This window comes from Paenarthrobacter sp. RAF54_2, assembly GCF_052113945.1.
Classification (GTDB): Bacteria; Actinomycetota; Actinomycetes; order Actinomycetales; family Micrococcaceae; genus Arthrobacter.
In genome coordinates this window covers 1-56558 of the sequence record NZ_JBFRDV010000002.1, presented here as the reverse complement: position 1 = coordinate 56558, position 56558 = coordinate 1, and the positions used below count along the sequence as shown (strand labels likewise).

Sequence of the window (56558 nt, the reverse complement as noted above, 5' to 3'; positions counted from 1 at the left end):
GGAGGTTCGGCCGGATGTATAGAAGACGGCCTGATCGGGGTGGTCCATGCCCCGGAGCTCCTCCGCCATGAGGTCATAAGCCTTGTCCCATTCGATGGGCGTGTAGTGGGTGGCGCCCTCATCGAGGAACATCGGGTGGGTCAGCCGGCCCTGCTGGCCCAGCCAGTAGTCATCGCGCGTCTTCAATTCAGCTACGGAGTGCTGGGCAAAGAACTCAGGCGTGACGCGGCGCCGGGTAGCTTCCTCGGCGACGGCCTTGGCCCCGTTCTCGCAGAACTCTGCTGCATTGCGCTTCTCGTGTTCCGGCCAAGCGCAGCCCATGCAGTCGAATCCGTCGATCTGGTTCACTGCCAGCAGCGTTTGCACGCTTCGCACCGGGCCCATTTGTTCCAGGGAGATCTTCAGTGCGTTGGCAACGGCTGGAATGCCGACAGCCTTTGTCTTGGGTTTGGTGACGGTCAGCTTTGACTCGTCGATGTTTTCACGGGGGGCTTTGGAAGCCATGCGATCTTCCCTTCAAATCTGGGTAGGCGGCTGAGGTCGTTGAAGCTGTAGACGTGGATGCCGGCAAACAGCGGATGCCCGTCGAGGGCCTGATGAACGTCCCGGATCAGGCCGGAGCTGTCATAGCGCATGACATCACCACCGCGCAGGAGTGCCTTGGCCATTCCTGTGCCGCGGGCCAGCTTGAGTGAGCGTCCCACACCTAATCGTGCACCCATGGCCAGCAGCTTCTGCACGGACACCGGCCCGGGAACGCCGACCCACACGGGAAGCCGGGACCCGGCTCGGTGCAACTCCTGCAGGTATGAGCTGATGGATTCCGCCGAAAAGCACATTTGCGTGACCATGGACGACGCCATGGGTGACTTGCCGGCCAGGCTGCTCCGCAACTGTTCTTCGCTTAGTTGTGGGTGGCCTTCCGGGTAGCCGGCGATGCCAAGGGAGAAATCTTCCGAGAATGCCTGGATGTCTTCCATCAGCTGGCCGCTCCAGGAATACGGGCCGGCAGGCGCACTGCGGTCCCCGGCAATGAGGAAGAGCTCCCGGACGCCCTCATCGCGCAATTGATGCAGGAACAGGTGCAGCTCTGCCTGGTTGGCAATGCTCCGCGCTGCCAGGTGCGGGACCACGTGGTAGCCCAGCCGGGCAAGCTCAATCGACGCAGCGACCGTCCTGGCCGGACCGTGATGCGGCAGGCAGGTCACGCTGACCATCCCTGGCGCCTCGTAGGCGGGAGGCAGTCGCCGGGCAAGGTCAGCGGAGGGACTGACCTCCAGGCGGATCGGCGTTTCCATGGCTAGCCAGCGGTTCCCGAAACCAAGGCCGGCTTCTCCAGAAGCCGTGCTTGTGCGCGGGCCGCTTCAGCGGTGTGGAGGAGCAGCAACGCCGTGGTGACTGAACCCACCCCGCCGGGCACCGGCGTCAAGGCAGCCGCCACTCCGGTGACACTGGCCTCGTCCACGTCTCCCACCAGGGAACCGTCGGGAAGGACGTTCGTACCGACGTCGATCACTACAGACGCCGACGAAACGTGGCTGCCCGTCAGCAGTCCGGTCCGCCCCGCGGCAACAACCACGACGTCGGCGGGCCGGGTATAGCGCTCAAGCGCCCCTGATTTGGAGTGGCAGATGGTGACCGTGGCGTCCTTTTCGAGCAGCAGCATGGACAGCGGCTTTCCCACCACGGCGGAACGCCCGACGACGGCGACGTTGCGTCCGGCGAGCGGAACCTGGAAATGCTCAAGGAGTTCCACCACGGCCTGTGCGGTTGCAGGGGCGAATGCGGGCTGGCCCACACCGAGGCGGCCAAGGCTGAGCGGGTTGGCGCCGTCAATGTCCTTTTCCGGAGCGATAAGCCCCACAAGCCCGTCCGTTCGAACGCCCACGGGCAGCGGAGTTTGAAGAATAATGCCGTTGACGGAAGGCTCGGCACTGAGGTCTTTCAACACACTCGCCAGTACCTGTTCCGTGGCATCATGCCCAAGGTCCAGGATCCGGCAGCCTATTCCGGCGCGCTCCGCGGCGCGCTCAATGGACCGAACGTACCAGTGCGTGGACTCGTCGTCGGTTGCCACCACCACGGCCAAGGAGGGCCGCTGGCCCTCATATTCAAGGAGACGGGCCTCATCCTGGGCACGCTGTTGGATGAGGGCGGCCAGCCCCTTTCCGGAAAGCACTTCAGTACTCACGCGAGGATCCTTTCGCGGACGCGCTTGACGAGGGAATCGGCCGCGAGGACCACCTTCTCCTCAAGGCCGTCGGTCTGTTCTGCCAAGCGCGAGCGGGCGTCACCATCTTTAATGGCCACTACGTTGATGTCGATGTTGACGCGTGCAGTTGTGGCGGCGGCGCGGGCAGCATCGGCCGCTGCCGCGACGTCGCTGATGACGTTGGGGTTGGCCATGTCAAAGAGTTCCGTGGCGAGTTCCACCACCTCACCGGCAAGCTTGATCAGCTGAGCAGGTGTGTGGGCTGCCTGGACCAGGGCGTCCTGGATGCCGGCAGCGCGCCTGGCTTTGAGTTCCTCGGTTCCGGACGGGAGTTTGTACGAATCAATAACTCGTTGGAAGGCGTGCTCATCGGCGTCCGCTAGGCGCAGCGCTTCGACAATCAGATGGTCCGCGGCGCTGGTGATGCGGGCAACGGGTTCTGCGTGCTGCGCATACTTTTCACCCGTGGTGTACCTGGCCACCATGGCCACCAAGGCGGCGCCCTGGGCAGCGTGAAGGGCGGCTGCTGCACCTCCGCCGGGAGTGGGCTGCCGTGAAGCGAGCCGGGCGAGGTAGTCGTTGATGGTTTCTGAACTGATCATGTGTCTTCCTGGGCTGGTTGACGAAGTAGGGCTGGGGTGACGAAGCAAGGCCGGGCTGAGGTTGAACGGAGTAAGACAGCGGCCCGGACCCCGTTGCGAGGGGATGAGTCCGGGCCGCTGGCCAACTGAAGCGTCCGTCAGGCCTTAGCCGCGGAGCCTGCTCATGGTGGGGTCGTACAGCGGGTCCTGGGTGACCGTCGCCTGGATTCGGCGCCCGAAGTATTCGATCTCCACGGAATCACCAATCGAAACAGCGGCAGGAAGGTAGGCGTACGCAATGGGCTTCTTCACCGAGTAGCCGTAAGCGGCGCTGGTGACGTAGCCAACTGCCTGGTCCTTGTAGAACACAGGTTCCTTGCCCAGCACCAGGCTGCGACCGTCGTCGACCGTCAAGCAGCGCAAGCGACGCGCGGAGCTTTCCTCAGTGCGTCCCTCAAGGGCGGCTTTGCCGACGAAGTTTTCCTTGGTCATCTTTACGGCGAAACCGAGGCCTGCTTCGAAGGGGTCGTGCTCCGTGGTCATATCGGTGCCCCAGGAGCGGTAGCCCTTTTCCAGACGCAGCGAGCTGAAGGCGGCGCGCCCGGCAGCGATGACGCCGAACGGCTGGCCGGCCTTCCACAGCGCATCCCACAAACGCTGTCCATTGTCGGCGCTCGTGTAGAGCTCCCAGCCGAGTTCGCCCACGTAGGACAGTCGCATTGCGGTGACGGTGACGCCGCCGATGGTGACCTTCTTGGAACGGAAGTACTTCAGGCCGTCGTTGGAGAAGTCGTCGCTGCTGACCGTGCTGATGAGGTCACGGGCAAGCGGACCCCACAAGCCGATGCAGCAGGTGCCACCGGTGGTGTCGCGGACCTGCACCCAGTCGCTGGCCGTACCGTTTTCGGTCTGGTGGCGGGCGGCACGCTCGAAGTACGCAGTGTCGATGTTGCCGTTGGCACCCAGCTGGAACGTGTCCTCGCTGAGGCGTGCAACGGTAATGTCGCTTCGGATTCCACCAGCGTGGTCCAGCAGGAGGGTGTAAGTTACGGCGCCCGGCTTCTTGGCCAGGTCTCCGGTGGTGAGTTCCTGCAGCAGTTTCAGGGCGCCCGGGCCGCTGACTTCAAGGCGCTTGAGCGGCGTCATGTCGTACATCGCCACGGCCGTACGCGTCTTCCAGGCCTCGGCCGCAGCAATTGGTGAGCTGAACATGCCGGACCAGGCGTCGCGTGCCGGCGGCTGCCACTCGTCCGGCATTTCCTTCAGCAGTTCCGCGTTGGCTTCGAACCAGTAGGGACGTTCCCATCCTGCGCCTTCCAGGAAGTAGCCTCCCAGCTGCTTGTGGCGGGCGTGGAACGGGCTGACGCGAAGGTTGCGCGGGGAGAGCTTGGGCTGGAGCGGGTGCAGGACATCGTAGATTTCCACGAAGTTCTGCTGGGACGTTTCGCTGACGTATTCAGGCGTCAGCTGGACCTCTTCGAAGCGGTGGATGTCGCAGTCGCCCAGATCAATTTCGGACTTGCCAGTGGTCAGGAGTTCGGCAACGGCGCGGGCGATGCCGGCAGAGTGGGTGACCCACACGGCTTCGGCCACGAAGAACCCGTCCACTTCCTTGGATTCGCCTACCAGCGAGCCGCCGTCAGGGGTGAAGGAGAAGATGCCGTTGAAGCCATCCTCGATTTCGCTTTCCCGCAGTGCCGGCAGGATCTGCTTGGTTGCTTCCCACGCGGGAAGGAAGTCCTCAAGGGTGAAGTCCAGGCGCGAGGGCATGTTGTGTTCGCTGATGCTGCTGGGCTCGTAGCTGCCCAGCTCATCAAGATCCACGGGCATGGGGCGGTGTGCGTAGGAGCCAATACCGTAGCGCTCGCCGTGCTCGCGGTAGTAGAGGTCCTGGTCCTGGTGGCGCAGGATCGGCAGCTGGGCGCCGTTGGGCAGTTCGTTCTTGCCCTTCTGGGCGGGAACCGGGGTGGTCTTCACGTACTGGTGCGCCAGGGGAAGGAGCGGAACGGACATCCCGATCAACTCGCCCACCTTGGCGCCCCAGAAGCCGGCGCAGGAAACTACGATGTCCGCGGGGATCACGCCTTCGGCGGTCTCGACGCCGGTCACGCGGCGGTTTGACTGCTCGATTCCGGTCACCTCAGTGTTGCCGATGTACTTCACGCCGGCGGCTTCGGTGCGCTTGATGAGCAACTGCACGGCGCGGGCTGCAAGTGCCAGGCCATCGGTGGGGACGTGGAGGCCACCAAGGATGTCTTCCTCGTTGATCAGGGGGTAGAGCTCCTTGCATTCCTCGCGGGAGAGGATCTTGCCGTCGATGCCCCACGACTGCGCGTAGCCGAGCTTGCGCTTGAGGTCAGCCAGGCGGGTCTCGGTAGTGGCAACTTCAAGGCCGCCCACCTGGTTGAAGCAGCTCTGGCCATCTTCGGTGAGGGAGAGCAGCTTTTCCACGGTGTACTTGGCAAACAGTGCCATGGACTTGGAAGGGTTTGTCTGGAAGACCAGGCCCGGTGCGTGGGACGTGGATCCTCCGGGCATGTTCAGCGGCCCCTGATCCAGGACGGTGATGTTGTTCCAACCGCGGGTGACCAGTTCGTCGGCGAGGTTGGTGCCGACAATCCCAGCGCCGATGATGACAATGCGAGGCGTCGATGTCATGAAAGTTTCTCCTGCTGAAGTTCGTGTGTGTGGACGGTGGGGAGGGTGGCTTACCGGAAGACGACTGTGCTGGTTTGATCCAGCAGCACGCGGTGTTCGCAGTGCCAGCGGACTGCCCTGGACAGTGCCAGGGCTTCGGCATCCTGGCCCACTGTTGACAGGGCGTTGGGGCCGTAGCTGTGGTCCACGCGGATGACTTCCTGCTCGATGATCGGGCCCTCGTCGAGGTCTGCGGTGACGTAGTGCGCGGTTGCTCCAACGAGCTTCACGCCGCGGTCATAGGCCTGGTGGTAGGGGCGGGCCCCCTTGAATCCAGGGAGGAACGAGTGGTGGATGTTGATGGCCCGGCCCTCAAGGGAGCGGCACAGGTTGTCCGAGAGTACCTGCATGTAGCGGGCGAGCACCACCAGGTCAGCCTTGTATTCATCCACGAGGTCCAAGAGCTTTTGCTCCGCCTCGGCCTTGGTGTCTGGGGTGACCGGGATGTGGATGAAGGGCAGTCCCGCTGCCTCGGCCATGGCGCGGTGGGTCTCGTGGTTGGAAACGACAGCTACGAGGTCTCCGCCCAGGCTGCCGCCGCGCCAGCGGAAGATGAGATCGTTGAGGCAGTGTCCAAACTTGGACACCATGACCAGCACGCGCTTCTTGGTCTGGTCATGGAAGCTGAATTTCATGTCGAAGCGGTCAGCGATTGCACTGAACTCTTCCTCCAGCCGGTCCGCCGAGTATTCGGGGGAGCCGGAAAAGGCGGTGCGAAGGTGCAGCGTCTGGCGGATGCCGTCGTCGAACTGCTGGTGTTCGTCAATGTTGAAGCCGCGCTCAAACAGGAAGGTTGTGACCGCCTGCACGATTCCGGCGCGTTCGACGCACGACAATGTGAGTACGAACTTCTGTGCTTGCTCGTCATTGAGCGCTGCTGGCTGGGGCAAGGTGCTTGTTGGTGAGTCTGTCGCCACGAGGGTCATGTCTCCTCCTTTAGATATATTCTTGGGTCCCGTACTGATATATTAGGATTCGGAATCAGCGTATACTGGTCTCAAGGACAGGTCAATAGGTTTTCGGGAACTGCGGAAAGGGCTGGCACTGTGGCATTTGGAACTCTGGCGATCTCGGACGACACCAGCAGGAAATCCTTGGCCGATGTCGCGTATGAGCGTTTGCGCGACCGGCTCCTCATGCTGGAGATCAAACCCGGGGACCTCCTCAATGATGACCAACTGGCGAAGGACCTCGGAATCGGCCGCACTCCGGTGCGCGAAGCGCTGAAGCGGCTGGAACTGGACCGCTTGGTGGTCACCTATCCGCGCCGCGGAACATTTGCCACCCGCGTTGACGTGACGGACCTGGCCTTTATTTCAGAGATCCGCACGCAACTGGAGCCACTGGCCGCAGCACGTGCGGCACGGGTGGCTTCTGCGGCTACCAGAGAGCACCTGCGGGACGTCATGAAGGCCGTGGAGGCCTTCGACGTGGCCGGCGCCTCGGTTGTGGAGACTCTGCGCCTGGATGCCAGCGTCCATCAGGGCATCTATGCGGCCGCGGCAAATCCTCATCTCGAGGACGTCCTGATCCGCTATGACAACCTGGCCACCCGAATCTGGTGCATGGTCCTGGATCGACTGCCGGACCTTGAGCATCACGTGCGCGAACATCTGGACCTCCTGCGCGCGGTCATTGACGGTGATGAGGAAAAAGCGGCGGAGTTGGCAAAGGCCCACGTCACAGGCTTTGAGCACGCCGTCCGCACGGCCCTCTTCGCCGCGTAGTAATTGCCTCGCGGGATTTCCCGGATTGACTCCCCGCTTCGGCGATTGCATACTGAAACTAACTAATATATCACCCGGATATCAGTCTCCTGGCTCTTCGCCCAGCGTGCAGTACCGGGCGCTTGTGATGAAATCGCAGGCTTCAGTCCCTTGGAGTATCACGTGACCTTTACACCACGCCCTTTCGAACACATCACGCTTACTGGCTCCGGCCGTGTTAAGCGGGGCATGGCGGAGATGCTCAAGGGCGGCGTCATCATGGACGTCGTCAACGTCGAGCAGGCCCGCATCGCCGAGGATGCCGGTGCCGTCGCCGTCATGGCACTCGAGCGCGTACCCGCCGATATCCGCGCCCAGGGTGGCGTGTCCCGCATGTCCGATCCTGACATGATCGATCAGATCATCGCTGCCGTGTCCATCCCGGTCATGGCCAAGGCCCGCATCGGCCACTTCGTCGAAGCCCAGGTCCTGCAGTCCCTCGGCGTGGACTACATCGACGAGTCCGAGGTCCTGACCCCGGCCGACTACGTGAACCACATCGACAAATGGAACTTCACCGTTCCCTTCGTCTGTGGCGCCACCAACCTTGGTGAGGCCCTGCGCCGCATCAACGAAGGCGCGGCGATGATCCGTTCCAAAGGCGAAGCAGGCACCGGCGATGTTTCCAACGCCACCGGCCACATGCGCAAGATCCGTTCCGAGATCGCCAAGCTCGCAGCACTTCCCGAAGACGAGCTGTATGTCGCAGCCAAGGAACTGCAGGCCCCGTACGAGCTGGTCAAGGAAATCGCCGCCACGGGCAAGCTCCCGGTGGTCCTGTTCACCGCCGGTGGCATCGCCACCCCGGCTGACGCTGCGATGATGATGCAGCTCGGCGCTGATGGCGTCTTCGTCGGTTCGGGGATCTTCAAGTCCGGCAACCCCGCAGAGCGCGCTGCCGCCGTCGTGAAGGCAACCGTCTATTACGATGATCCCGATGTCATCGCCAAGGTCTCCCGCGGCCTGGGCGAAGCCATGGTCGGCATCAACGTCGATGAAATCCCGCAGCCCCACCGCCTCGCCGAGCGCGGCTGGTAAGTTTCGTAGGACGGCCACCGTTCCGTTTTGCGACTGAGAAAGGAACCGATAGTGGTTCACAAAGTAAAAGCTGTCATCGCCAAGGAAAAGAACGCTCCGGTCACTTTGGAAACCATCCTTGTGCCGGATCCAGGGCCGGGTGAGGCGTTGGTGGATATCCTCACCTGCGGTGTGTGCCACACCGATCTGCACTACCAGCAGGGCGGCATCTCGGACGATTTCCCGTTCCTTCTCGGCCACGAAGCCACAGGCGTGGTCAGCGCGGTAGGCCCGGATGTCACGGACGTCGCCCCCGGCGACAGGGTCATCCTGAACTGGCGTGCGGTGTGCGGTCAATGTCGTGCCTGCGCCAAGGGCCAGCCGCAATACTGCTTCAACACCCACAACGCCACCCAGAAGATGACGCTGGAAGATGGCACTGAGCTTTCGCCGGCACTGGGAATCGGCGCCTTCGCCGAGAAGACCCTCGTGGCTGCGGGTCAATGCACCAAGGTAGATGATTCGGTGGATCCCGCCGCAGTAGGTTTGCTGGGATGCGGCGTGATGGCGGGCATCGGTGCGGCCATCAATACCGGTGAGGTCAAGCGCGGCGAGTCCGTGGCCGTCATCGGGTGCGGCGGCGTCGGCATTGCCGCGATTGCCGGTGCCAAGCTGGCCGGTGCCACCACCATCATTGCCGTGGACATCGATGCCAATAAGGTGGACATGGCCAAGTCCCTGGGAGCCACCCACGGAGTGAACTCCAGCCTCGAGGATCCGGTAGAAGCTATCCGGGCCCTGACGGGAGGCAACGGCGCAGACCTGGTGATTGACGCCGTCGGACGTCCCGAAACGTACAAGCAGGCTTTCTATGCCCGCGACCTTGCAGGCCGCGTCGTCCTGGTTGGCGTTCCTTCGCCCACCGCCACTCTCGAGTTGCCGCTGCTGGATGTCTTCGGCCGCGGCGGTTCCCTGAAGTCCTCCTGGTACGGCGACTGCCTGCCTTCCCGCGACTTCCCCATGCTGGTGGAGCACTACAAACAAGGCAACCTGAACCTGGATGCCTTCGTGACCGAACGCATCACCATCGACCAGGTGGAGGAAGCTTTTGCCCGGATGCAGGAGGGCAAAGTCCTTCGCTCCGTAGTGGAAATCGAACCGGCGGTGGCGCTCTGATGGCCGTCACCGTACAGAACCGGGTCACCTCCGGTACGTTTTCGCTCGACGGCGGCACCTGGGACGTGGACAACAACGTCTGGATCGTTGGGGATGAGCAGGAATGCGTCATCATCGATGCCCCGCACGATGCCCAGGCCATCATCGAGCAGGTGCAGGGCCGCAAGGTCCTGGCCATCCTGCTGACGCACGCCCACAACGATCACATTGGGGCCGTGCGGGAAGTTGCTGACGCCGTTCAAGCACCCATCTACCTGCATGCCGAGGACCTGGTGTTGTGGGAGCAGGTCTATCCGGACACCACACCGGACAAGTACCTCAGCGACGGCGACGTTTTCACCGTTGCGGGAGCCCAATTGCGGGCCATCCACACGCCCGGCCACTCACCGGGGTCCACCTGCTTCCTGCTGGAAGAGCAGGACACGGTGTTCACCGGAGACACCCTGTTCAACGGTGGTCCGGGAGCAACCGGGCGGTCTTACAGCGATTACCCCACCATCCTGGCATCCATCCGGGAACGGCTCCTGACCCTGCCCGCCCACACTGTGGTGCGCACCGGGCATGGGGACAACACCACCATCGGAGCCGAGCGCGAGACGCTGGCCCTGATAGAGAAGAACTAAGCGTAAGGCAGGACTATCGTTCGGCTACCGGAGTCCCGCACTGTGCGCCAAAGCGATGGCCTCAGTGCGGGACCGGACGTCGAGCTTCCGGAAGAGGTTCCGGATATGAAATTTCACAGTATTTTCGCTGACGTTGAGTTCAGCTGCGATGGCCCGGTTACGTTGGCCGGCCGCCAGTAATTGAAGGACTTCCAGCTCCCTCGCCGCAAGGCCCCACGCCGCGACATCCCCTGCCGGCGCTGATGGTGGATCCAGCGGCAAAACCACCGAGATGTCGGCTCCCCAGCCCTGCATAACGTCCAGGCTCATCCGGCCGTTAACGGCCTGCACGCGTTGGCGCAAGCGTTCGATGTTCGGGGCTTCGGGGGATAGCTCGCCCCTGCCATCGTCGCGGACATTGATGAGCAGGTTCTCGCCATCGCAGTCCCACTGTGCCCGGACACGATGGACATCAGGTTGCTCGGCGATGGCCAGGACCAGGCCTCGAACCACGGCGCGGGCTGCATGGGCTACTTCTCCCGGCAATGCCCTGCCGTTCGCAGGCGGTTCGATGAACTGGATATCGATGTTGCTGAAGTGCATCAGTGGCCGGAGGTCCTCGCGAAGCCTTTCGAACGCCGTGCTGACTGGTTCCTCCACAAGATCGCTGGTGCGGTCGTTCAAGGTTCGCAGGCTGATCAGGGCCTTGACGGTCATGTCGGTCACGGCCGTCCGGGCTGCGTGGTCGTCCATGGAGTTGGATCTCAAGGCAGCGAGCACAGTTTCCAAGGTGGTGGAGTGCTGATCCACCAACTCGGCAGTTACGCGGATCCGCTCCGCTGATGCGGCGCGGGACTCCAGAAGGTACGACGGCGGCGCGTCAGAGACCTTCTCCTGGATACGGGCGGCTGTGAGCCGCCAAAGGTAGGAGAGGACACGCTCCGCATCTTCTGCCAACCCTTCTGCAGGATCCGTAAGGACCAGGAGGGCGTTGCTCGGCGCATAGCCCAAGGCCAGTACCTCCCGCTCTTTCCCCGCGACAACAGCCCTGCCTCGCCATGGGCCCTCACCGGGAATCGCGGCCCGTACACGGTCCAGTTCCGGGATGGAAACCCTGCTGACAATGCTTTCCTCGCCCGCCTTCTTTTGTGGCCGGCCCGTGCAGTCCTCGGTAAAGATCACCAGGGCGCTGGACTTGATGAAGGGTGCAAGGGCAGTACGCAGGCTCTCTGCAATACGCATAAGGGGTGCCTGCGCGATATCTGCGATGGCGTCCAGAAGCTGCCACGGAAGGGTCCCGGTATCCGGGCGGCGTTTGCTATCGGTCAGCTGGGTCATGGATGCAGCCTAGCCGGAACGTGAGCCAGTGCGCCAACGATAACTACCCAAAAGGGTGGTATGAACTGCTCGTTTTCGGCGTTCCCCCTACCCGAATTAGCCGGAAGACTTGTCTATAGGCCCGAAAGGCTTGAGCACCTATCCACGAAGGAGTGAATGTGAACGTCACCGCAGAAACAGCAACTGCCACGAGCGCGGACGTAGCCGGCAATGTATCCCTGATCCTCGGCGAAGTCGCTGACACTACCTCGGGCATTGACTACGCTCAGTTGGCCCATCTTTCGGACAGGATCAAGGGGGCCGGGCGTGTGTTCCTTGCAGGAGCCGGGCGCAGTGGCCTGGTCCTCAGGATGGCGGCCATGAGGCTGATGCACCTGGGCCTGACTGTCCACGTCGCCGGTGACACCACCACGCCAGCCATCAGTTCCGGAGACCTCCTGGTGGTCGCGTCCGGTTCAGGCACGACGTCCGGTGTGGTCAAAGCTGCCCAAACCGCACTTGAGGCAGGTGCACAGGTTGCTGCGATCACCACCAACGCCTCTTCGCCCTTGGCGGGGCTGGCAGACGCGTTGGTGATTATCCCGGCGGCCCAAAAGACGGACCACGGTTCCAACATTTCGCGCCAGTATTCCGGCAGCCTCTTTGAGCAGGCGCTGTTCCTCGCCACGGAGTCGGTTTTCCAGACCCTCTGGGACGCCGCCGACGAACCCGCTGAACAGCTCTGGCTGCGTCACGCCAACCTCGAATAGGCCTGAGATAGGTGCTCAGTTGAGCAACCTGCTTGGGGCCGATTCCAACTCACCAACAACCCACAAAGAAAGTATGAACACTATGAAACTTCAAGTCGCACTGGACCTCCTCACCACCGAGGCAGCCCTGGAACTGGCCGGCAAAGTAGCCGAGCACGTTGACATCATCGAGCTGGGCACGCCGCTGATCAAGGCAGAGGGCCTCTCCGCAGTAACGGCGATCAAGGAAGCACACCCCACCAAGATCGTCTTCGCCGACATGAAGACCATGGACGCTGGAGAACTCGAAGCCGACATCGCCTTCAAGGCTGGCGCCGACCTCGTCTCAGTGCTCGGAACGGCAGACGACTCCACCATTGCAGGTGCCGTCAAGGCAGCCCAGACCCACAACAAGGGCATCGTGGTGGACCTGATCGGCGTTGCTGACAAGGTTTCCCGTGCAAAGGAAGCCCGCGCTCTCGGGGCCAAGTTCATCGAGTTCCACGCTGGCCTGGACGAGCAAGCCCAGCCTGGCTTCGACCTTCGCGGACTCCTCAACGCCGGTGAAGAAGCCCGCGTACCGTTCTCGGTTGCAGGTGGCGTCAACCTCTCCACCATCCAGGCAGTGCAGCTGGCCGGTGCCGACGTTGCCGTGGCCGGTAGCGCCATCTACAGCGCCCTTGATCCGGAACTGGCTGCCAAGGAACTCAAAGCCGCTATCCAGTAAGGCCTGTTGCTACCTCACTCAACCCGCTGGATGCCGCGGCCCGGAAAGTACCCTTTCAAAGGTACTTTCCGGGCCGCTCGCATTTTTTTTGGGACTCCCTTATTTGAGGCCTACTTTTCCGGGCTCGGAAGGTGCGCCTGTTCCAATAGCTCAGTGAGCCAGGGTCGTTGCGCATGGTGGAACGTCAACCCCTCCGGCAGGCCTTGGACCGAGGGTTTGGAACCGCTGATGTCGATGGTGATTCGGCCGCTTCCCATAGGGGCGTTGCCGATGTGGAGGTCTCCGAAGGACGGCGGCAAAACGGGGTCCAGCCAGACGCCGCCCAACGAAATGTGCGTGTCGTAGCGCATGAGGCCCATGACCAGTTGAATGGGCGTTGTGGCGGCCCATGCTTGGGGTGAGCAGGCAGTTGGATAGGGAACCGGTTCGCTGAACTGTTTCCGGTCGAAGCCGCAGAAGAGTTCCGGGAGCCGGCCACCTGAATACTCGGCGGCTTCCAGTAGGGCTGTGGCAATCCGTTGTGCTTCTTCCACAAAGCCGTACCGCAGCAGCCCTTGGACAATCAACGCATTGTCGTGCGGCCAGACTGAGCCGTTGTGGTAGCTGGCCGGGTTGTAGGCGCCCATGTTGCTGGCCAACGTCCGGATTCCCCATCCACTGAACATTTCCGGGGACATCAGGTGCTCCACCACAGAGGGGGCCTTGTCCTCATCCATCAAGCCAAACCACATGGTGTGGCCCATGTTGGAGGCGCATGCGTCAACAGGCCTCTTGTCGCGGTCCAACGCGACGGCATAATAGCCCTTGTCCGGAAGCCAAAACTCTTCGTTGAACTTTTGTTTGAGGCGATCCGCGCGTTCCTGAAGCTCCGCGGCCAAGGTGAGGTCGCCGGCGTCGTACGCCATCCAGGCCCGCGACGTATAGGCACCGTGCACGTACGCCTGGACTTCGCACAAGGCCAAGGGCGGTTCAGCAAGGGTGCCATCGGCAAAGTTGATGCCGTCCCAGGAATCCTTCCATCCTTGGTTGATGAGCCCGTGCTCGTTGGGCCGCGAATACTCAACAAAGCCATCCCCATCCCGGTCGCCGTAGTCCCGGATCCACTCAAGAGCGCGGTCCGCGTTGGGAAGGAGGGCCGCAATGGTTTCCTTGCCGAAACCCCAGCGGCTGACCGATCCCAGGACAATCACGAACAGCGGGGTGGCATCAACGCTGCCGTAGTAAGCGGACTTTCCGCCGAGAGCGAGGCCGCTGGAAACGTCGAGCCTCACCTCATGCAGGATCTTGCCCGGTTCTTCCTCGCTGACGGGATCCACCACGCTTCCCTGACGATCAGCCAACGTTCGGAGCGTGCCCAAGGCCAGTGACGGGTCAACGGCCAACGCCATTTCGGATGCCCAGAGGGAGTCGCGGCCGAACAACGTCATGAACCATGGGGCGCCGGCGGCCACAACCACCCTGTCCGGATGGTCCGGATCCTGGATCCTGAGGGCACCGAGGTCCTCGTAGCTGCGTCGCAGGGTCCGCTCAATGGACCGATTGCCAATATGCAGGACGGGGATCTTGTCCACCCAATCTTGCCGACGCCGGTCGCTGGGCGACATTTCCCCGCGTGCTGGATGGACGAAGGGTGCCACGACGCCATCTGCGGTTGGCAAAACACTGACCCGAGTGCTCCATTCCCCGAAAGGTGGAATCGTGGTCCTGAAGCCCAATGCCTTTGCTCCCGCACCCGCACCTTCGGCCTGGATGACGACGCTTTTTCGGAAACCCTCCCACTTGCCGCGAATTTCCAGGGTATTGCCCTCAGGAAGCCGGGTTTCGGTCCAGTGACGGGTGATCCTGGCCTCCTTCACTTCAAAGAGGTCCGCGAAGTCAGACTCGACCGTCAGCAGGATCCGGCAATCCGCTGCTTTGGTGGAGTAGTTCCGGACTGTGATCTTCTCCAGGATTCCGGCTCCGACCTCGCGCAGGCGCTCCACCAGCAGCGGACTGTCCGCATATCCATCCGAACGGGGCACCCGGCAGGCAAAGAGCGCCCGGTAAGGTTCCTTGGTCTCCGCGGCCAGTGGCTCGAGTGGTTGTCCGTTGACCGTCAATTCCCATTTGGACAGGATCCGCGTGTCCAAATGGAAGACTCCCTGCGGTAGCTCCGGACGGATGTCTCCGTTGGCAGCGGAAATGCAGAATGATGAGCCTTCCACCAGCGTGACCGTGCCGGAGCCAAGGGGCCCGGCGGCAGTGTCGGCGTTCCATCCAGCCACGTCTGTGCCTCCAATCAGGGCGGAACGATGGCCCGCACAGGCGGTCTTGCTCGGCTTGTCTGGGAGTCGGCTCGGCCGTATGTGTAGACGTATCCGAAGCTACGCCGATGCGGCAGTGGGCACCAGAGGCAAGAAGGTTCGTTTAGCAGGGACGCCACGCCGATGCAATCCAGAGTTCACCTACTTTCCAGTACAGGCGAAGCTCAAGAGGACTATAGTGGGGGAACAGGACACTCGCTGATGCAGCCCGGCGGCCCGTTTTTAACTTCCGCCACCGGAGGCCCCGCAATGACCGACACCCAAATCAGTAGTTTTCTGAGTGACTGTGTGGTGTTTGATGATGACACCGAGGAGGGGCTGGATTTTGACACCCTCTACGGCCTTTACATCAGTTGGTGCGTCCTGGGACGCAAAGTGCCCATTCCTGATTCCGCTTTCAGGACCGCCCTTGAACTTGAAGGATTGCGCGCCAGGAAAGATCATGGCCAGCGCGTCTACCCCGGCCTGAACATGGTGGGCGCCGCAGCCAGGGACTACGTGATGAACAGTGTCCCTGCCTGGACTGAAACCGACAACAGAGTACCCGTGTTAACCCACTTGAGTGAGGACTCGGTTCCTTCCTTGAGGTAACCCCGTTGAGTTCCCGAATTTGAGTACAGCTGATGCCCTTAGGATGCGTTCCTAGGGGCATCAGCCATACACGAGCCCGGAAGTGGGTAATAGTGAAGCCGTCCATCGTCTGGTTCAGGGACGACCTGAGGGTCAGGGACAACCCTGCCTTGCGTGCCGCCGTCGATGATGGCGCGGCGGTGGCCCTCTACGTCCTGGACGAAGAATCGCCCGGTATTCGCGCCCACGGCGGTGCCGCCCGCTGGTGGCTGCACCACTCGTTGGTGGCGTTGCGGGACGATCTCGCGGCGCTCGGAATACCGCTGCTGCTGCGTCGGGGACCGGCCGCCCCCCATGTTCAGGAAACCGCGACGGCGATCGGCGCCGGCGCGCTGTTCTGGAACCGCCGGTACGGGCTGGCAGAGCGCACGGTCGACGCCGGGATCAAGGCGTGCGCTCGTGATGCCGGTATTCATGTGGAGAGTTTTCAGGCGTCCCTGCTGCATGAGCCGTGGGAAGTCACCACCAAGACGGGCGGCCAGTACAAGGTTTTCACCCCGTTCTGGCGGACTGTTTCAGCCCAGGACTTCCGGGACCCGTTGGCTGTGCCGGACGAAGGGCGAGGCTACGCTGGCCAACTCCCGGCGTACGATTCGCTGGAGTCATGGCACCTGCTGCCCACCACGCCGGACTGGTCCGCAGGGTTGCGGGAGGCGTGGACGCCAGGATCGACTGCCGGACACCAACGGCTCAAGCAGTTCGTGACGGATGGACTCACCAATTACGACGAAGGCCGAAATCGCCCGGATATCGATGGCAGCAGTTGCCTCTCGCCTTATTTGCGGTGGGGTGAGCTCAGCCCGTTTGAGGTTTGGCAGGCGCTGGCTACCAGCAGATCGGCAAGCACAAGTATTTTCGCTTCCGAACTCGGCTGGCGCGAATTCTGTTGGCACCAGTACTTCCACAACGCGGATCTCGCCACAGCGAACCTGCGCAAGGAGTTTGACCGCTTCCCCTGGGCGTGGCCGGATAGTGATGGTCATGAGTCTGCAGCCGGGGAGCTCCGCGCCTGGCAGAGGGGCCGGACCGGGTTTCCCTTCGTCGACGCCGGGCAGCGACAACTCTGGCAGACGGGGTGGATTCACAATCGGGTGAGGATGGTCGCGGCGAGCTTCCTGGTGAAAAACCTTGGCATCCACTGGCAACTCGGCGAGCAGTGGTTCTGGGACACCCTGGTGGACGCTGACCCGGCCTCAAACCCTGCCAACTGGCAGTGGGTAGCGGGTTCAGGGGCGGACGCTTCCCCGTTCTTCCGGATCTTCAATCCAGAAGCCCAACGCATCAAATTCGATCCCCACGGCAAGTACACAGCGCGCTGGATCCAGGAGTTCGGCACGCCGGATTACCCGGAGGAAATCGTGGATCTCAAGACCACCCGGCAGGATGCCCTGGACGCCTACAGGGGACTCAAAGAGGTTCACTAGCTAGTGCCCCGTGTTGAATAGGGCCGGAAAAACCTCCTCTGGAAATTAGTAGGAAGTCCGAGTATATTCGGTTCAGAGATGACCTGGCTCACAGTCGCTGAGGCGTTCCTGCCGACTACTGGAACCAGCCGTACGGCAGTCATTCACGATGCAAAGGAGCATTCCACCATGGTGCGCGAGCTTTCACACTACGTAGACGGCCAGAGGATCGACGGCACGTCCGGTCGGTTCAGCGATGTCTACGATCCCTGCACGGGCGAAGTGCAGGCACGGCTTCCGCTGGCCAGCGCGGACGAGGTCCGCAACGCGATTGCAAATGCCGAAAAGGGCCAGCTCGAATGGGCGGCAATGAACCCACAGCGCAGGGGACGCATCCTGCTCAAGTTCGTGGACCTGGTCAACGAGAACATGGACGAGCTCGCCAAGCTCCTCTCGTCCGAACACGGCAAAACGTTTGCCGATGCCAAGGGAGACATCCAGCGCGGCATAGAGGTAGTCGAATTCTCCGCAGGGGCGCCGCACCTGCTCAAGGGTGAGTTCTCGGACAACGCGGGGCAGGGCATTGACGTGCACTCCCTGCGCCAACCGCTGGGCGTGGTCGCGGGCATTACGCCGTTCAACTTCCCGGCCATGATCCCCCTCTGGAAGTCTGGGCCAGCGCTCGCAGCCGGCAACGCCTTCATCCTCAAGCCCTCCGAACGGGATCCCTCTGTTCCGCTGCGGCTCGCCGAGTTGTACAGCGAAGCCGGCGTTCCCAACGGCGTCTTCAACGTGATCAACGGTGACAAGGAAGCCGTTGACGCCCTGCTTGAGGATCCGCGCGTCAAGGCCATTGGCTTCGTTGGTTCCACACCGATCGCCCAGTACATCTACGCCACGGCGGCGGCGCACGGGAAGCGCGCCCAGTGCTTCGGCGGGGCGAAGAACCACATGGTGATCATGCCCGACGCCGATCTGGACATGGCTGCCGACGCCCTGATTGGTGCCGGCTACGGTTCCGCAGGCGAACGTTGCATGGCGATCTCCGTTGCAGTCCCGGTGGGCCAGGAAACAGCAGATGCCTTGGTGGCCAAGCTGACCGAGCGCGTCAAGGACCTCAAGGTTGGGCACAGCCTGGACAAGGACGCTGACTTTGGTCCCGTCGTTGCTGCTTCCGCCAAGGAACGGATCGAAGGCTACATCCAGTCCGGCGTTGACGAAGGCGCAACCCTTGTCACCGACGGCCGCGGGCTCACCGTGGAAGGCTACGACGGCGGCTTCTGGGTTGGCCCTACACTCTTCGACAACGTCACGAAGGACATGAAGATCTACAAGGAAGAGATCTTCGGCCCGGTCCTCAGCGTGCTGCGCGCGGCTGACTATGACGAAGCGCTTAGGCTCTGCAGCGAGCACGAGTTTGGCAACGGCGTCGCAATTTTCACCCGCGACGGCGACTCCGCCCGCGACTTCGCCAGCCGAGTAGAGGTAGGCATGGTCGGCATCAACGTGCCCATCCCAGTGCCGATCGCTTACTACACGTTCGGCGGCTGGAAAGCCTCGGGCTTCGGCGACCTCAACCAGCACGGCGCCGACGCCTTCCGCTTCTACACCAAGACCAAGACCGTGACATCGCGGTGGCCCTCCGGCATTCGACAGGGCGCCAGCTTCATCATGCCGGCAGGCAGCTGATGGGGGCTTTGGACACAGAAGACGTTCTTTTCCAGCGCCGCGGCCACCTTGGCATCGTGACGCTCAACCGGCCCCAGGCAGTCAACGCCCTCAGCGCGGGAATGGTGAAAGCCATGCTCCAGCAGTTGACTGCCTGGGCTGACGACGACGCCGTGGCAACCGTCCTGGTGCGCGGCGCTGGCGACCGCGGGCTGTGCGCCGGCGGAGACATCGTGGCCATCTATAAGGACATGTTGCAGGGCGGAACGGAAACGGCGGAGTTCTGGGCCGACGAGTACCGGCTCAACTCGCTCATTGCCCGTTACCCCAAGCCCTATGTCGCCTTCATGGACGGGTTGGTGCTGGGCGGCGGCGTGGGGGTTTCGGCGCACGGCTCGGTGCGCATCGTTACTGAGCGGACGCGCACCGGCATGCCTGAGACCACCATTGGGTTCGTGCCCGACGTCGGCGGCACCCTTTTGCTGTCCCGCTCACCCGGGGAGACGGGAACCCATGCGGCCCTGACCGGCGCCCACCTCACGGGGGCAGATGCCCTGTTCCTCGGCCTGGCGGATCACTTTGTGCCGTCAGAAAGCCTGTCCGCACTGGCGGAAGCGTTGGAAAGCTCGACGGCGGAGGACGCCGTCGGGCGCTTTACCCAAGCAGCGCCGGACTCGGTTTTGGCAGCACAGCAGGAGTGGATCAACGCCGCCTATGCGCATGACGACGCGGAGGAGATCGTACGGAGTTTGCGCTCGCTGGGGGATTCTGCGCCCGACGCAGCTTCCGCGGCCGACACCATTGAGACGAAGTCGCCCACTTCCGTGAAGGTCACTTTGGCATCCTTGCGGCGCGTGCGAGGGATGTCGCTGGAGGAAGCGCTGGACCAGGAGTACCGGGTGGGATTGCGCTGCCTGGCCGGGCCCGACTTTCGGGAGGGGATCCGGGCGCAGGTAGTGGACAAGGACCGGAACCCGCAATGGAAGCCCGCCACGCTTGCTGAGGTGCGCGAGCCCGACGTCGAGGGCTACTTTGCATCGCTCGGTGAGCGGGAGTTGGGGCTCGCCGCCTTGGGTGCTGACGCTACGTGACACTCCGCTTGCCCAGCCAGTTTGTTAGCCAGTTGAAGGAGACGACATGACAGAGAACGCAGCCGTGCCAGATATCCAAGCCCCGGCGACGGGACTCATCGCTTTCCTCGGACTCGGCCATATGGGCGGACCCATGGCGGCCAACCTGATCAAAGCCGGGCACGACGTGATCGGCTATGACCCCGTGCCGGCCGCCGTTGAGGCAGCCAAGGACCACGGGATTCCCATGGCGTCCACGGCGCAGGAAGCCGTGGACGGCGCGGCCGTGGTGTTGACCATGTTGCCCAGCGGCAAGCACGTGCTGGAGGCGTACCGCGGTGTTGACGGGCCCGGGCTGTTGTCGGTTGCCGCGCCGAACACGTTGTTCCTGGATTGCTCCACGATCAATGTCGACGAGGCCCGGCAGGCCGCCGTCATTGCCTTGGAAGCGGGACACCGTTCCGTGGATGCGCCGGTTTCCGGTGGCGTTGTGGGTGCCGAGGCCGGCACCCTGACTTTTATGGTGGGCGCTTTGCCGGAGGACTTTGAGACCGTCAAACCCATCCTGGAACTCATGGGCAAGAGGATCGTGCACTGCGGCGATCACGGTGCCGGGCAAGCAGCCAAGGTCTGCAACAACATGATCCTGGGCGTGTCCATGATTGCTGTCGCAGAAGCCTTCGTGCTCGGCGAGAAACTTGGACTCACGCACCAGGCATTGTTCGACGTCGCTTCCAACGCTTCCGGTCAGTGCTGGGCCCTGACCACCAACTGCCCTGTTCCCGGGCCCGTGCCCACCAGCCCGGCCAACCGCGACTACCAGCCCGGCTTTGCCGGGGCGCTGATGGCCAAGGATCTTCGGCTGGCCGTAAACGCGTTGGAAAGCACTGGAGTTGCTGCAGAAATGGGGCCGTTGGCATCCCGGATCTACGATGCTTTTGCAGCCGGGGAAGGCGCTGGACGTGACTTCTCGGGCATCATCACGGACATTCGCGATAAGTCTGTGTGAGAGTTCTGTACATGACGTTGGGTGAGAGGGAGAGCATGACGGAGCAGTACGGGAACATCCTGGTGGAACGCCGGGGCCGCGTGGGTTTGGTGACCCTGAACCGGCCGCAGGCGTTGAATGCGTTGAACACTGCACTCATGAACGAACTTGTGGACGCCGTGACAGCGATGGACACCGATCCTGACATCGGCGCAGTGGTCATCACAGGATCCGCCAAGGCGTTCGCGGCAGGCGCCGACATCAAGGAGATGTCCTCCAAGAGCTACATGGAAATGTATGCGGCGGACTGGTTCCGTCGCTGGGAGGACCTGACCAGGCTCCGCATCCCCGTCATTGCCGCGGTCTCCGGCTTTGCCCTCGGCGGGGGCTGCGAATTGGCGATGATGGCGGACTTCATCATTGCCGGGGACAACGCCAAATTCGGCCAACCGGAAATCAACCTGGGTGTCATTCCGGGAATGGGCGGCTCCCAGCGGCTCACACGTGCGGTGGGTAAGGCGAAGGCGATGGACATGGTCCTTACGGGCCGTTTCATGGATGCCGAGGAAGCTGAACGCTCCGGGCTTGTCTCCCGGATTGTTCCCGCAGCTGAAGTGATAGACGAGGCAGTGAAAGCCGCCGAGATCATCGCTTCCAAATCCAAGCCCGCAGCCATGGTGGCCAAGGAAGCCGTCAACGCCGCGTTTGAAATGGGTCTGGCACAGGGCGTGCTTTTCGAACGGCGCGTGTTCCACTCGCTTTTCGCCACTGAGGACCAGAAGGAAGGCATGGCCGCGTTCAGCGAGAAGCGGCAGCCCGAGTTCAAGCACCGCTAGTTTCACCTACTTTCGTTGTGAGGCCCGCTTTGCGCCCTAAACGCGACGCGTAGCGCGCAAAGCAGGCCCAGCAGCGGAGTTTTGGGATGCGCGAGGATAGACTCGTTGGCACCGACAAATGGGGAGAGAACATGTCAACGGAGATCGTTCAAACCGGCCACACGGAAGCATCCGCCCAACCGATCAACCGCCAGGCCATCGTGGCAGCCGCGATGGCAGTGCTGGCCCTTGTTGGTCTGTTCTTCGCGGGGATGGCCGTCATTGCAATCTTCGTTGTGGGCGCAGGTCACGTGGCCCTCAACCAGATCCAGCAACGTCGAGAACGCGGACGTCCCTTCGCGATTGGTGCCCTGGTTGTTGGCTATGGCATCGGCCTGCTGTCCTTGGGCTCAGCCCTCATCTTCGCGTTTACCTCCGGTATTCACTAAGCCTTTCTGCGTCACGACCCGCTAGTTGCCCCCTCTTAAAGAAGGGATAGCCAGGCAACGAGGTGGGGGACGCGATGACGGCTCGGTTCTGCGATAACGACGACTGCTTGGAAGGCTGGCACTGGACACAGCTTGGGGAGTTTCCTGAGCCATGCCCGGAGCAGGCTGAGGATCACCCGCTTGCCGTGGCTTCGGACAGCACGACGCCGGCCGGGCAGTCAGACTGACTATCCGGCCGGCGTCGTTATTTTCTTGGGCTATGTGGCCCATTCAGCAGATTGTCCGGCTCCTTTCCGCGTGCATCGGGTCCGGCCAGTTGCCGACGAAGTCGGGCCAAAAGCCGATATCCCGGCTGGCGCATACCCTTGCGTGGTTGCGGACGGGAATCTGGATCTTGCGAAGCATGAGTGCCTCCTGACTGATGAATATGCCTGCGGCGGTTGTCGCAGGTGGTGGTGCCTGCCAAAGCAGGAACCACCGCATCAGTCAGGTCGGGACCCTGGATCGTACGAAGGTTGTGGTGCTGCGCTTCGTTGCGGGTCCATGACAGGTCCAGCTCGAGGCGGGGGCAACGGTGAGAGGACGTCCGGAATGTCGGATGCTCCGGGGGCCGAGGCGCTTGAGCCCCGGGCTCCTGATGAGCCCGCAGCGCTTGGCGTCAAGGCTGGATGAAGCGGCGGGTCCGGAACGGGATTCACGGGACTGGGCATTGCCGCGGGCGGAATGCCCACCGGATCATGCATTGAAAAGGGCAGGGGCAGGCTGATGCCTCCGAGCAGAGGCGCCCCGGCTTGCGTGGATTGGAGTACGACGGCGAGGGGCAGCGTGGGAGCGCCTGCGGGCGAGGTAGTGGCGTCCCGGAGGGTCGGCACCGTAGACGGGGCGACGTCGAGCGGGGTTGGTAGCTGGTTTGGCACCGAACCCGGCAGGGGGTTTGGCAGCGGGTTTGGAACCGGGCCTGACAGTGGAGGAAGCGGAGGTGTGGGCAGCCCGGGCAACTCCGGCACGTCGGGTAGGCCAGGCAGCGCGGGCACTGGAAGCGCGGGGACTGGAAGTATGTCAGGTACTTCGGGCAGGAGGCCGGGGACTTCCTCCACTGGAAGTAGCCCCGGTACCTCGGGAACTTGGCCGACGAGCGGGATTTCGGGGACGGCCACCGACGGGAGTACAGGAACGGCGGGAACACTTGGGATCGCTGGGGCAGCAGGTAGCGCGGGAACTTCGGGAACCACCGGGAGCGGGTCCAGAGCGGAAACCACTGAGTCCACCGTGCCGGTCACAGGCGTGACGGACCGTGTTAGAGAAGTCTCCGAGTTCTGCGTGAGTGACGTTGTACCGCTGGGAAGCGGCGGAATGACCGGCCCAATGTCCGTCGCTGCTGAGGAAGGCCCGGCCAGCAACATCATCCATGCGGTGGACCCCAGCACAGCCAGGAGGAAAGCGCGCAGAAGTGCGCTGCGGCGCTGTCCTCTTCGGCGTTGTCCCGGGTCCTTGGCCATGGCTCCACCCCCAACTGCGGCAATGGAACTTTAGGATACGCTCGCCAGCGCCGTGAGTCACTCCTCCGTGAAGTCACCGGCATCCCGGCGGAAGGTGCCCAGGACGCGGATAAGGTGATCGACGTCGTCGTCTCCGAAGCCCGAGTTGCCGAAAACCTCAGAGTTGAGGGCCGCCGTCGCCTTCTTCGCGAGAGTTCGGCCTTCGGCGGTGAGTTCGATCAGGGTGGTCCGCCCGTCGGTTGGGTGCGGGGAACGGGCCACCAGGCCGGCCTTTTCGAGACGGTCGACGGCGTTGGTCACCGAGGTGGGGTGCACCTGCAGGAGCGCGCTCGCCTTATTCATAGGGAGCGCGCCGCTGCGGGCGAAACTCAGCAGCGCGAGGAGTTCGTAGCGTGCGAAGGTCAGTCCGAACGGTTTGAGGACTGTCTCGATGCGCGCAAGCAGGATCTGCTGTGTGCGCATGATCGCGGTGATGGCAGCCATGGGCGCGGCAACATCGCCCCAACCATGCCGTTCCCAGTTGCGTTGGGCGTCGGCGATGGGGTCGCGGGGGAGTGGGGTGCCCATGGGCCTCCTTCGTTGCTCGGGTGGCTAGTCTTTCAGATTCGGGAACTCTTCCTCGGTGTACTCCAGGCCGAGACCCGCCGGCAGTGGTCCGCTACCATGCCGGGCCACTTCTGTGCCGCGTAGTTCCACACGCCTGATCTTGCCCGAAATGGTCTTCGGAAGTTCGCCGAATTCCAGTCGCCGGATCCGTTTGAAGGGCGCCAGGTGCTCGCGGCAGTATCGCAGGATGTCCTCGGCAACAGCGGGTCCGGGTTCGTAGCCGGCGGCGAGCACTACAAACGCTTTCGGCACCGACAGCTTCACGGGATCCGGTGAAGGTACGACGGCGGCCTCCGCCACTGCGGGGTGTTCGATGAGTACGCTTTCGAGTTCGAAAGGCGACAACCGGTAGTCGGAGGATTTGAAGACGTCGTCGTCCCGGCCCACATAGGTGATGACCCCTTCGGCGTCCCGGCTGGCCATGTCTCCGGTGTGGTAGTAACCGTCGCGGAAGGCTTCTGCTGTTTTCGCTTCGTCGCCGAAGTAGCTTTTCATGAGCCCCACGGGACGGGGGTCCAAGCGCAGGCAGAGTTCGCCGTCGTCGGATTCCTTCCCGGTGAGGGGATCGACCAAGACGACGTCGTAACCAGGCAGCGGCCTGCCCATGGAACCGATCTTCACCGGCTGCGCGGGGGTGTTTGCGATCTGGACGGTGGATTCGGTCTGGCCGAAACCGTCGCGGATGGTCACGCCCCACGCTTCCTCCACCTGGCCGATGACCTCGGCGTTCAGCGGTTCGCCGGCGGACACCACTTTCTGCGGCGGCGAGGTCAACTGTGTGAGGTCCGCCTGGATGAGCATGCGCCAGACAGTGGGGGGTGCACAGAAACTCGTGACTCCTTCGCGGCCCATTTGGTCCATGAGGGCGGCCGCATTGAAGCGTTCGTAGTTGTAGATGAAGACGCAGGCCTCGGCGATCCAAGGGGTGAAAACGTTGGACCAGGCGTGCTTGGCCCAGCCGGGAGAGGCGACGTTGAGGTGGACATCGCCGGGTTCAAGGCCGATCCAGTACATCGTGGACAGGTGGCCCACGGGGTAGGACGTGTGGGTGTGCTCCACGAGCTTGGCGCGCGAGGTGGTGCCGGACGTGAAGTAGAGCAGCATCGTCTCGTCCGCTTTGGTGGAGGCGTCAGGCGTGAACTCCTGCGGTGCGGAGAAGGAATCTCCATACTGTTTGGCTTCCGCGTTGGTGCGTTCCCCGCCGATCTCGATCAGCGTGTAATCGCCCTCCACAGCGGTGAACTTCCCGATGTTGGCGCTACCCACGGCCACCCAGTTGGCACCGCCGCGTTCCACGCGGTCCTGCAGATCCCGGGCACCCATAAGGGTGGTGGTAGGGATCATGACGATGCCCAGTTTGATGCCAGCCAGCATGAGCTCCCAGAGCTCCACCTGGTTGCCGAGCATGATGATCATGTGGTCCCCGCGCTTGACGCCCTCATTGCGCAGCCAGTTGGCAAGTTGGGAGGAACGCTGTGAAAGGTCCGCAAACGTGCGCCGGGTGGAACTGCCGTCCTGCTCAACGATGACCAGTGCGGGCTTGTTTCCCCGTTCCGGATCGGCAGCGATCTGGTCGAACCAATCCAGGGCGAAGTTGAACTCATCAAAATGTGGCCATTCGAATTCGCTGTGCGCCTGCTTGTAGTCCTCGCGCAGTTCCAGCAGCCGGTCCCGCGCCGCACGGAAGTCTTCTGTGACTGTCATAGTCCGCCTTTCGCTGGGGGATCGTGCCTCGGCGCCGTCGCCGGAGCATCCCGCCTAGTGGTCCACATCACCTTGCAATATACTAGGACATCCAAGGGTTTGGAAGAGCCTGCGTTGGACATGACGAAGGGGTCAAATGCTCGACGAAAAAGCAGCTGCCGGCACCGTTACCAGCGGCGAACCGACACAGAAAGTCCTCCCTCCTTATCCGGAGGCGGACCTGATGCACGTGGTGGACCTGCTTCCTGCGGGGGAGCGTGAGCGGTATGCGGAGGTGCGCAAGTTCCTCCAAACGCGGATCCGTGCCGCCAGCACCGAATACTGGAACCGCGAAGAGTTCCCGTTCGGGCTTCTGGCCGAGATGGCCAAATATGGGCTCGGCGGGCTGCAGACCGATGGCTCCTCCAAGCTGTTCAAGGGCCTCATGTACACCGAGATTGCACGGGCAGACGTGTCCCTTTCTGCGCTCGTGGGCATCCATAACGAACTCATTGTCGGCATGATCCACGAACTCGGCTCTCCTGAACAGAAGCGGAAATGGCTGCCGGGGCTGGAGGCCTTCACTCAGTTGGGCGCCTTCGCACTCACGGAACCGGACCACGGTTCGGACATCGCCGGAGGACTGTCGACGACGGCGCGACGCGACGGCGACGATTGGGTTATCAACGGTGCCAAGCGCTGGATTGGGGCAGGCACCATTGCTGACTTCGCCTTGGTGTGGGCGCGCGACGTGTCCGATCATCAGATCAAGGGTTTCATCGTGGAGTCGGACCGGGCAGGCTACTCGGCCACAAAGATCACCAACAAGATCGGCCTCCGCATCATGCAGAATGCGGACATCACGCTGGACGACGTTCGGATTCCTGCGGATAACCTGCTGCCCGGCGCCACAGCGTTCTCGCGGGCCAATGACCTGTTGCGGGATTCGCGGGCCTGGGTGGGTTGGCAGGCTGCCGGCATCCAGCTTGCGGCCTTCGATATTGCCCGCTCCTACGCCCTGGAACGCAAGCAGTTTGGCAAGGAATTGGCCAGATTCCAGCTCATCCAGCAGCAACTTTCCGACATTCTGGGCAACGCCAACGCCTCACTGTCCTTGATGGTGGAACTGGCGCGCATCCAGCAGGCCGGGAAGTTGGAAATGGTGCAGGCCGCCATGTGCAAGGCGACCACAACCCGTTTGGCGCGCTCGTCCGTGGCTATGGGCCGATCCCTGATGGGCGGAAACGGCATCACCACGGATTACGAGATGGGCAAGCTCTTCGGCGACGCCGAAATCCTGTACACCTACGAGGGCAGCTACGAGATCAACTCCATGATCGTGGCCAGGGCGGTAACGGGAAAGTCAGCGTTCGTCTAAGCCGAAAACGAGAGCATCTCTTCGCCCATGGAACGCTGGCGAAGAGATGCTCTCGTTGGTGTGACTCTGAAGTAACGGCTAGGAACTTTGGGTTAGGACGTGGACAGGCTCCGATGCGGCTTGCTCAGGGGCTCCGGGTTCATGGGACGCTGACCCCGGCGAGGCTGGCTCCGGGGAGGGGGCAGCAGCGGCGTGCTCGGCCAGGACCCCTGTCCGGTGCCTGATACGGAGGCGGTAGAGGAGCGTTCCGCCGATGACTACGGCAGCAACGAACATGACGCCGCCCCACTGCAGGTACCACTCGAAGGGCGGTACTGAGTTGTAAATCTCCGGCCGTGGCCAGATCAGGTTCAGCGTCATCGCGCCGCCCCAGAGCACTGCCATGATGTTCACGGGCAGTCCCCATTTGCCGAGACTGAATCCCGGTTCAGATCCGTCGTCCTTCAGCGGCCACTTCTTGAGGAAGCGGCGCCGCAGCATCGGCACCGTGACCAGCAGGTAGGACAGGTAGATCAGGACGATGCTGATGCTGGAAAGAATGGTGAAGATGGCCGGCTGGGAGATGTTGACGATCAGCGGAATCACTGCCACTACGCCGATAACGATGGCAGCCACTGTCGGGGTCTTGCGGGTGGGATGCACTTTGCTGAGCTGGCGGCTGAAGGGAAGGTTGTTGTCCCTGGCCATGGCGAACATCATCCGGATAGCTGCTGCATGGACGGCCAGTGTGCAGACCACGACGGCCACCACGATGCAAACCAGGAAGGCCTTGCCGAAGGGGCCGCCCAGCACGGAAAGCACAATGTACTGGAGTCCGCCATCGGCAGCTCCCAGCTTGGGATCTGAAAGATCGGGCGCGGCCAGGATGCCGCCCAGGAGGAGCAGACCTCCCAAGAGGAAGGACGCCGTAACAGCCCGCAGGATGGCCTTGGGAGCCGTGCGCTTGGGGTCCTTGGTTTCCTCGCCCAGGGAGCTTGCTGTGTCGAATCCATACATGACGTAACCGGAGGCCATGGCGGCAATCATGAACACCCCGAAGAAGCCCAGAGGATGTCCTTCGCCGAAACCGGCCGTGTCCAGGAGGACTTCCGGTCCCCGCACGGAATGCCAAATCAGCGCAGCGATCAGCAGGACGGCCGCAACCAGTTCCACAAATACGCCAACGCTGTTGATCATGGTCATGAGCTTCACGCCGAAAGCGTTGATGAGCGTGGAAATGCCGATCATGATGCTGGCAAGGATGACGCCGTTGACGGCGAAGTCGTAAGGCCCTGTTCCATCGCCCACCAGTTGGAAGCCACTCCAGATCTGCGGCAAGGTGATTTGAAGGGCCAAGGCAACGGAACCCAGAGCCATGATCGAGGAAATGAGGAGTAACCAGCCTGCCAGCCAGGCCCACGTTCCGGTGGAGAGTCGTTTAGCCCAGTTGTAGACCGATCCAGCCACTGGGTAGCGGCCAGCAAGTTCCGCAAAGCACAGAGCGACCATCAGCTGGCCGACGAAGACGATTGGCCATGACCACGCATAGGCGGGACCGGCCGTGGAAAAGCCGAAGTAAAAGAGTTGAAAAACGCCGGTGAGGATAGAGATGTAACTGACGCCGGCGGCGAAGCTGGCGAACTTGCCGATGCTGCGGTCAAGGGTTTGCGCGTAGCCAAACTCGTCCATGCCGCTGGCATCGCTCTTGCGGGGTCCTAATTTGCTGGGTTCTGACATTCGAACTCCTAACTCAGACGTGCACCGAATGGTGATGACCTGCGGCCGCCATTGGTCGCAGTCGAAATCAAAAGGCCGGGCACCACTGTGTGCCTCCGGCTGTTCCCCATTGTTGTAACGGGGCCGGCTGGGCCTCCGATATGGTCGAAGGCCCAGGCCACGCCCGCCAAGCCGCAACCGAATAGGTGTGGCGTGGGTCATAAGAAGAGGTTAGTTCAGATTGAACAGGCGTTCAAGACTTGTCTATGAACAAATGTTCAAGAATAATGCGGGCGTCCTTTTCGGGCTTGCGCTCGCGGGCCGGAAAGGTGGGCGGGCAAACGCGGGCCGGAAACGTGTGCGCTGGAACGCCGGTGGGGGCACTGGGTGCGCCCCCACCGGTCTTTCCAATGGCAATCACCCTGCTCAGGCGGGGGTCAAGCTGAAGTCCGCCTCCGCCGTCGTGGTTTCATCCGTCCGGCTTGCCTTGATGAGGTCCGCGCACCGCTCGCCAATCATCATGACCGTGATGTTGGGGTTCACGGTGACGTGTTCCGGCATGACGGAGGCATCGGCAACGCGCAGGCCCGTAACGCCCTTGACCCGGAGCTCGGGATCCAGCGGTGACATGTCGTCCTCTACTGGTCCCATGCGGACGGTGCCGACGGGGTGGTAGACGGTGTTGTGCGTTTTGCGGATGTAATCCTGCAGTTCCTCGTCCGTCTGCGCCTCGATACCAGGGGAGAGCTCCCGGCCGGCCCATTCAGCCATGGCTGGCTGCGCGGCGATTTCCCGGGCCTTGCGGATGCCGGCCACCATGACGCGCATGTCGTGGCCCTCCGGATCCGTGAAGTAGCGGGGGTCCACCATCGGCTTGTCGCGGAAGTCCCGGCTGCGAAGCCGGACTGTCCCGCGGGAACGGGCGTGGGTGACGTTCGGGGTGAGGCTGAAGCCATTCTCCGTGGTGGGGTAGCCGTACCGAAGGGTGTTCATGTCGAACGGGACAGAGCCGTAATGCATCATCAGGTCCGGGCGATCCAGACCCTCTTCAGTGGGGGTGAAGATGCCGATCTCCCACCACTGGGTGGAGGTCTGCACCATCGGCTGCTTGGCCTCGAACTGCACCACGCCTTCCGGGTGGTCCTGCAGGTGCTCGCCGACGCCGGGGGAGTCGACCACCACCTCGATGCCGTGTGAGGCGAGATGCGCGGCCGGGCCGATGCCGGAGAGCATGAGGAGCTTGGGGGAGTCGATGGCGCCGGTGGACAGGATGACTTCGCGCTGCGCTGTGAGACGGTGGGTCCGGCCGAAAGCCGAGTCAACGACGTCCACACCGGTGCAGCGCTTGTCTGCATCGAACACCAACTGGCGGGCACGCAGGCCAGTCAGCAGTGTGAAGTTTTCACGTTCGATGATGGGGTGGATGTAGGAGACCGAGCTGGAGGAACGCGTGCCGTCCGAACGGCGATTGATCTGGAAGAAGTTGGCCCCGTTGATCACTGTGTTGCCGTCATTGAACTTTGCGCGGGGGATGCCGGCCTGCTCGCAGGCGTCAAGGAGCGCGACGCCGGTGGGATCCGTCGGTGGCACGTTCATGAGGTGCACGGGCCCCGAGTCGCCATGGTGGGGAGCATCCGGGCCTGCGTCCTCGTTGGTTTCCAGCCGCTGGTACAAGGACCAGGCGGCAGCAGCGTTCCAGCCGGTGGCGCCGTACTTTGACTCCCACTCGTCCAGGTCTTCGCGAGGAGCCCAGAAGGCAATGCAGGAGTTGTGGCTGGAGCAGCCGCCCATGACCTTGGCGCGGGCGTGGCGCATGAAGGAGTTGCCGTTCTCCTGCGGTTCCACGGGGTAGTCCCAGTCGTACCCCGACTCCAGCAGTTCCATCCAACGGTCAAGCTGCAGTATCTCGGGCAGGCCGCGGTCATCCGGACCGGCTTCAACCAGCGCCACGGTAACGGAAGGATCCTCGCTCAGTCGGGCGGCTACAGCGGCTCCGGCAGAGCCGCCGCCGATGACGACGTAGTCGAACCCTCGGTCGTTGAGGTTCTCGATGTTGTCGGTGTGCATCTATTTCTCCTTGCTGAGGTCAGCGAACCAGCCGGTCACCTGCGGGTTGGTGTTCTGGTAGATGTGCTTGGCTTCCTGGTACTCGGCCAGTCCGGTGGGACCGAGCTCGCGGCCGACGCCGGACTGGCCGAAGCCGCCCCATTCGGCCTGCGGAAGGTAGGGGTGGTAGTCGTTGATCCAAACGGTGCCGTGCCGCAGCCGGCCTGCTACCCGCTGCGCCTTACCTGCATCCTGCGTCCAGACTGCGCCTGCCAGTCCGTAGATGGTGTCGTTCGCGGTGGCTACGGCTTCGTCTTCCGTGCGGAAGGTTTCCACAGTTACTACCGGGCCAAAGGCTTCGTCGACCACAACCGACATTCCCCGTTGGACGCGGTCCAGGACGGTCGGCTGGTAGTAGAAACCGGCGTCGTACTTCTCCCCTTCAGGCGCCGCGCCGCCACAACGCAACCGCGCACCTTCCGCCACGCCACGCTGGACGTAGGCATCGACCTTCTCGCGGTGGGCTGCGGAAATCAGCGGTCCGGTTTCGGCGGACTCATCGAACGGGCCGCCGAGGCGGATGTCCTGTGCCCTGCGGACAAGCTCGTCGACGAAGCGCTCGGCGATGGATTCCTCCACCACCAGCCGCGCCCCAGCGGAGCAGACCTGGCCTGAGTGCACAAACGCGCCGTTCAGCGCATTGTCGACGGCGGCGTCGAAGTCAGCGTCCGCAAACACAACGTTGGGGTTCTTGCCGCCGAGCTCCAGGGCTATCTTTTTTACAGTGCCAGCGGCGGCCGCGGCAATGCGCTTGCCGGTTTCCAGGCCACCCGTAAAGGAGACCAGATCAATGTCAGGGTGCTCCGAAAGGGGGGCGCCCGCTTTGGCGCCCGGGCCCGTCACGAGGTTGGCGACGCCGTCCGGCAGGCCAAGGTCCTTAAGCAACTGCATGGCAAGGATTGCCGTGGACGGGGTCAGCTCGGCGGGCTTGAGGACGAAGGTGCAGCCAGCGGCCAGGGCGGGAGCGATCTTCCATGCAGCCTGCAGCAGTGGGTAGTTCCACGGCGTAATCAACCCGCAGACGCCAACGGGCTCGTAGACAACTTTGCTGACGACGGCGTTGTCCCCGGCGTCGACTACCCGGCCCGCGGACTGCCCAGCGAGCCTTCCGAAGTATTCGAAGCAGGCAGCGATGTCGTCGATGTCGATGCGGCTTTCGATGATCCGCTTGCCGGTGTCCAGCGATTCGGCCCGGGCGAACTTCTCCCGGCGTTCGCGCAGTTCAGCGGCGACCTTCAGCAGGAACGCGCCGCGATCGGGCGCCGGGACAGAGGACCAGACGCCGGAGTCGAAGGCTGCACGAGCGGCAGAAATGGCGCGCTCGGCATCTTCGCGGCCAGCCTCGGACACCGTGGCGACCAGTTCGCCGTCGGCCGGGTTGTGGATTTGGCGGACCGCACCGGACGCGGCCGGCTCCCACGAGCCGTTGATGAAAAGCGTGGATGCGGAATCGGAGAATGTGGCTTGGGTCATACCTTGGAGATTAGTGCATCTTGAACATCTGTTCAAGAGAAAATATGAACAAATGTTCAAAGTGGTGCTGGCTGCGCGCTCCGGGGTGATCAGGCACTGCCCTTCCGGGCGGACAACAACGGCGCCCTCCGGTTGCCGGAGGGCGCCGTCGTCGTCTGCGTCCTGCGAGGGCTGTCAGGCCTCAGGTCCTGCGGTCTGGAAATTGTGGACATCGAAATAGCTGATCTCCGGCTGCGCAATTCCGAGTTCGGCTGTAACCGGGCCGAGCTTCTCTTGGTAGAAGGAATCGGCCTGCTCGCGGGTCCGCCACACATCCACGATCCGGGCACCGTTGTCGGTCCCTGATGCCCAATGGAAGAGCCCGCCCGGGGCCCCGGGTCCGCCGGGAGCGAGTCCTAGTCGCTGCACCACTTTGTCATAATCCTCAAGGGTGCCTTCGGTGAAATCCATGATTACTGCAACGGCCATAATGGACCTCCAATGGGAACGGCGGGGGATAGTCCCACTGCCATTCGCAACGCTAGACCTGCCCAAATACTCGGTCAATAGACTGCTGACGCTGAGTAAGGGGTCTCCTCCACAGGGGCCATTTTGAGTACATTTTTAATCGAAAAGCCGGGAGCGGAGCGCCCTTTTCAACGGTCCTCTGTAAAGGACACCCCGCACACGGTCCGGCTACTGCTGGCTCAGCCACTCCTCAAAGCGGGTGTCATAAATGGTCGCCTCGGTGCCGGGAAGCAGCTCGCCATTCTGGAGCATGGCGTTGAAGTAGCGCGCGCTGGGGTCAGTGACAACCTCGCGGGGGTCGCCACGGAAGCTGAGGCCCTTGCGGATGAGCTCGTCGAGACCGAACTGCTCGGGACCGGCGACCTCAACGGTGGCGTTTTGTGGACTTCCGACGGCGGTGCGTGCAACTGCGGTGGCCACGTCCTCCGCGGCCATTGGCTGGATCCGGGCGGGCGACAGACGAACAATGTTTCCCTCGGTCGCGGCCTGGGCGATGCTCTTGACGAACTCGAAGAACTGCGTCGCATGAACAATCGAATAGGGGACGCCCGATTCCTTGATGAGCTTTTCCTGAGCGATTTTCGCCCGGAAGTAGCCGCTCTCCAACAGTCGCTCGGTGCCCACGACCGAAAGCGCGACATGGTGCCCGACACCGGACTCCTTCTCCGCAGCGAGCTGGTTGCGGGTGGAGGTTGTAAAGAAATCGAGCACAGCCGCATCTTCAAACGAGGGCGAGTTCGACACATCGACTACGGTGTCCGCTCCCTGCAAGACATCCGCGAGGCCCTCGCCCGTGAGCGTGTTCACGCCTGAGTCAGGGGAAGCGGCAACTGCTTCGTGTCCATGTTCGCGGAACTTGCTGACCAGCTTCGAGCCGATCAGGCCAGTGCCGCCGATAACTACGATCTTCATGATCTTTCCTTCCGATAAGTGGGCGTGAAGGGATGCAGTGACATCCGTCCACCAGGTATGACCGGGTACCAACACAATCTGTGACAGGCTGAGCAAAGACAGGCCGTGCTAGGACGTCACGTTCAGCCACTCTTTGAGGGTGATGTCCCCGATCCGGGATTCACCCACGGGAACGATGCTCGTCTCTTCGATCGGTATGCCGAAGTAGCCGGCCTGGGTGTCAACAACCACTGGGCGGGGATCATTGTGGGCCTCGAGAACCCGGCCTACGAATTCATTAATTCCTGCGCGCTCAGGACCCGCCATTTCCAGGACGCCGTCGATCGCTGGCGAGACGGCCGTCTCCGCCACGATGCGGGCAACGTCGGCAGCAGCCATCGGCTGCATCAGGTAATTTGTCGCATAAATGGAGCCGTCGCGCATTCCTGCATTGGCGATGATCGGGATGAACTCGAAGAATTGAGTTGCCCGCAGAATGGTGTACGGCACTCCGCCATCTCTAACAGCCTTCTCCTGCGCGGCTTTTCCGGCGAAGTAGCCGACGTCGATACGATCGGTTCCAACGACCGACAGAGCCACATGATGCCGCACGCCGGCCCTTTTCCCGGCAGCGAGAAGATTGCGGGATGAAGTGGAGAAGAAGGGAACGACTACCTTCTCGTCGAAATCGGACGTGTTCGTCAAGTCGACAACGACGTCCGCCCCCACCATCGCCTCATCCAATCCATGGCCGGTCACCGAATCCACCCCGGTGGAGGGGGACGCCGCTTTCGCCTCATGACCCTGACTGCTGAGGATCTCCACAACTTGCTTGCCGATCAGGCCAGTGCCGCCGATTACAACGATCTTCATGATGATCTTTCCCTCCGATGTTGGCGTAGCGGAATGTAGAGCCATTCCGTCCACCAGCTATGACCGGATACCGGATCAATCTGTGACAGTCAGCCCCCAACCCTCGTCACGCCGGAGAGTTTGTCTGGATTCATCGTCCACAACAGCCGATCAATACCGTCGGCAGACGCAGTGAGGGTCACCACCGCAAACACCACCCCGTCCCGGGCCAGGCGTGCGGAGGGCCGGCCGTTGGCCATGAAAGCCTGGGTATCGACACCAAGCCAGAAACGCGACGCGAACGCCTGGTAGTACTTCGCGACCCGTTCCCGTCCGACAACAGGGAACTTCGAAGCCCGAACCTTCCCACCGCCGTCGGAGTAACTGACGACGTCGGCGGCGAACAGCGCCTCCAGCGCGGCCAGGTTGCCGGTTCGCGCAGCGGCCAGGAATGCCTCCAGCAGTTGCCGTTGCTCGGTCACGCTCACCTGAGCACGTTTCTCCTCTGCAAGGTGTTTGCGCGCGCGGCTGACCAACTGGCGGGCATTGCCTTCCGTCTGTTGGATGACCTCGGCGATCTGCTCGTACGGGTAGTCGAATGCCTGCCGCAGCACGTAGGCTGCACGTTCGGTTGGCGACAACTTTTCCAGTATCAGCAACACCGCAAACTCGAGCGCTTCACCACGCAAGGCGCCCAGTTCGGGGTCGGCGCTTGTGTCCACCGGCTCGGGCAGCCAGGGACCCACATACGTCTCACGACGGACACGTGCCGACTGCCCGACATTGATGGCGAGACGGGTGGCGGTAGTCGCCAGGAATGCCGGCGCATGCCGAACCAGGCTGCGATCGCATGTCTGCCATCGGACCCACGTCTCCTGGACGATGTCTTCGGCCTCGCTGACACTTCCGAGCATGCGGTAGGCGATCCCGAACAATCGAGGACGGACTTCCGCGAAAATAGTCGATGCCGTTTCCAATTCGGCCGCTGACCCCGTGTCGGCATCCATGCGCCCAATGTTACTGCTCGAAGGATTGGACGCTGGCCGTGGAAGCCTGAGCTTGGGTGACCTACGACGGCGGGCGAATCTGGCGGTAAATTGGTATTCCAATTCTTACCCGCCACTCACTCGACGAGTTTGTCAGCGGTCGTGACCGGTCGACGCATGTGCTTCGCAATCTCCTGCGATACAGGTGCGATGGCTTCGTGCTCGATGCCACGAGCAGGAGACCAGACGAGATTCACCTGCAAGCTTGAATCAAGATCCGGATAGTCGCTGCGGTTATGACAGCCTCGTGTTTCACGGCGTTCACGGGCAGCTTCGAGCGTCGCACGGGCGGCAAGAGCGGCTGCCTTCAAGTCGAAAGCGTGTGCAAGATCCTGATATCCGGCAATGTCGGGATGCACGCCCACGTCGATGATGCGGGCCTCAATGTCGTCGAGCTCCGCCAGGCCCTGCTTAAGACCTTCTTCGTTGCGCACAACACCCGCATGCTCGGTCATGGTGTCCCGGATGGCCCGCTGAAGTACGCGGACGTTCTCGTGTCCCTTGGCGTTGAGCAGCTCAGCTATCTCTTGCCGGGCTTCATCCACCGCTTTCGCTGACCGGACGTGTGCTGTGAGGGATCCCGAATACTCAGCGGCGGCTTTGCCGACGATCCTGCCGAAGACCAGGAGCTCGATCAGCGAGTTGCCTCCCAAACGGTTGGCGCCATGCAGGCCGCTTGAGGCTTCCCCGATTGCGTAGAGACCCGCGACATCCGTGCTGTGATCGTCGGGACGGACCCAGACGCCGCCCATGGAGTAATGCGCTGTCGGTGCGATTTCCATGGGCGTCGTCGTGATGTCGAGCATCTGCAATTCGAGCATGGTCTGATAAACACGCGGCAGGCGACGCATGATCGTCTCCCGAGGCAGATGTGAAACGTCCAGCCACACGCCACCATTGGCCGTGCCGCGCCCGTCTTGAATCTCTGTATAACAAGCCAAAGCCACCCGATCTCTGGTGGAGAGCTCCATGCGCTCTGGATCGTATTTGGCCATGAATCGTTCGCCGAGGGCATTGGTGAGGATACCGCCCTCGCCGCGCGCGGCTTCCGAAATGAGCGTTCCTGCGGCGTTCTCTGGCTCAAGAATGCCTGAGGGATGGAACTGGACCAGCTCGGGGTCGCGGATGCGGCCGCCTGCGAGCACTGCCAGGCGGAAGGAATCACCAGTGTTCTCGTCCCGCCGGCTGGACGTGCGTCGCCAGATGCGGGTATGCCCTCCGGCAGCGAGCACCACGGCGTCGGCATGGATCCGGTAGCGCGTCCCGTCCGAGAGCCGGAAGCCGTAGGCACCGAAGACTCGGCCCTCGGTGACGAGGATGCGCGTGATGTAAACATCGTCCAATATTGGAATGTCGAGCTCCGCGGCGCGACTCACAAGCGTGCGCTGAATTTCAAGCCCCGTATAGTCGCCACTGAAAGCTGTCCGGCGGAACGTATGAGCGCCGAAGAAACGCTGGCTGATCCGCCCGTCTTCCTCGCGGGCGAACGGCATGCCGTAACGTTCCAGGTCGCTGATTCCCTGCGCGGCACCCTTGGTGACAATCTCCACGATCTCAGGGTTCGCAAGATCGTAGCTCTCCAGGATTGTGTCTGCGGCATGCTGCTGCCAACTGTCATCCGCATCCATCGTGCCGAGAGCGGCGTTGATGCCTCCCGCCGCGAGCGAAGTGTGGGCGTCGCTTCTGGGCCTTTTGCCGACAGCGAGCACATCCACACCCAACTCGGCCAACTCGATGGCGGCGCGGAGTCCGGCGCCTCCCGTGCCAATGACGAGCACCGACGTCGACACGAGCAGTTCCTGAGGCTTCATCACTACATTCCATTCACTCGGGATATCTGAAGTTAAGATTCCTTGAGGCGCGCGCCGGTATCTCATCTTGGATTTCGTTGGCGCAGCAAGTCCTCCGGTCTCGTTACTGACTAAGACCGGACAGCCCTCGGATTTGTGACAGAAGAAACGACGGCCAGGGCTGCGCGTACCCGCGCGAATGGTATTGGTCGATCAGGGCGGGCACTCCGGAACACCCGTATTCCGCAATTGCGCAGCGGCGTCAGCTGTCCTCGGCCCGTGCTGCCCTCTTCAACTCAGCGATCCTCAGCCGTAAGAAGATGATGGCCAAGACCAGGGCGTACACGGCCATGACGGACACCGCGAATCACGAAGACCGCGTAAAGGATCCCGAGGATTCCGAAGGCTGGACTCAAATTCACTACTACCCCCAATAGTTGTTGAGCCCCAATGCTACGCAAGCCACCAGCGATTCCCACGGAGGCTGGAAGGCGTAGGTCCGTTGTCAGCCAAGCTCGGCTCGGCGGTGAGGCTCGGCTCCGTACTCTGACCAACCGCCTGCGTAGAGACGGCCGCGGCCGAGTCCTGCATGCTCCAGGGCGAGAAGGTTGTGGCAGGCCGTGACGCCCGATCCACAGTAAGAGACGACGGCGCTCGCATCTTCGATCCCAACCTTCGCAAACGCTCGTCGGACCTCGGCGATCGGGCGCAGGCGTCCATCAGGGGCGAGGTTTCCACGGCACGGGACGTTCACTGCGCCGGGGATGTGTCCGGCTTGGGGGTCGGTGGGCAGTTGGAGGCTTCCGTCGAAGCGGTCGGCATTGCGGGCGTCGACGATGATCCCGGCAACCCCTGCCGTGATGTCCTCAAGGTGGGCGAGATGCCCCTCCGGCCAAGGAGACGGCGTGAAGGTCGCGGGTGTCGGCGTCGCGGGCTTCGTCTCCAGCGGTCCCGTCCACGCGGCAATCCCGCCGTCGAGCAACGCCGCCCGGTGCCCGAGCGCACGCAGCATCCACACGAGCCGCGCGGCGATGACTCCTCCGGCGTCGTCATAGGCGACGACGGTCGTGTTGTCGCCTATTCCCAAGGAGGACATTCCCTGTGCGAACACGTCAGGGTCGGGAAGCGGGTTCAGCCCGTGTGGTCCCGAACTCCCAGACAGCCATGAATCCAGGTCCACAAACACCGCATCCGGAAGGTGCCCGCCGTCGTAGGCTGCACGGCCCGACGCGCCGTCGAGGTACCACCGAACATCAGCGGTAACAATGTTGCTTCGGTGCGCCGTAAGCCAGGCGGCATCAACAAAGGGCAGAAGGTCCTCTTGGGTTATCAGACTGTCATCCATACAGTGCAGGCTAGAGGATGCGTCCACTATTCGAGCAAAAACGTCTCATTATGCGGATCCTTAGCTGAGCGGGTACTCGCGCTGGAGCTTGGCGACTTTGGGGTCGTTCTCGTCCGCTCCGTAGTCGGAGTTTCGCGTAATGTCCTTTCCATCGGGGAGCTTCATCGCACGGAAGAGCAGCGACAGGATAACGGCAACTATCAGGTTGATCGCGAAGGCCACTACGGCGATGTAGACCTGCACGTTGGTGCCGGGGATGGCGGCGATGGAGCCACCGAAATTGGCCTTTGTCACCGGATTCACCACGTTGTAAGCTGCAACGGTTCCGTAGATGATTCCGGCTACCCAGCCTCCGAAGAGCGCCCAGCGATGGAACCAGCGGGTGTAGAGTCCTGCCACGATCGCCGGGAATGTCTGCAGGATCCAGATACCGCCGAGAAGCTGCATGTTGATTGCGGCAGACTGGTCCATCGCGATGACGAAGATCAGTGCTCCGAACTTCACCACGAGCGACGCGATCTTGGAGACCCTCGCTTCCTGCCGCGGGTCGGCGTCGGGCTTTATGAGGTCGCGGTAGATGTTGCGGGTAAACAAGTTGGCAGCTGCGATCGACATGATGGCTGCTGGAACCAGGGCGCCGATCGCGATGGCGGCCAAGGCGATCCCTGCAAACCATGCGGGGAAGTTGTCCAAGAACAACTGCGGAACCACCAGTTGCGGATTTATGGCACCGTTGAGGTCAACGGGCTTGGTGCCAGCAGCGATGGCTGCGTAGCCCAGGAGGGCAAGGAATCCCAGCATCAGCGAGTACAAGGGCAGCACTGCCGCATTCTTGCGGATCGTGTTCCTGCTCTTGGTCGCCAGGACCCCCGTCACCGAGTGCGGGTACATGAACAGCGCCATCGCCGAGCCAAGAGCGAGTGTCCAATACGCCGAGTAGCTGGCAGCGCCTGGGATAAAGATGCCGGCCGGTTTGCCTGTAGCGGGACTAACGGCGTCGAGTTTCGTCTGGGCGGCGCCAAAGATGTTGTCCCAGCCCCCGAACTTGATCGGCATATAGATCACCGCGACGATGACGGCCAGATAGATCAAAAGATCCTTCACGACGGCGATAAGCGCCGGGGCCCGCAGGCCCGAGGTGTACGTGTAGGCGGCCAGGACCACGAAAGCGATGATCAGCGGCAAGTCTGTCAACAGTGCATTCTCGGCGCTGCCGAGGCCTAGCACCGTGAGCACGGCTTTGATGCCAACCAATTGCAGCGCGATGTACGGCATGGTCGCGACAATGCCGGTAAGTGCCACGGCAACGGTCAGTGCCCTGCTGCCATAGCGCCCGCCAACGAAGTCCGCCGGCGTTACGAACCCGTGCCGGTGCGAGACCGACCACAGCCGGCTCATCAGCAGGAATACGATCGGGTAAAGCACGATCGTATATGGCACCGCGAAGAAGCCGCTCACTGCTCCCGTTGCCCACATTGCCGCCGGGACTGCCACGAACGTGTAGGCCGTGTAGAGGTCGCCACCGAGGAGGAACCACGTCACCCACGTTCCAAAACCACGGCCACCCAGCCCCCATTCATCGAGGCTGTGCAAACCGGTCTCTCTGTCCGCACGCCACCGTGCAGCGAAGAAACCCAAAACCGCCACGAGAATAAAGAGAGCGACGACGATGGCGAGTGCGATGCCGTTGACGGGACGATCGCCTGTGGTCTCTACCGGTACGGCGAGCGCGTTCATTGTTCCTGCTCCTCGGCTTGTTCCTGCGCCTCGGAGCGTGTGCCCCGGACGGCCGCGCGGCGGCGGCGGTCCTCCTTGGTAACCAGCCAGTAGGAGACCCCGACCAGGCCTGCGGTGATCGGGACCCAGAGCATTTGGTACCAGTAGAAGAACGGCATACCGGCCAGCCGTGGCTTATCCATTGCGTACGCCGGGACGAACAAGGGAACCAGAACGGAGATGGCTAGCAGGATTCCGGCCACAATATACGGACCGGGCCTTGCTGGCCCGCGAGTCGGCAGATCGGGAGTTGACATCGACGCCTCCTTATAGAGACGGCCCCCGGATCGGGATGGGCTTCCCGGGGTGTGCCGGTGGCCTGATGGGCGCTAAACATACCCATAAACACAGAATAGATTCTGGACTAATTCTTTGATAGATAAGGCTCCTTATTTTCGTCTGTCTGGTGCGAAAATCGCGGCTCCGGGCCGTTGAGTTCAGGCCTTAGGGGGTGGCGCGGGATTTATCGGTAGTCCAATACGTATGGGCTGATTCAGTGAAAGGGAAGTTCTGAGCCCTGGGGGAAAGACAGCACTCCCTGTGCGGGGGTCATGGTGAACCATTCGTCGCCCTGCTTGGTGGCAAAAATGATGACTCTTTCAGCAGTGTCCAGTGGGTCGCCATCCGGGTAGGACCCTCCTGCAGTGCAGGTCGGGGGCATGGAGGTGATGCGCATGTTCCCGTGTCCGGGATTCCCTTTGAGTAACTGCTCGACTTCCACAAGGTGGGTGGTGGCCTCCTGACCATAAATCGTGGTCCCTCCTGCCCGTCTTACAGACTTTCCGATGAGCACCAGGCCGGCTTTGTCGTATTGGTCCTGAGGGGTCGCAAACCGGACCCAGTCCACGCACGCAAAGGGTCCACCACTTGGAACGGGGCTACTGGTAGAAGCGGGAATCGAGCTAGTGGCCTTCGTCGTGGGCTCAGTAATTACCGGATCGCCCGCCAACTTGTTGCCGCACGATGTCAGCAGCATGGTGAGAAAAAGGGGCAGGATCAGGCATCGCCATAACCGAACGGGTTTCATTGTGCTCCCTCAAAGGTGGATGCTGACCGAGCGACTAATCGGTTCATCCGGGCGGGGCGCTTCGCGTTGGGTAGGAGGGTATTCCCCCGCCGGAGCCGGAGGCCATGAAGACGCCGATTTGGGTTTCTCCATCGCTTCTGAAGACGGGGATCTCGCGCGGAGGGCGAGGGGTGTTGAAGTTCTTGAGGGCGTCTTCAGGGCTGGTCGGCATGGGGCCGTCGTATAGGTCGCTGGCGTAGGCGTAACCGGATTGCCCGTTCGTGGCCATCACAGCGATCAAGTCGGGGGAGCCTGGGCAAGGTCATGGTCAAGGTTGTCCTGGTAAGAGCGGTAAGAATCTGCCGTTGGGTCCGTCAGGTCGCCGCTGCGGGGAAGGGCTTTCAGGAGGCGTTGGTAGCGCAACGCCGTCCGGGCGCTGTTACGTGACATGTTCGTCGTCGTGACCAGCAACCACGGAAGGACAGATCCTTCCACGACCCGGACCTGCTTTCGCCGCCGCCAGAGCTCCAGAAAGGAGGCAGCCATGATGTCTTCAGCCTCGTGGTGATTCCCGCAGAGCCGGTACGCATGGCGGAAGACGCGGTCCCGATGCAGGTCATACAAGGCGCCAAAGGCATCGCCATGGCCCAGAAGACTCTGGTGCCACAACCCCTCTTCGCTGTCTGTGTTGTTCCCCATGCCCTTTAGTGTCCGGCAATGCCCAAAAGGTTTCACCGAATCAGAAAAAGTTAAAGAAGACCGGCACACGGTGCCGGTCTTCTTCTCTCGTTACTCTCGTCTCGCTGCCATCATCCATGAGGGAACAGGCGGAGCGTTACGGTGCGGTGTCCGAAATGGTCGTTTCGATCGCGGTCCAAGTCGTAGCTGTTCCCGCAGGAATAGATCCCCGGGGTTCGGTCAGCACTTCACGTTCGCCGATCAACAGACCTGTCTTGGGGTCGATGATGATGTCTTGACGGCGGTTGGAAGCTGTCTCCACTCGCCCGATGGCGATGCCTTTTCTTCCATCGAGCGTGGCTTGCTCGTCGGTGACGGTCACCCCTGGGATGAGCGCTGCAGACTTGTACAGTGCAGCGCGCAGATCGGCAGGGACTATGCCCGTCCTGAGCAGGTCGGCGATGAACACCAGCGCCTCGCCATCCTTGGACTGGCCCTTGCCGTTTGTTTGCCGCTGGATTTCAGCCAGGAGGGCGTTTGGATCGCGTGGGAAGGTGGCCAGGGCATCCTGCGAGGGAAAGCTGGACTGCTCAGGTGGGGTGCCGTGGAAGCTTCCGTTATTGCCCCGGAGCACGTACGCTTCGGCAGGTTCCATACTGGAGGCGTATTCTTTCGATTTCTCATCAAAGAACGTTGTGGGGATTCTTCCTGATCTTTCCCGGACCCACTCCTCCTCGCGGTTGGCTGGGATGTACATGGCGCTCTTTTCAGTGTCCAGCCACTCATACTCGCTGCCATCCGCCGTAACCGCGGCACTACCCCACATATTGGTGCTTTGGATCTTCAAGTACTGTCCAGGGCCCGGTACAAGGTCTGCTGTCTGGATGGTTGTCTCGGCAGCGGCGTTGAGCACCTCTGCGGCCTGCGCGGTGGCTGCTCCCCGCAGTGGGCCGGGCCCAAAGACGTCGCCACTGACCAGGAGGCCAGCGACTAAAGCCGTTGCCGCTGAAACAAGCCCCCACCTCATTGCCATGCGGCGACGCGGGTTCTTCTGAAGCTTTACCGCGTGGGGATCAATACCTTGCAGTAACTTGGTCCGAACCCTGTCGATAGCCGCATCGGTGGCAATGGGAGTCCTGTCACGCATTTCGCGCAGGAGTGATAGCTCGTCCATGCTCAATCTCCTCTTCATCTATGTTCAGCAGGCCGGCGGCACCTCGAATGATGCGCCGCGCCCTGTTAAGCCGTGACCGGACAGTGCCAACGGGAACGCCGGTTGCCAGTGCTATGCCCTCGCAAGTCAGGTCAGCCCACGCATAGAGCAGCAAGCATTCCCGATCTGCTGTCGAAAGCGTCCGGATCGCTGCGGCCAGATTGGAAGACTTCACGGCTGCGTCCAGCCGCTCAGCCACACGATCGGCACCGTCCTCGTAGCTGTCTCTGCCTGCAGCTTTCGCGAAGGCTCTTAGCCGCCTTGCTTCAGTGCGGTGATGCCGGCGGAGAAGATTGGTCGCGATGCCGAATAGCCATGGCCTGGCATCATCCCACTCGTAGTCAAAAGCCTCCCGGCTTTCATAGGCGACCAAGAACGTTTGCGACATGACGTCTTCAGCTACTGAGTCACCTGCCCGGGTAGCCGCGTAGCGGTACACCGCCCGCGAATACTTGTCATAAAGCGCGGCGAAGGCCTGCGGGTCCTTGCTGGAGCGGCGAATCAAGTCGCTATCGGTAGTCACAAACTGTATTGCCCCTTGGCAGGAAAAGAGTTCACGGCAGTCTAGGTCGAAACCGCACCATCGTCGGACCACTCGATAAGTGGCACGGCAAAAACCCGATAAGTGGCAAGGAAAAATGACCGTTTCTTGATTAGTTCTCGGCACTGTCAGTTCCCAACGCCAGCCATTGACTGACACACTCAATGAATGCTCACTCAGGACGAGGTGCTCAAAGCTGCTGTAGAAAGGGCCGACGCCCTTGCGCGACGTGACGGAGAATCTTTGATTCGTCTGCTGCACCCCAAGTTTTGCTGGATCTCGCATCAAGGCGAGCGGTTCGACCGCGATACCTACGTTCGATCAAACATCGGCGGTCAGAACAATTGGCACTCGCAAACCCTCGAACAGCCCACGATCACGATCTTCTGTACAACCGCTGTCTTGACCTGCATCGCTTCTGACGATGTATCCACAGCGGCCGGCCGGAGGCAAAATCGCATGCCCATGACCCAAGTCTGGATCCGGGAAGAGGGCAGCACGCTACTGGTCGCCGGACATGCAGGTCCGCTTCTCTAGCCACGCCCAGGGTTAACTATGTTCCGGGTGTAAACGGCATCTTCATCGAGCTCCGGATATGCGCCAAAAAAGGACGGTGCTGGGACGAACATCTGTTGAAGGTTCCTGTTCCACTCGATAACCCAGTGTGATACGAATGAGACGAGGGCAAGCAACCCCCTTGCAACTTAGGGTTTGTCAGAATATTTGGAAAGGTAAGGACTGAAATGCTCATACTCGGAGTTGTTCTACTAATCCTTGGTTATATCTTCAACATTGGAATCCTGATAACTATTGGGTGGATTGTGGCTGTTATCGGCCTCATCCTCTTGGTGCTCGGTGCAATCGGACGCCCTCTTGCCGGAAGACGGTACTGGTACTAATCGCGGCCCGAGCCGCTACAGGGCATCCAGCGCCGTTTCCACTATTCGATGACGGACATGGGTAAGCCGCCCCCATGTACCGACGGCGTGATGCTGTCGAGCTGCCAGCCATCCGCGGATGCCCGGAACGTCGCCGTCTGAGGCAGCGAGTAGCTGGACGGGACGCTGCTTGGTCCATTCGCTGCCGAGGCCTGGTGTTGCTCGGTGAATTCCTTGAAATGGACGCTCGCTTCCGAGCCGGCCACCTCGATTGAGTCCACCGTGATCGTCGTCGAAAAGTCCGTGTACCAGAAACCCATCGACTTGAAGCCGGCCTTTGACCTCGCCACCACTGGAAGGTCCCTGGCACGCTTCGCCTGGTAGGCCGCCGTCGACTGCGCGTCGCTGAGATGCGGCGCCGGGGGAACGTCGAGGGCAGTGCCGTTGCGGTCCTCAACGGCAGTCTGGATGATGGCCGAAAGCTCAGAGGACGACGGGCTGGGCACAGCTGCTGAGGGAGACCCGACCATGAGCGGCCCGGCACCAGGCTGGCATCCGGAAAGGGCAAGCCCAAGCAACACTGCGATAGCGGCCAACGAGCCTCGGTAAGTCATCGTGGTCCCCCTGCCGGATGTCCTCACAGCCTGCCCTGACGGTTCCAGTCAGTCAACCAGAGACGGATGACGGGCGTAGAAGGGTCAGGTCGCGCTTCATCAGTGTCGGCCGTCGTGACGCGAAGGAGCGAAAGCGATCTGCTCCGTGCGGGCAATGCCTCGCTCGATGGCAGCCTTGTCTATACCCAGGAGCGTGGTGAGCCACATGCCGTTTTGCACGACGACGATGTCTGCTGCGCGCTCCTTACTCTCATCGGCGGAAAGCTCGGGTTTGGCATTCCCTATGAGTGTGGCTAGCCCGTCCAGATACCGGTCGAACGCCGCCGCGTTGATCCGTGCAAAGTCCTCATGGGCCTGGGCGAGCGCCCACAGGTGGAGGCGGAGGGACAGGTACGGCGTGGTCAGGAGATCGGGGTCCGCAACGCGCCGAAGTGACTCTCGGAGTTGCTCCTCAGGGGTTGAGGCCGGCTCCGGCTCCACCAGCATGAGGTCGTGCTCTTCAATCCGGTGAAGTACCGCACGGATCAAGCTCGACTTGTCTTCGTAGTAGTAGTTCACGAGCCCCAAGGCGACGCCGGCTTCACGCGCCACGGCCCGCATATTGATGCCCGAAATGCCGTGGCGGGACAGCAGTTCCAGGGCCGCTTCGAGAATGCGAGTCTGCCGGTCAACCTGTTCGCTGGACTTTACGGTGCTAGTACCCATTCGGCCAGACTATTGCCAAACCCCGGTCAACGCATCCCGGCTGCCTACAGGTTCTCCTCCGCGTAAACCCGCAGGGCATCCCGAACGAACGTGGCTCCTGACTCCCCGCCATAGTTCGCGGCAAATCTGGGGTCCGCAACGTACATCTCGCCGAGGCCTGTGACGTAACCCTTCACGTCTCCGCCAGGTGCCGCCGTCGGGGTTCCAGGGATTCCGCGGAGCCATTCGACGTGGCGCCTTGCCAGTTCCTGTGCTTCAGCGCTATCGGGCGTAATTCCGGACGTCGCAGCTGAGATCCAGTCGCTCCCGAGTTTGCGGGAGCGTTCCTTCCATTGCTGTTTTTCTTCGGCGCTCATACCGCGCCACCAAGCGTCACTTGTGGCGTAAGCGTCCTTGCCCCAGCGCTCCTCTACCTCGTCCTTGTACTGCGTGTGGTCGAAGCCATCAAACATGTCCTGTGCCATGTACTTTCCATCCCCTTTCAATGTGTCAATGGTTTGCCGGACCGACGCGATTTGCCGCGCCAGTCGGTCCTGCTCTTGCCCAAGCCATTCCAAGTGGCCGCTCAACGCCTTGACGGTGTCGGTCTCCCGGGCAAGCACGTCGGCAATTGCAGGCAAACCCAGTCCAAGCTCCCTAAGCAGGAGGATCCGCTGGAGCTGCACCAAGGCCGGACCGTCGTAATAGCGGTAGCCGTTATGACCGGTCCGGCTTGGCTTGAGCAGCCCAATGTCGTCGTAGTGACGCAGCGTGCGGCTGGTGGTCCCTGCCATCTTGGCGATTTCCTGGATCGACCAGTCCATGAGTCCTCCGTCCTGGCCCTCTCGTTCCTGGCTTGTCCTTTGACAGTAATGGTTGACGTTACGTCAAGGTCAAGGGGGAATTAGTCGGCCAGGATCAGGTACAGCGCACGGCGGGTTTCATCGAGTTTCTCGATTGCTGCCCGGCGTTGTTCATCGGTTGCCGCGGCGCGGAACTGGTGGACAACGCCCATGAGTTTCCCGATGCTCTGGTGGAACTCCTGCATGTTTCCGTCGGCCTCGGTGTTCCAGGCATTGGCGAGCTCTTCCTCATGCTCGGCAACGTAGGCGCGGCCGTCGTCCGTCAAGGTGAATTCTGTCCGACGTCCCTCGCCCACGGCTGTGATGAGCTCTTCATCGACCAGCTGCTGCAACGTGGGGTAGACAGATCCGGGGCTGGGCCGCCATGTTCCGGACGTCTTTTCCGCAATCGTCCTGATGAGCCCATAGCCGTTGGACGGCGACTCGGCCAGCAAGGACAGGATGGCTGCCCTGACGTCGCCGCGGTTTGCCCGTCGCCCGCCACCAGGACCAAAGCCCCTCGGGCCGAAACCGCCCGGGCCGAAGCCGCCGGGTCCAAAACCAGGCCCGAAACCGCCGGGCCCAAAGCCGGGTCCGCCGTGCCCGTGGGGACCGCGGCGCCCCTTGCCTCGATTGAAGCGGCCTCTTCCCTGGCCGTGTTCGGGGAGTCCGGAGCCATGCTCCGGGAAGGTGTTGTCGTGTTCGTGGATGCCTTTCATAACAGCATCGTCCTCTCGGTATAAGTGTTCGCCGAAGGAGTATCGGCGATAGTTAACGATATATCGGTAACTATCGTGACGTCAAGAGTCTTAAACGCGCAAGCTGCCCCCGCCCGAGCGGGCAGGGGCAGCAGGAGAGATGCTACGAGAGGGGAGTGACGTAAGCGCCCGAGATGCCGCCATCCACCAGGAACGTGGAGGCCGTGATGAAGGAAGCGTCATCGCTGGCAAGGAACGCGACGGCTGCAGCCAGCTCTTCCGGTTCCGCGAAGCGGCCCAGAGGAACGTGCACCAAGCGGCGTGCTGCCTTCTCAGGATCCTTCGCGAAGAGTTCCTTCAGCAGGGGAGTGTTCACCGGTCCCGGGCACAGCGCATTGATGCGGATGCCCTGCCGTGCAAACTCGACGCCGAGTTCCCGGCTCATGGACAGGACGCCGCCCTTCGAGGCGCTGTAGGAAATCTGGGATGTTGCCGCGCCCATGACGGCCACGAACGATGCCGTGTTGATGATGGATCCCTTGCCCTGCTCCTGCATGTAAGGAATGGCGTACTTGCAGCAGTAGTAGACGGAGGTCAGGTTCACTTCCTGCACCCTGCGCCAGGCGTCGATTCCGGTGTCCAGGATGGAAGCGTCGTCGGCGGGAGAGATGCCCGCGTTGTTGAACGCGATGTCAACGCTGCCGTACGTCTCCTTGGTCTGGGCGTAGAGGTTGCGGACTTCTTCTTCACTGGTCACGTCTACTTTGACGAACAGGCCGCCCACTTCGCTGGCGGCCGCAATCCCGGAGGTCGGTTCGATGTCGGCGATCACGACGTTGGCGCCCTCGGCTGCCATCCGGCGTGCCGTGGCCAGGCCGATGCCGCTGGCACCACCAGTGATGACTGCGCTGCGGCCGGCGAGACGGTTGGAAACTACTGCTTGCATTGGTGCTCTCCTTTGAAAGAGTGGAAAAAGATCAGGCGGACTGGGTGGAGATGAAGACGTTCTTGACCTCGCTGAAGGCATCAAGGGCGTCGGGGCCGAGCTCACGGCCAAGGCCGGACTGCTTGAAGCCTCCAAACGGGGTGGAGTACCGGACAGATGAATGGGAGTTCACGGAGAGGTTGCCCGATTCGACTCCCCGGGCCACACGGAGTGCCCGGTCCACTTTGGACGTCCAGATGGAGCCGGACAGGCCGTACTCGGTGTTGTTGGCGATCCGTATGGCATCTGCTTCGTCGTCGAACGGCACCACTGCAACAACCGGACCGAAGATTTCGTCGGTGAAGGACGGCGCCTTCAGATCCGGTGTGAGCACTGTGGGTGGGAACCAGAAGCCCGGTCCTTCCGGCGCCTTCCCCTGGAAGGCGACCGGGGCGCCGTCGGGCACGAAAGCGGAAACCGTGTCCAACTGCTGGGCCGAAATCAGCGGCCCCATGGTGGTGGCCGGATCTGCGGGGTCTCCGACACGCATGCCGAGGACCTCTGGCTCCAACAGTTCCAGGAAGCGCTCGTAGACGCTGCGCTGCACGAGGATCCTGGAGCGTGCGCAGCAGTCCTGACCGGCGTTGTCGAAAGCACCGCCGGGGGCGGCGGCCGCAGCCATCTCAAGGTCGGCGTCGTCGAAAATGATGTTGGCGCTCTTGCCGCCGAGTTCCAGCGTCACGCGCTTCACCTGGTCAGCGCAGCCTGCCATGATCTGCTTGCCAACGCCGGTTGAGCCGGTGAACACCACCTTCCTGACCGCCGGATGCGTGACGAACCGCTGACCCACCACGGAACCCTTGCCCGGAATCACCTGGAAGACGCCCTCAGGAAGGCCGGCTTCAAGAGCCAGTTCACCTAGGCGGATGGCGGTCAGCGGTGTCACCTCGGCCGGTTTGAGCACCACCGTATTGCCTGCGGCCAGCGCGGGGGCGAATCCCCACCCGGCAATGGGCATCGGGAAGTTCCAGGGAACAATGATGCCAACAACGCCCAGCGGCTCGTGGAAGGTCATGTTGACGCCGCCTGCCACAGGAATTTGGCGGCCGAAATGCCGTTCCGGAGCGGCCGAGTAGTAATTGAGGACGTCGCGCACGTTGCCCGCTTCCCATCGGGCGTTGCCAATGGTGTGCCCCGCGTTGCGCACCTCCAGTTGCGCGAGGTTCTCCAGATCATTGTCGACGGCGGCAGCGAACCGTCGCAGCAGCAACGCCCGGTCCGCGGGGGCAACGGCCCGCCACGCTTCGTAGGCAGCGGCTGCCTTGGCAATGGCGGCGTCTGTTTCGGCCACGCCAGCGAGCGGAACGGTCTGGATGACCTCCTCGGTGGCCGGATTGATCACATCAAACACTGTTGCTGTCATGCGGGGGACATCGCTTTCATGGTTGCGGTCTGGTCTGAGCGGTAGCTGGCGGCGGCGTCCACAAAGCCGCGGAACAGCCGGAGATCATGGGGGTTGTGTTCCGGATGGAACTGGACGCCAAGAACCCAGCCGCCCTCAGTGGTTTCAATGGCCTGCACCAGGCCATCGGCGGAGCGGGCTGTCACGCGCAGGGTTTCAGGCACTTCGTCCATGGCCTGGTGGTGGTAGCACGGCGAAGTGGCGGAATCACCCAGGAGGTGGTGGATGAGGCTGCCGGGCGTGGTGTCGAATGCCGCCTCACCATAGACACCAGGTGCTGGCTGGCTGTTACTGCCGGGAAGGACGTCCGGGATGTGCTGGATCAACGTTCCGCCTAAAACCACGTTCAGGAGCTGGGCTCCCCGGCAAATCGCGAACAGGGGAAGCTCTCTTTCAAGCGCGGCACGGATCAGCGCTGAGTCATGCTTGTCCCGCAGTGGTTGGGGCTTGGTGGTGGGATGCGGTGCCTGACCGTACAGGGAAGGATCGACGTCGGGACCTCCCACCACGATCAAGCCATCCACCAGATCCAGCACGGATTCGTCGGTGCCCAGCGGAGGCAGCAGGATAGGTGTTGCTCCGGCTGCGACCACCGCCTCCACGTACGATCCGGGGAGAATCGCCGCCGTCGTATTCCACACTCCCCAGGAGGCGTCCTGAAGGTAACTGGTGAGCGCGATTCTGGGCTTGTACGGTTGCCCGTAGGTTTCAGAGACGTTCGAAGCCACGGACCCGCTCCCAATCTGTGATGGCACTGTCGTAGGCGGTGAGCTCCACGTTGGCGGCGTGGACGTAGTGGTCCACTACGTCATCGCCGAAAGCCTTGCGCGCAATGCTGCTTTCGGTCAGGAGGTCCCGCGCATCCCGCAGTGTAGTGGGCAGCCGTTCCGCGTCGGACTCGTAGGCATTGCCCTTGGTGATTGCCGGCAACTGAAGATCGTTCTCGATGCCATGGATGACAGCGGCGATCATTGCGGCCACCGCGAGGTAGGGGTTCACATCGCCGCCGCCCACACGGTTCTCAGTGCGGAGGCCCCGGCCGTGGCCCACCACGCGGAGTGCGCAGCTGCGGTTGTCCAAGCCCCAGGCGATCGCTGTTGGGGCGAAGCTGCCCTCCACGAAGCGTTTGTAGGAATTGATGTTAGGTGCCAGGAAATAGGCGAGTTCGCGCAGCGCCGCGAGTTGACCGGCAACGAACCGTTCCATCAGGGGGCTGAAGCCGTGTTCGCCGTCGCCCGCCAGCACGGGGTTCCCGTCCAGGTCGGTGAGGCTGAAGTGGATGTGGCAGGAGTTGCCTTCGCGCTCGTTGAACTTGGACATGAACGTGATGCTCTTGCCGTACTGGTCCGCGATTTCCTTGGCGCCGTTCTTGTAAAACGTGTGCTTATCGCAGGCGGCGAGGGCTTCATCGAAGCGGAACGTGATTTCCTGCTGGCCGAGGTTGCATTCGCCCTTGGACGACTCGACCACCAGGCCCGCAGCTTCCATATTGTTGCGGATGGAGCGGATTACCGGCTCCAACCGGGCAGTAGCAAGGAGCGAGTAGTCCACGTTGTACTGCGTAGACGGCGCGAGGCCCGTGTAGTTCTTCTGCCAGGCCTGGTTGTAGGAGTCATCGAACATCAGGAACTCCAGTTCGGTCCCTGCGTGGGCCCGGTAGCCCAGCTTTTCGAGTCGCTCGATCTGGGCCTTCAGGATCTGCCGTGGTGATGCTGCTACCGGCGTCCGGTCCGTCCAGAGGACATCGCACTGCACGATGGCTGTGCCGTCGAGCCAAGGAACCCGGCGGAGGGTGGAGACGTCCGGCAGCATCACCATGTCCCCGTAGCCCGTTTCCCAGGACGACATCGCGTAACCGTCCACGGTTTGCATTTCGACATCCACGGCCAGCAGGTAGTTACAGCCCTCCGCGCCGTGGTCCAGAACGTCTTCGAGGAAGGAGCGTGCACCACAACGCTTACCCTGGAGGCGACCCAGCGCATCAGTGATGGCGACAATGACGGTATCAATTTCGCCGCTAGCTACGGATTCGCGCAGTTCGTCGACGGTGAGCTGCCGGTTCCGGCTGGACTCTTGGATGTGGGAATTCATGATGTCTCCGCAGTGTGGTTCTGTGAGTGGATGTCAGTGTCTGCTGGCTGTTACTTCAGTTCGGCCTCGGCCATGGCGAGTTGGGCGAACTCTTCTTCGGGTGCGCCCGCCACGATCCGGTGCCGGCTGTAGAGCCAGTAGTAAAGGAGGGCAGCGGCAAAAATCGCTGCCGTAATGGAAGCGGCAAAGACGTCGACGACGAACGTCGCCACGACTGCCACCGCGGACAGGACCAGGGCAATCGACGTCGTGACGATCCCGCCCGGCGTCCTGTAACCGCGTTCCAGGTTGGGTTCCTTCTTGCGAAGGACGATATGCGAGAGGTTCAGCAGGACGTAGGAAACTGTGGCGCCGAAGACTGCGATGTTGATGAGCAAAGCACCATCCTGCGTCAGGGCAGCCAGTAGGAAGCCGATGGTTCCCGGGACGATCAATGCCCAGTACGGGGTGCGCCGGGCGCCGGTCAGTGACAGCCAACGGGGCAGGTATCCCGCCCGGGACAGGGCAAACAGCTGCCGTGAGTAGGCGTAAATGATGGAGAAGAAGCTGGCTACCAGTCCGGCCAGGCCGGCGTAATTGATGAAGTCGGCCAGGAAAGTGTTGCCACCGTAAGCAATGCGTAGTGCCTCAGGGAGCGGGTTGTCGGATTCGCTCATGGCTTGTGAGCCGGCTGCTCCCGGGACCAGGACCAGCATGAGGGCGCCAAAGATGACCAGGATGATGACGGCCACAATGATTCCCCGGGGCATGTCCCGCTTGGGATTGGACGTTTCCTCGGCTGCGAGGGGAACGCCCTCCACTGCCAGGAAGAACCAGATTCCGTAGACCAGCGCCGCCAGGATGCCGCCGATACCCATGGGCAGGAAGGCGCTGGAGCCGGCGGAACCATCGGGAACAATATCGAACAAGCGGGCGGAATCGAACTTGGGAAGCAGGCCGACGACGGCGGCGGCCAGGGCGATGGTTGCCACCGCGGTGATGGCGAACATGATCTTCAGGGCTTCGCCGACTCCGCGGATGTGGATGCCGATGAAGATGACGTACGTGACCAGGTAGACCGGCCACGAGTTGGTGAGGCCAAAGAGGCCAAGCGCTTCAACATAGCCGCCGATGAACGTGGCAATAGCTGCTGGGGCGACCGCGTATTCGATCAGGACCGCCATACCTGTCGCGAATCCACCGAGGGGTCCCAGAGCCCGGCGGGCGAACGCATAGCCAGCCCCCGCCGTCGGGAGCGTTGATGAGAGTTCAGCGAGCCCGAAAACCATGCAGGTGTACATAATGGCCATGAGCAGGAAGGCGATCAGCAGGCCGCCCCAACCTCCTTGGGCCAGGCCCAGGTTCCAGCCCGCGAAATCGCCGGAGATCACATAGGCCACCCCGAGCCCTGCGAGGAGAACCCATCCGGCGGCACCCCGTTTGAGGCGCCGGTGCTGCAAATACTCATCCTCGCCGCCGGGCGGCTGGTGCACTGTTTCCATGCGTGTTCCTATCGTCTGAGGAATGCTTCTGGGAAGAGTCGAGCGGGGGATCCTTCAGATCCTAAAGGACTGTTTTCAGTCCAAAGTGTGCTTCAAAGTCTGGAGCGTGATTCGCCATGAGTCAAGACTTTTCTGAAAAACCTGATGACTTGGATCACAATTGAGGGCGTGTCCAATGGTTTTTTTGATGACCTTTATTGGTTGGCGTGGGTAGCATGGAGGCAGCAGCGCCCTGTGAACGGCCTCACTGATCGGTGAATGACCTCACTGATGGGCGCAGCCCGCATTCCGTGGAAGGAGATGCCGTGCCGGACTCACCGTTTGGCCCGTCGTTCTCGATGCTGCGCCCAGTCAGGGGCGGCAACGCGTTCGAAGAGACCATCGAACACATCCTGCAGACCATCAAGCTGGGGATCTTCGCTCCCGCCGAAAAACTGCCGCCCGAGCGCGAACTGGCCGAACAATTAGGTGTCAGCCGCGCCACGCTTCGGGATGCGTTGGGGGAGTTGCAGAGTGCCGGCTATTTGGAAGTCCAGCGCGGCCGGTACGGCGGTACGTACGTGTCCACAACGGCAGTCCAGCGCCAGCCGGACCAAGGGCCGCTCGACCCCGCCGAGGTGGAGGACGTCCTGCTCTTCAGGTCCATCATCGAGCCTGCCGCTGCTTCTTTGGCCGCCAAAGCGGACCTCTCCGCGGCTGCCCGGAGGCACCTGCAGGTCTGCCTCTCCGAAGTGAGCGCTTCCCCCGCCGTGGGCTACCGGCCCCGCGATGCCCGGTTCCATATCGCCGTCGCCGAATTGTCCGGCTCCGCAAGCTTGGTGGGCGCCGTGGCCGAAACACGATCCAGGCTCAACGAACTCCTGGACCGGATCCCCTTACTCAGCACCAACCTCGAGCACGCCAACGAACAACACGCCGAGATCGCCGAGGCTATCCTGCGCGGCGATGCCCCCGCCGCCGAACGGGCCACCATCGAACACCTGGAAGGAACGGCTTCACTGCTGCGCGGCTTCCTCGCCTGACGTTCTCTCACGTCCTGCTGCTTTTTGAGCATTGTTCTCTCAGGTCCTGCGGGTTTTTTGTCATCGCTCTCTCACGTCCAATGCCGCCGGGGCCGAATCACCCCGGGCCGAATCACAGCGAGGCCGAATCACGGCGCAATATGGTTGAGCCTTTGTCATGGGGCTGACTAGTGTTGGACACATGCGCGAACTCCAGGCCAAGATCATCGAGGAAATGGGCGTCCAGCCCCGGATCAATCCCCAAGAGGAGGTCCGCAAACGGGTCACATTCCTGAAAGAATATGTGAAAGCCACAGGCACGAACGGCTTTGTGCTCGGCATTTCCGGTGGACTTGATTCCACTCTTGCCGGCCGGTTGGCGCAGCTGGCAGTCGAGGAACTGGAAGCTGAAGGCGTTAACGCGAACTTCGTCGCGATGCGTCTCCCCTACGGCATCCAGCACGACGAAGACGACGCCCAAGCCGCCTTGGACTTCATCAAGGCCAAAAACGAGCGGACCTTCAACATCTCCCGCGCAGTGGACGGATTCGAGGAAGAGTTCGAGAAAGCCACCGGCGCTGAAATCTCCGACTTCCACAAGGGCAACACCAAGGCCCGCGCGCGTATGGTTGCCCAGTATGCACTGGCTGGCGAACACAATTACTTGGTCATCGGCACAGACCACGGCGCCGAGTCCGTCACAGGCTTCTTCACCAAATATGGCGACGGCGGTGCGGATATCCTGCCGCTGTTCGGCCTGAACAAACGCCAGAACCGCGAACTTCTGGCCGAACTTGGCGCGTCCGCGCGGCTTTGGCAGAAGGTTCCCACAGCTGACCTCCTGGACGACAAGCCGGGCCGTACCGATGAAGACGAGCTCGGAGTCACGTACGACCAGATCGACGACTACCTTGAAGGCCGCGAAGTGCCCGACGGCGTCGCTGAAATCATCGAACAGAAATACCTGCGTACGCGCCACAAGCGCACGGTGCCGGTCACGATCTTCGATACCTGGTGGAAATAACCCCCGGATCCTCTCTCACTTCCCACGGTTTTTTGGCGATCGGTCTCTCACGTCCAACGGTTTTTTGGCGATCGTTCTCTCATGTCCAAACGGCTTTTGGCCATCGGTCTCTCACCTCCCACAGGCTTCGACGCCCATCGCGGTGACCCTGGCCTACTCCGCTTAGTACTCGAAGAAGTCCTCTACTTTTGTTTGGTGGCAAGAAGACGTTGGCTTCACCCAGGAACTCGACCTCAACCGTCACCGCTCGTTTTCGGCCAGGGCCTTCGCATCCCAGGCCTACTACTCGCAGTGAGTGCCGACGTCGGACTTTACCGACGGCGGCCATCCCGCCGTCGGGCAGGACGTGAGAGAGCAACCGCCCGAAACGGGCAGGACGTGAGAGAGCAACCGCCCGAAACGGGCAGGACGTGAGAGAGCAACCGCCCGAAACGGGCAGGACGTGAGAGAGCAACTGCGGTCGTATGGTTTTGTGAGACAGCTTGATGGGAGCTTCACTTCAGATGACCACGCCCAGAAGAAAATACGATGCCGCTTTCCGTGAGGACGCTGTGCGGCTTGTTTTGTCCACGAACCGGTCGGTGAAACAGGTCGCCGAGGAGA

The 56558-nt window shown here is 62.1% G+C and carries 54 protein-coding genes (1 of these 54 running past the window's edge); 18 read left to right on the top strand and 36 right to left on the bottom strand.

Annotated features, from left to right (window positions below; translation table 11 throughout):
• From AB4Y87_RS01670 to purU, 6 genes are all read right to left on the bottom strand, one after another.
• Nucleotides 1-504 carry the beginning of an FdhF/YdeP family oxidoreductase gene (locus AB4Y87_RS01670; protein WP_442002763.1) on the bottom strand. 1815 nt of this gene lie to the left of the window's left edge, so the window shows 504 of its 2319 coding nt (coding positions 1-504); its start codon is at nt 502-504; its stop codon lies off the left edge, out of view.
• Nucleotides 459-1298, bottom strand: coding sequence for a methylenetetrahydrofolate reductase (locus tag AB4Y87_RS01665; RefSeq protein WP_442002762.1), 840 nt, complete (start codon nt 1296-1298; stop codon nt 459-461). The genes AB4Y87_RS01670 and AB4Y87_RS01665 overlap by 46 nt, the downstream gene beginning before the upstream one ends.
• A 2-nt stretch (nt 1299-1300) precedes the next feature.
• On the bottom strand, nt 1301-2191 hold the full coding sequence (locus AB4Y87_RS01660; protein WP_442002761.1) for a bifunctional 5,10-methylenetetrahydrofolate dehydrogenase/5,10-methenyltetrahydrofolate cyclohydrolase: 891 nt from the start codon (nt 2189-2191) through the stop codon (nt 1301-1303).
• Nucleotides 2188-2814 (bottom strand): cyclodeaminase/cyclohydrolase family protein, encoded by a 627-nt coding sequence (locus tag AB4Y87_RS01655; protein ID WP_442002760.1) that lies wholly within the window; start codon nt 2812-2814, stop codon nt 2188-2190. Before AB4Y87_RS01655 ends, AB4Y87_RS01660 begins: the two co-directional genes overlap by 4 nt.
• Before the next feature lie 144 nt (nt 2815-2958).
• Entirely contained in the window at nt 2959-5451 is a 2493-nt protein-coding gene (locus AB4Y87_RS01650; protein WP_442002759.1) for a GcvT family protein, read from the bottom strand.
• 50 nt (nt 5452-5501) lie between these two features.
• Nucleotides 5502-6416 carry a formyltetrahydrofolate deformylase gene (purU, locus tag AB4Y87_RS01645; RefSeq protein ID WP_442002758.1) on the bottom strand — a complete coding sequence of 305 codons (915 nt, stop codon included), beginning with the start codon at nt 6414-6416 and terminating at the stop codon, nt 5502-5504.
• Nucleotides 6417-6536: 120 nt separating this feature from the next.
• Here purU and AB4Y87_RS01640 point away from each other — a divergent pair, with 120 nt between their 5' ends.
• The 4 genes from AB4Y87_RS01640 (at nt 6537) to AB4Y87_RS01625 (ending at nt 10072) form a co-directional block, all read left to right on the top strand.
• Entirely contained in the window at nt 6537-7217 is a 681-nt protein-coding gene (locus tag AB4Y87_RS01640) for a GntR family transcriptional regulator (RefSeq protein ID WP_442002757.1), read from the top strand.
• 162 nt (nt 7218-7379) lie between these two features.
• A complete protein-coding gene (gene pdxS / locus AB4Y87_RS01635; RefSeq protein WP_442002756.1) occupies nt 7380-8294 on the top strand; it encodes a pyridoxal 5'-phosphate synthase lyase subunit PdxS in 915 nt (304 codons plus the stop codon).
• 51 nt (nt 8295-8345) lie between these two features.
• Nucleotides 8346-9449, top strand: coding sequence for an S-(hydroxymethyl)mycothiol dehydrogenase (locus tag AB4Y87_RS01630; protein WP_442002755.1), 1104 nt, complete (start codon nt 8346-8348; stop codon nt 9447-9449).
• The gene (locus AB4Y87_RS01625) at nt 9449-10072 is read left to right on the top strand and encodes an MBL fold metallo-hydrolase (protein ID WP_442002754.1); all 624 of its coding nucleotides are present in this window, start codon (nt 9449-9451) and stop codon (nt 10070-10072) included. Before AB4Y87_RS01630 ends, AB4Y87_RS01625 begins: the two co-directional genes overlap by 1 nt.
• 24 nt (nt 10073-10096) lie before the next feature.
• On the opposite strand, the gene AB4Y87_RS01620 is transcribed toward AB4Y87_RS01625, so the two are convergent.
• Nucleotides 10097-11389 (bottom strand): LuxR C-terminal-related transcriptional regulator, encoded by a 1293-nt coding sequence (locus tag AB4Y87_RS01620; protein ID WP_442002753.1) that lies wholly within the window; start codon nt 11387-11389, stop codon nt 10097-10099.
• A gap of 158 nt (nt 11390-11547) precedes the next feature.
• Here AB4Y87_RS01620 and hxlB point away from each other — a divergent pair, with 158 nt between their 5' ends.
• Nucleotides 11548-12138 carry a 6-phospho-3-hexuloisomerase gene (gene hxlB, locus AB4Y87_RS01615; protein WP_442002752.1) on the top strand — a complete coding sequence of 197 codons (591 nt, stop codon included), beginning with the start codon at nt 11548-11550 and terminating at the stop codon, nt 12136-12138.
• 82 nt (nt 12139-12220) lie between these two features.
• Nucleotides 12221-12844 carry a 3-hexulose-6-phosphate synthase gene (gene hxlA, locus AB4Y87_RS01610; RefSeq protein ID WP_442002751.1) on the top strand — a complete coding sequence of 208 codons (624 nt, stop codon included), beginning with the start codon at nt 12221-12223 and terminating at the stop codon, nt 12842-12844.
• A 110-nt stretch (nt 12845-12954) separates the two neighbouring features.
• Here the strand turns inward: hxlA and AB4Y87_RS01605 are convergent, their stop codons facing one another.
• Nucleotides 12955-15108: an amylo-alpha-1,6-glucosidase gene (locus tag AB4Y87_RS01605; protein ID WP_442002750.1), complete on the bottom strand. Its 2154-nt coding sequence runs from the start codon at nt 15106-15108 to the stop codon at nt 12955-12957.
• A 288-nt stretch (nt 15109-15396) separates the two neighbouring features.
• On the opposite strand from AB4Y87_RS01605, the gene AB4Y87_RS01600 reads away from it, so the two are divergent.
• The 7 genes from AB4Y87_RS01600 to AB4Y87_RS01570 all read left to right on the top strand — a co-directional run bounded on the left by AB4Y87_RS01600 (nt 15397) and on the right by AB4Y87_RS01570 (nt 22170).
• Complete coding sequence (locus tag AB4Y87_RS01600; protein ID WP_442002749.1) at nt 15397-15738, top strand: hypothetical protein; 342 nt, start codon at nt 15397-15399, stop codon at nt 15736-15738.
• A 92-nt stretch (nt 15739-15830) separates the two neighbouring features.
• Nucleotides 15831-17201 (top strand): cryptochrome/photolyase family protein, encoded by a 1371-nt coding sequence (locus AB4Y87_RS01595; RefSeq protein ID WP_442002748.1) that lies wholly within the window; start codon nt 15831-15833, stop codon nt 17199-17201.
• A gap of 168 nt (nt 17202-17369) precedes the next feature.
• Nucleotides 17370-18869, top strand: a complete 1500-nt coding sequence (locus AB4Y87_RS01590; RefSeq protein ID WP_442002968.1) for a CoA-acylating methylmalonate-semialdehyde dehydrogenase — start codon at nt 17370-17372, stop codon at nt 18867-18869.
• Nucleotides 18869-19939 (top strand): enoyl-CoA hydratase/isomerase family protein, encoded by a 1071-nt coding sequence (locus AB4Y87_RS01585; RefSeq protein ID WP_442002747.1) that lies wholly within the window; start codon nt 18869-18871, stop codon nt 19937-19939. The genes AB4Y87_RS01590 and AB4Y87_RS01585 overlap by 1 nt, the downstream gene beginning before the upstream one ends.
• 46 nt (nt 19940-19985) lie before the next feature.
• Entirely contained in the window at nt 19986-20927 is a 942-nt protein-coding gene (gene mmsB / locus AB4Y87_RS01580) for a 3-hydroxyisobutyrate dehydrogenase (RefSeq protein WP_442002746.1), read from the top strand.
• Nucleotides 20928-20962: 35 nt separating this feature from the next.
• Nucleotides 20963-21742, top strand: a complete 780-nt coding sequence (locus AB4Y87_RS01575; protein ID WP_442002745.1) for an enoyl-CoA hydratase — start codon at nt 20963-20965, stop codon at nt 21740-21742.
• Between the two features lie 131 nt (nt 21743-21873).
• Nucleotides 21874-22170 (top strand): DUF4190 domain-containing protein, encoded by a 297-nt coding sequence (locus AB4Y87_RS01570; protein ID WP_442002744.1) that lies wholly within the window; start codon nt 21874-21876, stop codon nt 22168-22170.
• 482 nt (nt 22171-22652) lie between these two features.
• On the opposite strand, the gene AB4Y87_RS01565 is transcribed toward AB4Y87_RS01570, so the two are convergent.
• The 3 genes from AB4Y87_RS01565 to AB4Y87_RS01555 are packed head-to-tail and all read right to left on the bottom strand — an operon-like array spanning nt 22653 to nt 25979.
• A complete protein-coding gene (locus AB4Y87_RS01565) occupies nt 22653-23669 on the bottom strand; it encodes a hypothetical protein (protein ID WP_442002743.1) in 1017 nt (338 codons plus the stop codon).
• Between the two features lie 57 nt (nt 23670-23726).
• A complete protein-coding gene (locus tag AB4Y87_RS01560) occupies nt 23727-24236 on the bottom strand; it encodes a MarR family winged helix-turn-helix transcriptional regulator (RefSeq protein WP_442002742.1) in 510 nt (169 codons plus the stop codon).
• Between the two features lie 24 nt (nt 24237-24260).
• Complete coding sequence (locus AB4Y87_RS01555; protein ID WP_442002741.1) at nt 24261-25979, bottom strand: AMP-binding protein; 1719 nt, start codon at nt 25977-25979, stop codon at nt 24261-24263.
• A 136-nt stretch (nt 25980-26115) separates the two neighbouring features.
• Here AB4Y87_RS01555 and AB4Y87_RS01550 point away from each other — a divergent pair, with 136 nt between their 5' ends.
• Nucleotides 26116-27336, top strand: a complete 1221-nt coding sequence (locus AB4Y87_RS01550) for an acyl-CoA dehydrogenase family protein (protein WP_442002740.1) — start codon at nt 26116-26118, stop codon at nt 27334-27336.
• Between the two features lie 78 nt (nt 27337-27414).
• On the opposite strand, the gene AB4Y87_RS01545 is transcribed toward AB4Y87_RS01550, so the two are convergent.
• From AB4Y87_RS01545 to AB4Y87_RS01470, 16 genes are all read right to left on the bottom strand, one after another.
• A complete protein-coding gene (locus AB4Y87_RS01545) occupies nt 27415-29052 on the bottom strand; it encodes an APC family permease (protein ID WP_442002739.1) in 1638 nt (545 codons plus the stop codon).
• A 405-nt stretch (nt 29053-29457) separates the two neighbouring features.
• Entirely contained in the window at nt 29458-31098 is a 1641-nt protein-coding gene (locus AB4Y87_RS01540; RefSeq protein ID WP_442002738.1) for a GMC family oxidoreductase, read from the bottom strand.
• Nucleotides 31099-32610 (bottom strand): aldehyde dehydrogenase family protein, encoded by a 1512-nt coding sequence (locus AB4Y87_RS01535; protein ID WP_442002737.1) that lies wholly within the window; start codon nt 32608-32610, stop codon nt 31099-31101.
• 174 nt (nt 32611-32784) lie between these two features.
• Nucleotides 32785-33078 (bottom strand): hypothetical protein, encoded by a 294-nt coding sequence (locus AB4Y87_RS01530; protein WP_442002736.1) that lies wholly within the window; start codon nt 33076-33078, stop codon nt 32785-32787.
• Between the two features lie 207 nt (nt 33079-33285).
• A complete protein-coding gene (locus tag AB4Y87_RS01525; RefSeq protein WP_442002735.1) occupies nt 33286-34029 on the bottom strand; it encodes an SDR family oxidoreductase in 744 nt (247 codons plus the stop codon).
• A gap of 108 nt (nt 34030-34137) precedes the next feature.
• The gene (locus AB4Y87_RS01520; protein ID WP_442002734.1) at nt 34138-34881 is read right to left on the bottom strand and encodes an SDR family oxidoreductase; all 744 of its coding nucleotides are present in this window, start codon (nt 34879-34881) and stop codon (nt 34138-34140) included.
• An 89-nt stretch (nt 34882-34970) separates the two neighbouring features.
• The gene (locus AB4Y87_RS01515) at nt 34971-35867 is read right to left on the bottom strand and encodes an RNA polymerase sigma-70 factor (RefSeq protein WP_442002733.1); all 897 of its coding nucleotides are present in this window, start codon (nt 35865-35867) and stop codon (nt 34971-34973) included.
• 116 nt (nt 35868-35983) lie between these two features.
• Nucleotides 35984-37717 (bottom strand): FAD-dependent oxidoreductase, encoded by a 1734-nt coding sequence (locus tag AB4Y87_RS01510; RefSeq protein WP_442002732.1) that lies wholly within the window; start codon nt 37715-37717, stop codon nt 35984-35986.
• A gap of 484 nt (nt 37718-38201) precedes the next feature.
• On the bottom strand, nt 38202-39041 hold the full coding sequence (locus AB4Y87_RS01505) for a sulfurtransferase (protein ID WP_442002731.1): 840 nt from the start codon (nt 39039-39041) through the stop codon (nt 38202-38204).
• 60 nt (nt 39042-39101) lie between these two features.
• On the bottom strand, nt 39102-40778 hold the full coding sequence (gene mctP, locus AB4Y87_RS01500; protein WP_442002730.1) for a monocarboxylate uptake permease MctP: 1677 nt from the start codon (nt 40776-40778) through the stop codon (nt 39102-39104).
• Complete coding sequence (locus AB4Y87_RS01495) at nt 40775-41074, bottom strand: DUF3311 domain-containing protein (protein WP_442002729.1); 300 nt, start codon at nt 41072-41074, stop codon at nt 40775-40777. Before AB4Y87_RS01495 ends, mctP begins: the two co-directional genes overlap by 4 nt.
• Nucleotides 41075-41310: 236 nt before the next feature.
• Nucleotides 41311-41844, bottom strand: coding sequence for a hypothetical protein (locus AB4Y87_RS01490; RefSeq protein WP_442002728.1), 534 nt, complete (start codon nt 41842-41844; stop codon nt 41311-41313).
• Nucleotides 41845-41887: 43 nt separating this feature from the next.
• Nucleotides 41888-42112, bottom strand: a complete 225-nt coding sequence (locus tag AB4Y87_RS01485; protein WP_442002727.1) for a hypothetical protein — start codon at nt 42110-42112, stop codon at nt 41888-41890.
• Nucleotides 42113-42120: 8 nt separating this feature from the next.
• Nucleotides 42121-42522, bottom strand: a complete 402-nt coding sequence (locus AB4Y87_RS01480) for an RNA polymerase sigma factor (RefSeq protein ID WP_442002726.1) — start codon at nt 42520-42522, stop codon at nt 42121-42123.
• A 136-nt stretch (nt 42523-42658) separates the two neighbouring features.
• A complete protein-coding gene (locus AB4Y87_RS01475) occupies nt 42659-43675 on the bottom strand; it encodes a CU044_5270 family protein (RefSeq protein WP_442002725.1) in 1017 nt (338 codons plus the stop codon).
• A complete protein-coding gene (locus AB4Y87_RS01470; RefSeq protein WP_442002724.1) occupies nt 43641-44237 on the bottom strand; it encodes an RNA polymerase sigma factor in 597 nt (198 codons plus the stop codon). Before AB4Y87_RS01470 ends, AB4Y87_RS01475 begins: the two co-directional genes overlap by 35 nt.
• 186 nt (nt 44238-44423) lie before the next feature.
• On the opposite strand from AB4Y87_RS01470, the gene AB4Y87_RS01465 reads away from it, so the two are divergent.
• Complete coding sequence (locus tag AB4Y87_RS01465; RefSeq protein WP_442002723.1) at nt 44424-44792, top strand: nuclear transport factor 2 family protein; 369 nt, start codon at nt 44424-44426, stop codon at nt 44790-44792.
• 403 nt (nt 44793-45195) lie between these two features.
• Here AB4Y87_RS01465 and AB4Y87_RS01460 read toward each other — a convergent pair whose 3' ends face one another.
• The 9 genes from AB4Y87_RS01460 to eat form a co-directional block, all read right to left on the bottom strand.
• Complete coding sequence (locus AB4Y87_RS01460; RefSeq protein WP_442002722.1) at nt 45196-45747, bottom strand: hypothetical protein; 552 nt, start codon at nt 45745-45747, stop codon at nt 45196-45198.
• A 99-nt stretch (nt 45748-45846) separates the two neighbouring features.
• Nucleotides 45847-46452 carry a TetR/AcrR family transcriptional regulator gene (locus tag AB4Y87_RS01455; RefSeq protein ID WP_442002721.1) on the bottom strand — a complete coding sequence of 202 codons (606 nt, stop codon included), beginning with the start codon at nt 46450-46452 and terminating at the stop codon, nt 45847-45849.
• A gap of 44 nt (nt 46453-46496) precedes the next feature.
• The gene (locus tag AB4Y87_RS01450) at nt 46497-47255 is read right to left on the bottom strand and encodes a MerR family transcriptional regulator (protein ID WP_442002720.1); all 759 of its coding nucleotides are present in this window, start codon (nt 47253-47255) and stop codon (nt 46497-46499) included.
• Between the two features lie 80 nt (nt 47256-47335).
• Nucleotides 47336-47992 carry a PadR family transcriptional regulator gene (locus AB4Y87_RS01445; RefSeq protein WP_431117871.1) on the bottom strand — a complete coding sequence of 219 codons (657 nt, stop codon included), beginning with the start codon at nt 47990-47992 and terminating at the stop codon, nt 47336-47338.
• 142 nt (nt 47993-48134) lie between these two features.
• Complete coding sequence (locus AB4Y87_RS01440) at nt 48135-48917, bottom strand: 3-oxoacyl-ACP reductase (protein WP_280626356.1); 783 nt, start codon at nt 48915-48917, stop codon at nt 48135-48137.
• 31 nt (nt 48918-48948) lie between these two features.
• Nucleotides 48949-50319 carry an aldehyde dehydrogenase family protein gene (locus AB4Y87_RS01435; RefSeq protein WP_442002719.1) on the bottom strand — a complete coding sequence of 457 codons (1371 nt, stop codon included), beginning with the start codon at nt 50317-50319 and terminating at the stop codon, nt 48949-48951.
• Nucleotides 50316-51086 (bottom strand): gamma-glutamyl-gamma-aminobutyrate hydrolase family protein, encoded by a 771-nt coding sequence (locus tag AB4Y87_RS01430; protein WP_442002718.1) that lies wholly within the window; start codon nt 51084-51086, stop codon nt 50316-50318. Before AB4Y87_RS01430 ends, AB4Y87_RS01435 begins: the two co-directional genes overlap by 4 nt.
• Entirely contained in the window at nt 51067-52449 is a 1383-nt protein-coding gene (locus AB4Y87_RS01425) for a glutamine synthetase family protein (RefSeq protein WP_442002717.1), read from the bottom strand. Before AB4Y87_RS01425 ends, AB4Y87_RS01430 begins: the two co-directional genes overlap by 20 nt.
• Nucleotides 52450-52499: 50 nt before the next feature.
• The gene (gene eat / locus AB4Y87_RS01420; protein WP_442002716.1) at nt 52500-53930 is read right to left on the bottom strand and encodes an ethanolamine permease; all 1431 of its coding nucleotides are present in this window, start codon (nt 53928-53930) and stop codon (nt 52500-52502) included.
• Between the two features lie 305 nt (nt 53931-54235).
• Here eat and AB4Y87_RS01415 point away from each other — a divergent pair, with 305 nt between their 5' ends.
• The 3 genes from AB4Y87_RS01415 to AB4Y87_RS01405 all read left to right on the top strand — a co-directional run.
• Nucleotides 54236-54952 carry a FadR/GntR family transcriptional regulator gene (locus tag AB4Y87_RS01415; RefSeq protein ID WP_442002715.1) on the top strand — a complete coding sequence of 239 codons (717 nt, stop codon included), beginning with the start codon at nt 54236-54238 and terminating at the stop codon, nt 54950-54952.
• 181 nt (nt 54953-55133) lie between these two features.
• A complete protein-coding gene (gene nadE / locus AB4Y87_RS01410; protein ID WP_442002714.1) occupies nt 55134-55955 on the top strand; it encodes an ammonia-dependent NAD(+) synthetase in 822 nt (273 codons plus the stop codon).
• Between the two features lie 485 nt (nt 55956-56440).
• Nucleotides 56441-56558: transposase (locus tag AB4Y87_RS01405; RefSeq protein ID WP_442002967.1), on the top strand; the 118-nt coding region annotated here is incomplete at its 3' end.

Excerpts from the sequence above, each read along its gene's own strand:
- eat (WP_442002716.1), bottom strand. The coding sequence starts at position 53,930 with ATGGAAACAGTGCACCAGCCGCCCGGCGGCGAGGATGAGTATTTGCAG.
- purU (WP_442002758.1), bottom strand. The coding sequence starts at position 6,416 with ATGACCCTCGTGGCGACAGACTCACCAACAAGCACCTTGCCCCAGCCA.
- AB4Y87_RS01490 (WP_442002728.1), bottom strand. The coding sequence starts at position 41,844 with ATGAAACCCGTTCGGTTATGGCGATGCCTGATCCTGCCCCTTTTTCTC.
- AB4Y87_RS01590 (WP_442002968.1), top strand. The coding sequence starts at position 17,370 with ATGGTGCGCGAGCTTTCACACTACGTAGACGGCCAGAGGATCGACGGC.
- AB4Y87_RS01480 (WP_442002726.1), bottom strand. The coding sequence starts at position 42,522 with ATGGGGAACAACACAGACAGCGAAGAGGGGTTGTGGCACCAGAGTCTT.
- AB4Y87_RS01515 (WP_442002733.1), bottom strand. The coding sequence starts at position 35,867 with ATGGATGCCGACACGGGGTCAGCGGCCGAATTGGAAACGGCATCGACT.
- AB4Y87_RS01450 (WP_442002720.1), bottom strand. The coding sequence starts at position 47,255 with ATGGACTGGTCGATCCAGGAAATCGCCAAGATGGCAGGGACCACCAGC.
- nadE (WP_442002714.1), top strand. The coding sequence starts at position 55,134 with ATGCGCGAACTCCAGGCCAAGATCATCGAGGAAATGGGCGTCCAGCCC.
- AB4Y87_RS01505 (WP_442002731.1), bottom strand. The coding sequence starts at position 39,041 with ATGGATGACAGTCTGATAACCCAAGAGGACCTTCTGCCCTTTGTTGAT.
- AB4Y87_RS01550 (WP_442002740.1), top strand. The coding sequence starts at position 26,116 with ATGCTCGACGAAAAAGCAGCTGCCGGCACCGTTACCAGCGGCGAACCG.
- AB4Y87_RS01555 (WP_442002741.1), bottom strand. The coding sequence starts at position 25,979 with ATGACAGTCACAGAAGACTTCCGTGCGGCGCGGGACCGGCTGCTGGAA.
- AB4Y87_RS01625 (WP_442002754.1), top strand. The coding sequence starts at position 9,449 with ATGGCCGTCACCGTACAGAACCGGGTCACCTCCGGTACGTTTTCGCTC.
- AB4Y87_RS01485 (WP_442002727.1), bottom strand. The coding sequence starts at position 42,112 with ATGGCCACGAACGGGCAATCCGGTTACGCCTACGCCAGCGACCTATAC.
- hxlA (WP_442002751.1), top strand. The coding sequence starts at position 12,221 with ATGAAACTTCAAGTCGCACTGGACCTCCTCACCACCGAGGCAGCCCTG.
- AB4Y87_RS01520 (WP_442002734.1), bottom strand. The coding sequence starts at position 34,881 with ATGAAGATCGTTGTAATCGGCGGCACTGGCCTGATCGGCAAGCAAGTT.
- AB4Y87_RS01565 (WP_442002743.1), bottom strand. The coding sequence starts at position 23,669 with ATGGCCAAGGACCCGGGACAACGCCGAAGAGGACAGCGCCGCAGCGCA.
- AB4Y87_RS01445 (WP_431117871.1), bottom strand. The coding sequence starts at position 47,992 with ATGAAAGGCATCCACGAACACGACAACACCTTCCCGGAGCATGGCTCC.
- AB4Y87_RS01510 (WP_442002732.1), bottom strand. The coding sequence starts at position 37,717 with ATGAAGCCTCAGGAACTGCTCGTGTCGACGTCGGTGCTCGTCATTGGC.
- AB4Y87_RS01585 (WP_442002747.1), top strand. The coding sequence starts at position 18,869 with ATGGGGGCTTTGGACACAGAAGACGTTCTTTTCCAGCGCCGCGGCCAC.
- AB4Y87_RS01655 (WP_442002760.1), bottom strand. The coding sequence starts at position 2,814 with ATGATCAGTTCAGAAACCATCAACGACTACCTCGCCCGGCTCGCTTCA.
- AB4Y87_RS01665 (WP_442002762.1), bottom strand. The coding sequence starts at position 1,298 with ATGGAAACGCCGATCCGCCTGGAGGTCAGTCCCTCCGCTGACCTTGCC.
- AB4Y87_RS01540 (WP_442002738.1), bottom strand. The coding sequence starts at position 31,098 with ATGCACACCGACAACATCGAGAACCTCAACGACCGAGGGTTCGACTAC.
- AB4Y87_RS01440 (WP_280626356.1), bottom strand. The coding sequence starts at position 48,917 with ATGCAAGCAGTAGTTTCCAACCGTCTCGCCGGCCGCAGCGCAGTCATC.
- AB4Y87_RS01435 (WP_442002719.1), bottom strand. The coding sequence starts at position 50,319 with ATGACAGCAACAGTGTTTGATGTGATCAATCCGGCCACCGAGGAGGTC.
- mmsB (WP_442002746.1), top strand. The coding sequence starts at position 19,986 with ATGACAGAGAACGCAGCCGTGCCAGATATCCAAGCCCCGGCGACGGGA.
- AB4Y87_RS01525 (WP_442002735.1), bottom strand. The coding sequence starts at position 34,029 with ATGAAGATCGTAGTTATCGGCGGCACTGGCCTGATCGGCTCGAAGCTG.
- AB4Y87_RS01570 (WP_442002744.1), top strand. The coding sequence starts at position 21,874 with ATGTCAACGGAGATCGTTCAAACCGGCCACACGGAAGCATCCGCCCAA.
- AB4Y87_RS01535 (WP_442002737.1), bottom strand. The coding sequence starts at position 32,610 with ATGACCCAAGCCACATTCTCCGATTCCGCATCCACGCTTTTCATCAAC.
- AB4Y87_RS01460 (WP_442002722.1), bottom strand. The coding sequence starts at position 45,747 with ATGACTTACCGAGGCTCGTTGGCCGCTATCGCAGTGTTGCTTGGGCTT.
- mctP (WP_442002730.1), bottom strand. The coding sequence starts at position 40,778 with ATGAACGCGCTCGCCGTACCGGTAGAGACCACAGGCGATCGTCCCGTC.
- AB4Y87_RS01465 (WP_442002723.1), top strand. The coding sequence starts at position 44,424 with ATGCTCACTCAGGACGAGGTGCTCAAAGCTGCTGTAGAAAGGGCCGAC.
- AB4Y87_RS01650 (WP_442002759.1), bottom strand. The coding sequence starts at position 5,451 with ATGACATCGACGCCTCGCATTGTCATCATCGGCGCTGGGATTGTCGGC.
- AB4Y87_RS01475 (WP_442002725.1), bottom strand. The coding sequence starts at position 43,675 with ATGGACGAGCTATCACTCCTGCGCGAAATGCGTGACAGGACTCCCATT.
- AB4Y87_RS01575 (WP_442002745.1), top strand. The coding sequence starts at position 20,963 with ATGACGGAGCAGTACGGGAACATCCTGGTGGAACGCCGGGGCCGCGTG.
- AB4Y87_RS01600 (WP_442002749.1), top strand. The coding sequence starts at position 15,397 with ATGACCGACACCCAAATCAGTAGTTTTCTGAGTGACTGTGTGGTGTTT.
- AB4Y87_RS01545 (WP_442002739.1), bottom strand. The coding sequence starts at position 29,052 with ATGTCAGAACCCAGCAAATTAGGACCCCGCAAGAGCGATGCCAGCGGC.
- AB4Y87_RS01425 (WP_442002717.1), bottom strand. The coding sequence starts at position 52,449 with ATGAATTCCCACATCCAAGAGTCCAGCCGGAACCGGCAGCTCACCGTC.
- AB4Y87_RS01455 (WP_442002721.1), bottom strand. The coding sequence starts at position 46,452 with ATGGGTACTAGCACCGTAAAGTCCAGCGAACAGGTTGACCGGCAGACT.
- AB4Y87_RS01560 (WP_442002742.1), bottom strand. The coding sequence starts at position 24,236 with ATGGGCACCCCACTCCCCCGCGACCCCATCGCCGACGCCCAACGCAAC.
- AB4Y87_RS01530 (WP_442002736.1), bottom strand. The coding sequence starts at position 33,078 with ATGGCCGTTGCAGTAATCATGGATTTCACCGAAGGCACCCTTGAGGAT.
- AB4Y87_RS01620 (WP_442002753.1), bottom strand. The coding sequence starts at position 11,389 with ATGACCCAGCTGACCGATAGCAAACGCCGCCCGGATACCGGGACCCTT.
- AB4Y87_RS01495 (WP_442002729.1), bottom strand. The coding sequence starts at position 41,074 with ATGTCAACTCCCGATCTGCCGACTCGCGGGCCAGCAAGGCCCGGTCCG.